45 protein-coding genes and 4 pseudogenes are annotated in these 47,354 nt (G+C 61.5%); 25 read left to right on the forward strand and 24 right to left on the reverse strand.

Annotated elements, in window-relative coordinates:
- From OKB81_RS04070 to OKB81_RS04090, 5 genes are all read right to left on the reverse strand, one after another.
- On the reverse strand, positions 1-205 hold a 205-nt coding region (locus OKB81_RS04070; protein WP_270666259.1), incomplete at its 3' end, for a transposase domain-containing protein.
- 121 nt (positions 206-326) lie between these two features.
- Positions 327-1,292: an ABC transporter permease gene (locus OKB81_RS04075; protein ID WP_010672471.1), complete on the reverse strand. Its 966-nt coding sequence runs from the start codon at positions 1,290-1,292 to the stop codon at positions 327-329.
- A 2-nt stretch (positions 1,293-1,294) separates the two neighbouring features.
- Positions 1,295-2,413 carry an ABC transporter permease gene (locus OKB81_RS04080; protein ID WP_104455072.1) on the reverse strand — a complete coding sequence of 373 codons (1,119 nt, stop codon included), beginning with the start codon at positions 2,411-2,413 and terminating at the stop codon, positions 1,295-1,297.
- Positions 2,414-2,492: 79 nt separating this feature from the next.
- A complete protein-coding gene (locus tag OKB81_RS04085) occupies positions 2,493-4,070 on the reverse strand; it encodes an ABC transporter ATP-binding protein (RefSeq protein ID WP_103857800.1) in 1,578 nt (525 codons plus the stop codon).
- Between the two features lie 86 nt (positions 4,071-4,156).
- Positions 4,157-5,155 carry a BMP family lipoprotein gene (locus OKB81_RS04090; protein ID WP_041212138.1) on the reverse strand — a complete coding sequence of 333 codons (999 nt, stop codon included), beginning with the start codon at positions 5,153-5,155 and terminating at the stop codon, positions 4,157-4,159.
- 578 nt (positions 5,156-5,733) lie between these two features.
- Between OKB81_RS04090 and OKB81_RS04095 the strand changes: the two genes are divergently transcribed.
- The 5 genes from OKB81_RS04095 (at position 5,734) to OKB81_RS04115 (ending at position 11,845) form a co-directional block, all read left to right on the forward strand.
- Positions 5,734-7,650 (forward strand): hypothetical protein, encoded by a 1,917-nt coding sequence (locus tag OKB81_RS04095; protein ID WP_270668510.1) that lies wholly within the window; start codon positions 5,734-5,736, stop codon positions 7,648-7,650.
- The gene (locus OKB81_RS04100; RefSeq protein WP_128318463.1) at positions 7,634-8,116 is read left to right on the forward strand and encodes a hypothetical protein; all 483 of its coding nucleotides are present in this window, start codon (positions 7,634-7,636) and stop codon (positions 8,114-8,116) included. Before OKB81_RS04095 ends, OKB81_RS04100 begins: the two co-directional genes overlap by 17 nt.
- 68 nt (positions 8,117-8,184) lie before the next feature.
- Complete coding sequence (gene uvrD / locus OKB81_RS04105; protein WP_160837030.1) at positions 8,185-10,356, forward strand: DNA helicase II; 2,172 nt, start codon at positions 8,185-8,187, stop codon at positions 10,354-10,356.
- 461 nt (positions 10,357-10,817) lie between these two features.
- Positions 10,818-10,928 (forward strand): DNA helicase II, encoded by a 111-nt coding sequence (locus OKB81_RS04110; protein WP_160837028.1) that lies wholly within the window; start codon positions 10,818-10,820, stop codon positions 10,926-10,928.
- Between the two features lie 389 nt (positions 10,929-11,317).
- Positions 11,318-11,845, forward strand: a complete 528-nt coding sequence (locus OKB81_RS04115) for a hypothetical protein (RefSeq protein WP_270805130.1) — start codon at positions 11,318-11,320, stop codon at positions 11,843-11,845.
- 107 nt (positions 11,846-11,952) lie between these two features.
- Here OKB81_RS04115 and OKB81_RS04120 read toward each other — a convergent pair whose 3' ends face one another.
- Together OKB81_RS04120 and OKB81_RS04125 are read right to left on the reverse strand one after the other, a co-directional pair.
- Positions 11,953-12,846, reverse strand: a complete 894-nt coding sequence (locus OKB81_RS04120; protein ID WP_160837026.1) for a LysR family transcriptional regulator — start codon at positions 12,844-12,846, stop codon at positions 11,953-11,955.
- A 287-nt stretch (positions 12,847-13,133) separates the two neighbouring features.
- Positions 13,134-13,919: a hypothetical protein gene (locus OKB81_RS04125; RefSeq protein WP_160837024.1), complete on the reverse strand. Its 786-nt coding sequence runs from the start codon at positions 13,917-13,919 to the stop codon at positions 13,134-13,136.
- Positions 13,920-14,157: 238 nt separating this feature from the next.
- On the opposite strand from OKB81_RS04125, the gene OKB81_RS04130 reads away from it, so the two are divergent.
- Positions 14,158-14,499, forward strand: a complete 342-nt coding sequence (locus tag OKB81_RS04130) for an SH3 domain-containing protein (RefSeq protein ID WP_134996681.1) — start codon at positions 14,158-14,160, stop codon at positions 14,497-14,499.
- A gap of 102 nt (positions 14,500-14,601) precedes the next feature.
- On the opposite strand, the gene ydfZ is transcribed toward OKB81_RS04130, so the two are convergent.
- On the reverse strand, positions 14,602-14,799 hold the full coding sequence (ydfZ, locus tag OKB81_RS04135; RefSeq protein WP_043153571.1) for a putative selenium delivery protein YdfZ: 198 nt from the start codon (positions 14,797-14,799) through the stop codon (positions 14,602-14,604).
- 277 nt (positions 14,800-15,076) lie between these two features.
- Between ydfZ and OKB81_RS04140 the strand changes: the two genes are divergently transcribed.
- Positions 15,077-15,577 carry a DUF1993 domain-containing protein gene (locus OKB81_RS04140; RefSeq protein WP_042864615.1) on the forward strand — a complete coding sequence of 167 codons (501 nt, stop codon included), beginning with the start codon at positions 15,077-15,079 and terminating at the stop codon, positions 15,575-15,577.
- 278 nt (positions 15,578-15,855) lie between these two features.
- Here OKB81_RS04140 and OKB81_RS04145 read toward each other — a convergent pair whose 3' ends face one another.
- Together OKB81_RS04145 and OKB81_RS04150 are read right to left on the reverse strand one after the other, a co-directional pair.
- Entirely contained in the window at positions 15,856-16,512 is a 657-nt protein-coding gene (locus tag OKB81_RS04145) for a DUF3313 domain-containing protein (RefSeq protein WP_160837022.1), read from the reverse strand.
- Positions 16,513-16,639: 127 nt separating this feature from the next.
- Positions 16,640-17,082: pseudogene (locus OKB81_RS04150) on the reverse strand (SRPBCC family protein).
- A 198-nt stretch (positions 17,083-17,280) separates the two neighbouring features.
- On the opposite strand from OKB81_RS04150, the gene OKB81_RS04155 reads away from it, so the two are divergent.
- On the forward strand, positions 17,281-17,946 hold the full coding sequence (locus tag OKB81_RS04155; protein WP_039039529.1) for a chromophore lyase CpcT/CpeT: 666 nt from the start codon (positions 17,281-17,283) through the stop codon (positions 17,944-17,946).
- Between the two features lie 53 nt (positions 17,947-17,999).
- On the opposite strand, the gene OKB81_RS04160 is transcribed toward OKB81_RS04155, so the two are convergent.
- The 6 genes from OKB81_RS04160 to OKB81_RS04185 all read right to left on the reverse strand — a co-directional run bounded on the left by OKB81_RS04160 (position 18,000) and on the right by OKB81_RS04185 (position 23,192).
- Positions 18,000-18,638: a LysE family translocator gene (locus OKB81_RS04160; RefSeq protein WP_160837020.1), complete on the reverse strand. Its 639-nt coding sequence runs from the start codon at positions 18,636-18,638 to the stop codon at positions 18,000-18,002.
- Positions 18,639-18,723: 85 nt separating this feature from the next.
- Positions 18,724-19,527: an AraC family transcriptional regulator gene (locus OKB81_RS04165; RefSeq protein ID WP_010672489.1), complete on the reverse strand. Its 804-nt coding sequence runs from the start codon at positions 19,525-19,527 to the stop codon at positions 18,724-18,726.
- Between the two features lie 56 nt (positions 19,528-19,583).
- Positions 19,584-20,480, reverse strand: coding sequence for an EamA family transporter RarD (gene rarD / locus OKB81_RS04170; RefSeq protein ID WP_039039527.1), 897 nt, complete (start codon positions 20,478-20,480; stop codon positions 19,584-19,586).
- A gap of 122 nt (positions 20,481-20,602) precedes the next feature.
- Positions 20,603-20,776, reverse strand: coding sequence for a hypothetical protein (locus tag OKB81_RS04175; RefSeq protein WP_010672491.1), 174 nt, complete (start codon positions 20,774-20,776; stop codon positions 20,603-20,605).
- 125 nt (positions 20,777-20,901) lie between these two features.
- On the reverse strand, positions 20,902-22,398 hold the full coding sequence (locus OKB81_RS04180; protein WP_160837018.1) for an aldehyde dehydrogenase: 1,497 nt from the start codon (positions 22,396-22,398) through the stop codon (positions 20,902-20,904).
- Between the two features lie 251 nt (positions 22,399-22,649).
- Complete coding sequence (locus tag OKB81_RS04185) at positions 22,650-23,192, reverse strand: cupin domain-containing protein (protein ID WP_010672493.1); 543 nt, start codon at positions 23,190-23,192, stop codon at positions 22,650-22,652.
- Between the two features lie 171 nt (positions 23,193-23,363).
- On the opposite strand from OKB81_RS04185, the gene OKB81_RS04190 reads away from it, so the two are divergent.
- The 6 genes from OKB81_RS04190 to OKB81_RS04215 all read left to right on the forward strand — a co-directional run bounded on the left by OKB81_RS04190 (position 23,364) and on the right by OKB81_RS04215 (position 29,852).
- Entirely contained in the window at positions 23,364-24,692 is a 1,329-nt protein-coding gene (locus OKB81_RS04190; protein WP_045522440.1) for an aspartate aminotransferase family protein, read from the forward strand.
- 98 nt (positions 24,693-24,790) lie between these two features.
- Positions 24,791-26,287, forward strand: coding sequence for a CoA-acylating methylmalonate-semialdehyde dehydrogenase (locus tag OKB81_RS04195; protein ID WP_160837016.1), 1,497 nt, complete (start codon positions 24,791-24,793; stop codon positions 26,285-26,287).
- Positions 26,288-26,370: 83 nt separating this feature from the next.
- The gene (locus tag OKB81_RS04200) at positions 26,371-27,099 is read left to right on the forward strand and encodes a glutamine amidotransferase-related protein (RefSeq protein WP_043153559.1); all 729 of its coding nucleotides are present in this window, start codon (positions 26,371-26,373) and stop codon (positions 27,097-27,099) included.
- Positions 27,100-27,252: 153 nt separating this feature from the next.
- Positions 27,253-28,224: a LysR substrate-binding domain-containing protein gene (locus tag OKB81_RS04205; protein ID WP_043153557.1), complete on the forward strand. Its 972-nt coding sequence runs from the start codon at positions 27,253-27,255 to the stop codon at positions 28,222-28,224.
- Between the two features lie 60 nt (positions 28,225-28,284).
- On the forward strand, positions 28,285-29,124 hold the full coding sequence (locus OKB81_RS04210; protein ID WP_041212154.1) for a PfkB family carbohydrate kinase: 840 nt from the start codon (positions 28,285-28,287) through the stop codon (positions 29,122-29,124).
- Between the two features lie 275 nt (positions 29,125-29,399).
- A complete protein-coding gene (locus OKB81_RS04215; protein WP_010672499.1) occupies positions 29,400-29,852 on the forward strand; it encodes an Rrf2 family transcriptional regulator in 453 nt (150 codons plus the stop codon).
- A 52-nt stretch (positions 29,853-29,904) separates the two neighbouring features.
- On the opposite strand, the gene OKB81_RS04220 is transcribed toward OKB81_RS04215, so the two are convergent.
- Complete coding sequence (locus tag OKB81_RS04220; protein WP_041214095.1) at positions 29,905-30,417, reverse strand: ferredoxin-type protein NapF; 513 nt, start codon at positions 30,415-30,417, stop codon at positions 29,905-29,907.
- 137 nt (positions 30,418-30,554) lie between these two features.
- On the opposite strand from OKB81_RS04220, the gene OKB81_RS04225 reads away from it, so the two are divergent.
- Both OKB81_RS04225 and rmuC read left to right on the forward strand, forming a co-directional pair.
- Complete coding sequence (locus OKB81_RS04225; RefSeq protein WP_010672501.1) at positions 30,555-30,770, forward strand: hypothetical protein; 216 nt, start codon at positions 30,555-30,557, stop codon at positions 30,768-30,770.
- A complete protein-coding gene (rmuC, locus tag OKB81_RS04230) occupies positions 30,767-32,098 on the forward strand; it encodes a DNA recombination protein RmuC (protein WP_160837014.1) in 1,332 nt (443 codons plus the stop codon). Before OKB81_RS04225 ends, rmuC begins: the two co-directional genes overlap by 4 nt.
- 82 nt (positions 32,099-32,180) lie before the next feature.
- On the opposite strand, the gene OKB81_RS04235 is transcribed toward rmuC, so the two are convergent.
- From OKB81_RS04235 to def, 5 genes are all read right to left on the reverse strand, one after another.
- Positions 32,181-33,623: a TrkH family potassium uptake protein gene (locus OKB81_RS04235; RefSeq protein ID WP_160837012.1), complete on the reverse strand. Its 1,443-nt coding sequence runs from the start codon at positions 33,621-33,623 to the stop codon at positions 32,181-32,183.
- Between the two features lie 93 nt (positions 33,624-33,716).
- Positions 33,717-35,093 carry a Trk system potassium transporter TrkA gene (gene trkA, locus OKB81_RS04240; protein WP_010672504.1) on the reverse strand — a complete coding sequence of 459 codons (1,377 nt, stop codon included), beginning with the start codon at positions 35,091-35,093 and terminating at the stop codon, positions 33,717-33,719.
- A gap of 74 nt (positions 35,094-35,167) precedes the next feature.
- Positions 35,168-36,460, reverse strand: coding sequence for a 16S rRNA (cytosine(967)-C(5))-methyltransferase RsmB (gene rsmB, locus OKB81_RS04245; protein ID WP_010672505.1), 1,293 nt, complete (start codon positions 36,458-36,460; stop codon positions 35,168-35,170).
- 60 nt (positions 36,461-36,520) lie between these two features.
- Positions 36,521-37,465 (reverse strand): methionyl-tRNA formyltransferase, encoded by a 945-nt coding sequence (gene fmt, locus OKB81_RS04250; RefSeq protein ID WP_270805131.1) that lies wholly within the window; start codon positions 37,463-37,465, stop codon positions 36,521-36,523.
- 12 nt (positions 37,466-37,477) lie between these two features.
- Positions 37,478-37,990 carry a peptide deformylase gene (def, locus tag OKB81_RS04255; protein ID WP_010672507.1) on the reverse strand — a complete coding sequence of 171 codons (513 nt, stop codon included), beginning with the start codon at positions 37,988-37,990 and terminating at the stop codon, positions 37,478-37,480.
- Positions 37,991-38,098: 108 nt separating this feature from the next.
- Here def and OKB81_RS04260 point away from each other — a divergent pair.
- From OKB81_RS04260 to aroE, 8 genes and pseudogenes are all read left to right on the forward strand, one after another.
- Positions 38,099-38,434: pseudogene (locus OKB81_RS04260) on the forward strand (LysM peptidoglycan-binding domain-containing protein); the annotation flags it as partial.
- Positions 38,435-38,653: 219 nt separating this feature from the next.
- Positions 38,654-39,406, forward strand: a pseudogene (locus OKB81_RS04265) (LysM peptidoglycan-binding domain-containing protein); the annotation flags it as partial.
- Position 39,407: 1 nt separating this feature from the next.
- On the forward strand, positions 39,408-40,523 hold the full coding sequence (dprA, locus tag OKB81_RS04270) for a DNA-processing protein DprA (RefSeq protein WP_069652934.1): 1,116 nt from the start codon (positions 39,408-39,410) through the stop codon (positions 40,521-40,523).
- Entirely contained in the window at positions 40,516-40,989 is a 474-nt protein-coding gene (locus OKB81_RS04275; protein WP_010672510.1) for a DUF494 family protein, read from the forward strand. Before dprA ends, OKB81_RS04275 begins: the two co-directional genes overlap by 8 nt.
- Positions 40,990-41,044: 55 nt before the next feature.
- Positions 41,045-41,602, forward strand: a complete 558-nt coding sequence (locus tag OKB81_RS04280; protein WP_270805132.1) for a DNA topoisomerase family protein — start codon at positions 41,045-41,047, stop codon at positions 41,600-41,602.
- A gap of 278 nt (positions 41,603-41,880) precedes the next feature.
- Entirely contained in the window at positions 41,881-42,441 is a 561-nt protein-coding gene (locus OKB81_RS04285; RefSeq protein WP_160837008.1) for a Sua5/YciO/YrdC/YwlC family protein, read from the forward strand.
- Between the two features lie 100 nt (positions 42,442-42,541).
- The gene (hemF, locus tag OKB81_RS04290) at positions 42,542-43,450 is read left to right on the forward strand and encodes an oxygen-dependent coproporphyrinogen oxidase (protein ID WP_160837006.1); all 909 of its coding nucleotides are present in this window, start codon (positions 42,542-42,544) and stop codon (positions 43,448-43,450) included.
- A gap of 102 nt (positions 43,451-43,552) precedes the next feature.
- Positions 43,553-44,374: a shikimate dehydrogenase gene (gene aroE, locus OKB81_RS04295; RefSeq protein WP_041214090.1), complete on the forward strand. Its 822-nt coding sequence runs from the start codon at positions 43,553-43,555 to the stop codon at positions 44,372-44,374.
- Between the two features lie 980 nt (positions 44,375-45,354).
- Here the strand turns inward: aroE and yihA are convergent.
- Positions 45,355-46,008, reverse strand: coding sequence for a ribosome biogenesis GTP-binding protein YihA/YsxC (gene yihA / locus OKB81_RS04300; protein WP_119197051.1), 654 nt, complete (start codon positions 46,006-46,008; stop codon positions 45,355-45,357).
- 143 nt (positions 46,009-46,151) lie between these two features.
- On the opposite strand from yihA, the gene OKB81_RS04305 reads away from it, so the two are divergent.
- Positions 46,152-46,769 carry a c-type cytochrome gene (locus OKB81_RS04305; protein ID WP_160837004.1) on the forward strand — a complete coding sequence of 206 codons (618 nt, stop codon included), beginning with the start codon at positions 46,152-46,154 and terminating at the stop codon, positions 46,767-46,769.
- Positions 46,770-47,180: 411 nt separating this feature from the next.
- Here the strand turns inward: OKB81_RS04305 and OKB81_RS04310 are convergent.
- Positions 47,181-47,354, reverse strand: a pseudogene (locus OKB81_RS04310) (ISAs1 family transposase); the annotation flags it as partial.

A 47,354-nucleotide genomic window follows, 5' to 3' on the forward strand; every position in this document is an offset into this window, starting at 1 on the left:
GCTCATTGCGGAAAAAGGCCATCCCCACGACGAGCCACAAGACCATATCAGAAGGTAAGCGGCGTCGGCGGATAGTGGCCTTTTCAGACAAGGCGGCAGCGGCAGTAATCCATTCGTCGGGAATATGGTCGGCAAAAATGGCCAGCCGAGCCAGCATGTCGCCAGATGCCTCAACAACATCGTTCAGATCGTTTGCAATAGACATAAAAAATCCGGAACCAGTGATTGGTTCCGGATTGTCCTACAGCAGAAGGATCGGTCAATGGATCCTTAACTGATCAGCATTGCCGCATGTGCGGGCCTTTTGCATGGCATGAAGGGCGGGGCTATTCCCGCTCCTTGACATAGGGGGTGCCGAGGGCCTTGGGGGCCACCGCCTTGCCGATGAAACCGGCCAGCAGGAAGACCGTCAGGATGTAGGGCAGCGCCTCGATGGCCTGCACCGGGATCGGGAAATCGCCGATGCTGACCCCTTGCAGCCGGATGGCGACCGCATCGAGGAAGCCGAACAGCAGACAGGCCGCCATGGCGTTCCAGGGGCGCCACTTGCCGAACACCAGGGCCGCCAGCGCCATGAAGCCCTTGCCCGCGCTCATGTTGGGGATGAACTGGGCGGTCTGGGCCACCGCCAGATAGGTGCCCCCGATCCCCGCCAGCAGGCCGCCGATGATGAGGGCGGTGTAGCGCATGCGCACCACGGAGATGCCTGCGGTGTCGACCGCGGCCGGGGCCTCGCCCACCGCCCGCAGCCGCAGGCCGAAGCGGGTGCGGAACAGCACCCACCAGGCCAGGGGCACGGCGGCGAAGGCCACGTACTCCAGCAGAGAGTGACCGCTCAAGAGCTCGCTGTAGAGCTGGCCGATGACGGGCACGTCATAGAGCTCCTTGGCATAGGGCAGGTCGATGGGGGCGAAGCGTGCCGCACCGGAGAGCGCCGGGGTCTGGCCGCCCTGATCGAACCAGTAGCGCCCCAGGGTCACGGTGAGACCGGCTGCCAGGATGTTGATGGCCATGCCGCTCACCACCTGATCACCCCGGTGGGTGATGGTGGCGAAGCCGTGCAGCAGGGCGAACAGGATGGAGATCCCCACCCCGACCCCCAGCCCAATCCAGGCGGAACCGGTGACGGCGGCGGCCGCCGCACTGGCGAAGGCGGAGGCTAGCAGCTTGCCCTCCAGGGCGATGTTGACCACCCCGGAGCGCTCACAAAACATACCGGCCATGGCCGCCAGGATGAGCGGAGGCGCGGTACGAATGGTCGCGTCCAGCATCAGGATCAGCATTTCGAACATGATCAGGCTCCTTTCACTTGGGCGACCGGGCGGTTGGCAAAGGCCAGATAGGCCTGCTCGATGCGCGGGCGCAGCATGTGCTCCAGGGCGCCGCAGAACAGGATCACCAGACCCTGCAGCACCACGACGATGTTGCGGTCCACCCCGAACTCGAAGCTGAGCTCGGCGCCGCCCTGGTAGAGGAAGCCGAACAGCAGGCTGGCGATGATGACGCCGACCGGGTGGTTGCGGCCCATCAGGGCCACCGCGATGCCGGTGAAGCCGAAGCCTTCCACGAAGTTGAGCTTGATCTGGTGCAGCTCACCCTGCAGCACGTTGAGGGCGAAGAAGCCCGCCAGCATGCCGGAGATCACCATGGCCAGGATCACCACCTTGGGATAGGAGATGCCCGCATAGGCGGAGGCACTCTGGCTCGCACCCACGGAGCGGATCTCGTAGCCCCAGCGGGTATGCCAGATGAAGACCCACACCAGGGCCGCACAGATCAGCGCCCAGAAGAAGCTGATGTTGAGGGGGCTGTTGGGCATGGCGATGCCGAAACCGGCCGCCAGCTCGCTCATCTTCGGCAGCCAGCTCGCCACGGCGAACACCTTGCTCTCGGTGGCCATGGATCCTGGCGGCTTGAAGACGTCGACCAAGAGGTAGGCCATCAGGGAGGCGGCGATGAAGTTGAACATGATGGTGGTGATGACGATGTGGCTGCCCCGCTTGGCTTGCAGCCAGGCCGGGATGAAGGCCCAGGCCGCGCCGAACAGGCCGCCGGCGATGATGGCGAGCGGCAGGAGCAGGGCGAACGGCAGCACGTCCCCGAGCAGCAGACAGACCAGACCGACCCCGAGGCCGCCGATATAGGCCTGCCCCTCACCGCCGATGTTGAACAGGCCGGCGTGGAAGGCCACCGCCACCGCCAGACCGGTGAAGATGAAACCGGTGGCGTAGTAGAGGGTGAAGCCTATCCCCTCGCCGGTGCCGAAGGCGCCGTACCACATGATTTCGGCTGCCTCGATGGGGCTGATGTCGAGGTAATAGAACAGGATGGCCGACACCAGGAAGGCCAGCAGGATATTGACTGCGGGCAGCACGCCCACGGATATCCAGGCAGGAACACGTGCTTGGCTCATGAATGGGCCTCCTTGATATCGTCGGGGACTGGTGTGTTGACCATCATCAGGCCGAATCCGTTACAAGTGGTTGTGACCTTCATGATGTGGCTCCTTGTGATTGGCTTGTCGCCACGTCGTCAGGAACTATGTTCGCCATCATCAGGCCGATGGTGCGTTCATCCGCCCTGGCGCCGTCCAGCTCGCCGACGATGCGGCCATCGGCGATGACCAGAATGCGGTCGGAGAGGCTCATGATCTCGTCCAGCTCCACCGACACCAGCAGCACCGCCTTGCCCTTGTCGCGCATGGCGATGATCTGCTGGTGGATGTACTCGATGGCGCCGATGTCGACGCCCCGGGTCGGCTGGCCGACCAGCAGCACATCCGGGTCCTGCTCCACTTCCCGGGCGATCACCAGCTTCTGCTGGTTGCCGCCGGAGAAGTTGGCGGTCTTGTGCTCCGGGCTCGGCGGGCGCACGTCCCACTTGTCCATCTTGGCCTGGCAATCCTGGCGGATCGCCTCCTTGTCCTGCAGCCAGCCCTTGTTGTACTGGGCACGGCGGTGATAGCCGAGGATGAAGGCCTCTTTCGCCTCGAAGCGGTTGATGAGCCCCATCTTGTGTCTGTCTTCCGGGATGTGGCCGAGGCCGAAGTTGCGCACCTGCTCCGGGTCGGCCGGGTGGCTCTGGCTTACCTCGTGGCGCTGCGCCCCGGCGATGGTGAAGCCGCCCTTGCTGGGCTTGAGGATGCCGCCGAGCATGCTGAGCAGCTCGGACTGGCCGTTGCCGGAGACCCCGGCGATGCCGACCACTTCCCCTGCCCGCACCTCGAAGCTGACGGATTTGACCCGTTCCACCCCGGCGTCATCGACGTAAGAGAGGCCCTCGACCTTGAGCTTGGCCTCGCCCGGCTGGGCGGTGCCCTTGTCGACCTTGAGGCGCACCTTGCGGCCCACCATCAGTTCGGCGAGCTGCTCCTTGTCGGTGTCTTTGGTGGCGACATGGGCCACCATCTCCCCCCGGCGCATGATGGAGACCTGATCCGTGATGGCCAGGATCTCCCGCAGCTTGTGGGTGATGAGGATGACGGTCGCCCCCTGATCCCGCAGCTTTTTCAGCACCTCGAACAGGTGATCCGCCTCTTGCGGGGTCAGTACCCCGGTGGGCTCGTCGAGGATCAGGATGCGGGCACCGCGATAGAGCGCCTTGAGGATCTCGACCCGCTGTTGCAGGCCCACCGGCAGATCCTCGACCTTCTCGTGCAGCGGCACCTCGAGACCATAGTCCCGTGCCAGCTCGCCCAGCAGCTTCTCGGCGGCCGCCAGGCTCTTGCCCAGGCGCCAGCCGTTCTCGGCCCCCAGGATGACGTTTTCCAATACGGTAAAGTTGTTCACCAGCATGAAGTGCTGGTGCACCATGCCCACGCCTGCGGCAATCGCATCTTGGGAGCCATGGGGTTTGAACGGATTCCCGTCGATCAGCATCTCGCCTCTGTCGGCGTGGTAGAAACCGTAAATGATGCTCATCAGGGTCGACTTGCCGGCGCCATTTTCGCCGACGATGCCGTGAATGCTGCCTTTACGAACCTGAAGGTCGATCTGCTTGTTGGCGTACACGTCGCCGAACCGCTTATCGATACCCCTTAATTCGATGGCATAGCGATCTGTCTGGTCCATGATGCAGTCCTTGCGGGTCATGAAGTAGAGACTAAAAACCGGCCCGTGCGGGCCGGTCATCACTGGTTGAGAGTCGTAGCAGGGACTCAGTACTTGCAGGAGTTGTCGCTCATGTAGTCGTGCACCTTGATTTTGCCGGCGATGATGTCGGCCTTGATGCTCTCGACCTTGGCTTTCATTTCCGGGGTGATCAGCTTGGCGTTGTTCTCGTCCAGCGCCCAGTCAACCCCGCCTTCGGCCAGACCCAGGGACTGGATGCCCGGCTTCCAGCTGCCCTTGGCGGCGTCATCCCAGCTCTTGTACGCGGCCAGACCCACGGACTTGACCATGGAGGTCAGCATGGTGCCCGGTTGCAGGTGGTTCTGGTTGGAATCCACACCGATGGCCAGCTTGCCTTCGTCCTTGGCAGCCTGATAGACACCGATCCCGGTGCCACCGGCGGCGGCATAGACCACATCGGCGCCCTTGGCGAACTGGGACTTGGCCAGTTCTGCACCCTTGGCCGGGTCGGCGAAGGCTGCCGGGGTGGAGCCGGTCATGTTCTGATAGACGTCGATCTTCGGATTGATGTACTTGGCGCCTTGCTCATAGCCGCACTGGAACTTGCGGATCAGCGGGATGTCCATGCCGCCCACGAAGCCGACCTTGCCGGTCTTGGAGGCGATGGCTGCCAGGGCACCCACCAGGAAGGAACCTTCATGCTCCTTGAAGATGAGGGACTGGACGTTCGGCTTGTCGACCACCATGTCGATGATGGTGAACTGGGTGTTCGGGAACTCGGTGGCGACTTTCTCTACTGCGGAACCCATGTTGAAGCCGACGGCGACGATGGGGCCGTTGCCACGGCTGGCCAGACGACGCAGGCCCTGCTCGCGCTGGGCTTCGTTCTGGGGTTCGAACTCCTTGACCTTGACGCCTTTGTCCTTGTTGTAGACTTCGACGCCGTTGCGGAACACGGCTTCGTTGAAGGACTTGTCGAATTTGCCTGCGGTGTCATAGATGACGGCGGGCTCGGAGGCTGCCTGGGCGGACAGGGCAGCGAGGGTGAGGGCGGCCACGGTGGCCAGCTTGAGCACTTTAGTCACGATCGTATCCTTGATTGTTATGTGAGGGTCCACAACCTGTCTTGGCAGGTCATAAAGCACGCTGGCTAACTGTAAGTGAGCCAGCCCGTTGGTCAAGGGGATCATAGAGGAAAAACGTTTGCGTTAACGGTTTGAAATATAAGCAAATTGCCTTATAAGTGTTTGTTTTATGGTGTTTTTGCAGAATTAAATTCCGTGATTAATAGGGCTCGATCGACATTTGTGTTTGGATTCATGACGTTAGGCGCAACCGTTTTCCTCCCCTGATGAAAAAACTGGCTTCCATCGGCACCAGCCCTGCGGCCTCATCGACGCCATGTTGGCGGGCGGGCTGGCTGAGCGCCAGGAGGTCCGCCCGAGGTGTGACAGCCCAAGATGGATGGCTTTTTCCCCTCCCAGGGTCGTCGTCTGTGGCCGTTTTTCCTGCTCGCTCGGGGCCTGCGTGATGGCAAGCACACTCATATGGAAATGCATTGGTGTTTGTCATATGGATACGCTAGGTTATACCCGGATTAACTTGGCCCCCGGGATGGGGCCGTATTTTTTACATTTGTTCGGGTGATAAAAATGAAAAAAACGTGCTGAGTATGGCAGTGGCTTGTGTGTTGTCCGGTGTCATGTTGACCGCTTGCGGGGGTGGTGGTGACGATAACGGTGGCGGCAGCAATGGTGGCAACAATGGCGGTGGCACCGACACCGGCAGCAAGCCTCTTCACACTGCCGTCTTCCTGGATTCCGTCGTGGGTGGCCTCGACTATCGGTGCAACGATTACACCGGTGTCACCAATGCCAAGGGTGAATTCCTGTTTGATGATGGCGACACCTGCGAATTCGCATTGGGCAACCAACGCCTGGGGGCGGTGACCCTCAAGGCGGGCAACTCGTTGGTGACCCCTTACACCCTGGCGGGTGACGACAAGGAGAAAGCGATCCGCATTGCGGCATTGCTGCAGACGCTCGACAGCGACAGCAATCCGGAGAACGGCATCACCCTCGACAAGGCGCAGGTCGCGCAACTGGGGATCGTCGAACTGGGTAGCGATGACGCCTTCAACACCTCCCTGGTCGAGGCGCTGAAAACAGCGGGCCTCACCAAGGCCGTCGTCTCTCTGGCTGCGGCGAAAGCCCACCTCTCCGCCACCCTGGCTGGCGTCAATGGCCGCTCCGTGGCGGTCGACAAGGTGCTGAGCGATCTGCAGGGACTGACCGATCTGAAAAACCTGGACGTCGAGAGCAAGTTCAAGGAGTACAAGGAGACCCTGCAGGCCGAGACCGGTGAGAGCGGCAAGGCCGATCGCCAGATCGTGCTGGCCATGCTGACCATGCTGGAGGTGACCAACAACCCCGTGGTGGCTGAACGCCTGGGCTTCACCTCGTCCGCCATTGGCAGTGGTTACAGCACCAGCCTGGCCAAGGTGATGGATGTCATCATCCACACCCCCGGCACCGCCTCCGTGGCGCTCAAAGGTGGCAAGGGATATACCCGTGACGTGGCCAAGCTGATGGGCGCCTATGCCGACAGCCTGGAAAACGTCGCGGCTGCCCTGGCCGATATCCAGGATCCGGATTACAGCGCCACCTATGGCGATGACGATACCGTCACCCTCAACCTCGACGGTGCCAAGGCACTGCGGGCGTCTGCGATGGCGATGGCATCGGCCCTCAACATCGCCGCCTCCTACCAGTACGGTCCGGACAGCGCCTATGTCACCCAGCAGGAAGAAGTGACCTTGCCGCGTATGCACATCAAGGACACCTGGGGCATGCAGCCGACCACCACCTATGAAGAGAGCAGCAGCACCTTCGAGACCCAGTTCAGTCAGCAGGAAATCGAGCCGGATGCGCTGGTGGTGCACGCCGATTTCTTCCGTTTGACCGACGATGCCAAGGCACGGTTGGCCAAGGCCAAGTCGCAGTTGAAGGATGCGGTGAGCCTCGCTCTGACCATCGATCAGAGCAAGCTGGACGAATCGTTGACCCAGGATGAGATCGAGGCCAATGCCGCGACTCTCAAGGAGCTGGCGAACCACTTTGCAGGCACTGTGCCCACTATCCAGTGGGAAAGCATCGAGACCCGATACGTCAATACCGGCATGGGCTGGCAGCCTCAAGAGGTGGGGGTGAAGTACAACATCAATGTGCTGCCGTTCTTCGATGAGATGCTGGATCGCAGTGACATGACCATCAAGGTGACCGGCGGCTGTGATGGCGCCGTGGGGGCGCGGGATGCCGAGCTGTCCAAGGGCATGGGAGAGCCCATGTGTCTCATCACGAGCGACGAGTTCAAGGCACTTGCCCAGAGCGATCGCGGCGCACTGAAGTACATCGGCTGGATGCAGGAAGATCAGGAGAGCCACACCGCCATCTATGCCAAGGGGGTGGGTTATGACTGGTCAACCCAGATGACGCCGGTGGCCGGGTCGACCTTTGACAAGGTATTCGTCTCCTGTACCGACCTGGATGACAACAAGGTCAGCTGTGCCGATCAGCTGTAAACCAGTGGGAGCGCTCCTGACGGGGGCGCTCCTGTTGTGGATGCCGGTGGCACAGGCTGCCGGCATGCTGACGCGCTACACCGATTATCGGGAGCGTGTCTTCGATCGTCAGGGTCAGTTGCAATATCAATTGACCACCCACGAATACTTGCAGCGGATGCCCAGCGGGCGTCCGTCATTGTCCAGTCTGTTTGCGTTGCGAGAGATGCAACGAGCATCACTGCAGCTCAAGCAGGGCACCTTGATGGTGAATGACGTCATCGTGCGCTTCGAGCATGGGCATTATCAGGACGGCATGCTGGTGATGGGGAACACGGAAGTGACCCTGCCTGAGGGCCGCATGCTGGCCGCTTCACTGCGATTTGATCCCGTCCAGCAGGTGCTGGATGCCCCCCGCGCCCGGCTGCTCAGCTTTTCCGGTGAGGTACTGGGCCAATACCGGGACTATCACCGCCCCCTTCGTTGATCCTGCCGGTTGGTCTCTGGCGGCTCAGGCCGTATAATCCCCGCCTGTATAAATAAACAGGAGTGGTGATGGACGTTTCAACCCTGCTCGACGGGCTCAATGACAAGCAAAGAGACGCGGTGGCGGCCCCCCGTTGCAACCTGCTGGTGCTGGCCGGTGCCGGTTCGGGCAAGACCCGGGTGCTGGTGCACCGTATCGCCTGGCTGATGCAGGTGGAACGCTGTTCACCCTTCTCCATCATCGCGGTGACCTTTACCAACAAGGCGGCGGCCGAGATGCGTGGCCGGGTCGAGAAGGTGATCGGTGACGGCGTGCGCGGCATGTGGATCGGCACCTTCCACGGCATCGCCCACCGACTGCTGCGGGCCCACCATCTGGATGCGGGGCTGCCGCAGGATTTCCAGATCCTCGACTCCGACGACCAGTACCGCCTCATTCGCCGGGTGCTCAAGGCGCTCAATCTGGACGAGAAGCACTGGGCCCCGCGCGCCGTGATGGGCTACATCAACGGCAAGAAGGACGAGGGGCTGCGCCCCGGCGACATCGATCTCTACGGCGACCCCGTCACCCGCACCTATCAGCAGATCTACAAGACCTATCAGGAGACCTGCGATCGCTCCGGGCTGGTGGACTTCGCCGAGCTCCTGTTGCGGGCCCACGAGCTGTGGCTCAACAAGCCGCACATCCTCGAGCACTACCGCGACCGCTTCCAGAACATCCTGGTGGACGAGTTCCAGGATACCAACGGCATCCAGTACGCCTGGCTGCGGATGCTGGCGGGCGACACCGGCAAGGTGATGATCGTCGGCGACGATGACCAGTCCATCTACGGCTGGCGCGGCGCCAAGATTGAGAACATCCAGCGTTTCCTGACCGACTATCAGGGGGCGCAGACCATCCGCCTGGAGCAGAACTACCGCTCCACCGCCAACATCCTCAAAGCCGCCAACAGCGTCATCGCCAACAACTCGGAGCGGCTCGGCAAGGAGCTGTGGACCGAAGGGGCCGAGGGCGAGCCGATTTCGCTGTACGCCGCCTTCAACGAGGTGGACGAGGCCCGCTTCGTGGTCGGCCGCCTCAAGGATTGGAAAGAGAAGGGGGGTCTGCTCGCCGACTGCGCCATCCTCTATCGTTCCAACGCCCAGTCGCGGGTGCTGGAAGAGGCGCTGATGCAGGACGCCATGCCCTATCGCATCTACGGCGGCCTGCGCTTCTTCGAGCGCCAGGAAATCAAGGACGCCATGGCCTACCTGCGCCTTATCAACAACCGGGGCGACGACGCCAGTTTCGAGCGGGTGGTCAATACGCCGACCCGCGGCATCGGCGATCGCACCCTCGAGATCTTGCGTATCAACGCCCGCGATCAGGGCCAGAACCTGTGGCAATCGGCCAAGGCACTGCTCAATGACAAGGTGCTGACCGGCCGCGCCGGCAACGCGGTGCGCGGCTTTGTGGATCTCATCGACGCGCTGGAGGAGCAGGTCTCCCTGCTGCCCCTGCACCAGCAGGCGGATATCGCCATCCAGCACTCCGGCCTCAAGGCCATGTATCTGGCGGAAAAAGGCGAGAAATCCCAGGCGCGGGTAGAGAACCTGGACGAACTGGTCACCGCCTGCCGCCAGTACCAGCGCCCGGACGAGCTGGAGGATATGAGCGATCTCTCCGCCTTCCTCGCCCACGCGGCGCTGGAATCCGGCGAGAATCAGGCGGACGAATATGCCGATGCGGTGCAGCTGATGACCCTGCACAGCGCCAAGGGGCTGGAGTTCCCGCTGGTGCTGCTGGTCGGTGTGGAAGAGGGCATGTTCCCCAGCCAGCAATCCACCGAGGAGTCAGGCCGCCTCGAAGAGGAAAGGCGCCTCTGTTACGTCGGCATGACCCGCGCCATGGAGAAGCTCTACATCTGTTATGCGGAGAGCCGCCGCATCTACGGCCGCGAGATGTTCCACAAGCCGAGCCGCTTTATCCGCGAGATGCCCGCCGAGTGTCTGGAAGAGATCCGGCTGCGCACTCAGGTCAGCCGCCCCACCCAGTACGGCCGCTTCAGCCAGAACGAGGTGCAGCAGAGCTTCGACGCCAGCGGCATCAAGCTCGGCCAGCGGGTGCTCCATCCGAAATTCGGGGAAGGAATCGTGCTCAACTTCGAAGGGGTCGGCCAGCAGAGCCGGGTGCAGATCCAGTTCGACGACGTCGGCGCCAAGTGGCTGGTGACGGCCTATGCCCGCCTTGAGGTGCTGTAAGGCGCAGCGCTCCCGCCATCAATACAAAAGGAGCCGTTGGCTCCTTTTTTGTCAGGACTGTAGGTTCGATTAGCGAAGCGTAATCGGACGTTCGCGTCATGGGGAAATTGTGTGCCTGGTTGTTGGCAGCACGGCTGGCGCCGTGCAGGACGCGAGGGCGTTGCCCTCGACAGGGTTTCGCCCGCCCTTCGGGCTTGGGCGAGTAACTTTTCTTTGCGTGGCCAAAGAAAAGTCACCAAAAGAAAGGCCACCCCCGCCAATCCGCTGGCTTCGCCAGTCCCCTCGGGCCAGAGCCAACGTCGAGCGGGACGCCGCAGACGGCACATCCCTGTGCCAACTGCGGCTACGCCATCATCCCTGATGGCGTCCCTGCCGTTGCCTCTGACCCTCGGCGGATTGGAGGGGGATCAAAACCGTGCCCACCTGTGCCTTAGGTGCTTCATTCGATATTCCGGTAAGGAGTGGAACTCAACTTTGAAGGGGTCGGCCAGCAGAGCCGGGTGCAGATCCAGTTCGACGAGGTCGGTGCCAAGTGGCTCGTCACCGCCTACGCGAGATTGGAGGCGCTTTGATTTCTTCCGCCTTTTGAAATAAACAACCCGGCTTAGGGAAGGTGCGAATAAGTCATATGGCACGAGAGCATTTACTGGTAACCCATTGATATTAAATGACTAAAATTTTCATTTTTTGTTCGTGGGATACTTGTTCGCACTTTCCCTAATCATGGGTAATCAGGTTTCGTTTTTCAAGAAATAATAATGCTCTGATTTTTGTGACTTAAGTCCTCTTTCGAGTCACATTCTACTTTGCATTTATGAAAAATCTGGGACACCCATCTTTCTGAGGTGGTCTTGTCTGGTGGGTTAGCCGTGTTGTCACCCAAAGGTGGGTGTCCCAAGATGCTGCTTTGAGGAGGCTGGTAGGGACGGCATACTGCCCCGTCATCAGATGGGAGTCATTAATGTCTAAGTGGATGTCGACACTGTGCCGGCTGGGGTTGTGGTTGTTACGAAAAACGGCGCTGGCGCTGCTGACCAGCCTGCTGTTTATGGTCTCGTTTACCCTGTTCCAATACGCATCCTGGTGGCCTGCACTGGCCGAGGATACGTCTCTCGAATGGAGTGGCTTCTCCCAAGGGCGGACCTTTGCCGAGCTGGCCCCTGCCATGCTGGAGTTCAGCTCCGTGCTCGCCTCTGCTTTCTTGCCCCTGTTTTTGCTGATGCCCCGCCCGCTGTTGCTGCCGCTCTTTGCCGGGCTCTGGTTGTGGCAGACCTATGACCTTGCCTTTATGACGGCAACCGCGTCGACCTGGCTGCCCCACGAGATCATCTGGACCTTTATCCTGCCTTATACCCACTGGCTGCTGCTCACCCTGCTGGCGGCGTTGCTGCTGATCCGCCAGCTCGGCAGGCGACTATTTGCTGACACACAGGCAGGGGGAGCACCCCGGACGGCAAGCGGTAGCCAGGGGGATCGACCGATGACGTGATCGTCCGATTCCGCGATCGTCCGATGACGCTTCGCTAATCGAACCTACACACTGCATACAGGTATCGTGGCCGAGAGGCACAAACTCCAAGCTCCCGCCTGTCTGACTCACCTCAACTGAAACGCCTTGACGAGAAATTCGATAAAGAGCCGTACGTTGCGCGACTGCTCCTTGTGGAAGGGGTAGACGGCGAACAGGGCGTGGGGGTCGGGTTGCCAGTCGGGGAGCAATCTGACCAGGGAGCCGTCCGACAGGTCGTTTGACACGAATTCATCCGGTACCAGGATCACCCCAAGCCCCTGCACCGCCGCCTGTTTCAGGGCGATGCCGTTGTTGGCGCAGAAGCTGGCGGGGGGCAGCTCTACCGCCACGCTCTCCGCGTCCCGAGTGAAGAACCACTTCTTGGGGGAGGAGGAAAGGCTGTAGCGCAGGCAGTTGTGGGCCTTGAGATCCGCCGGGTGGGCGGGCTGGCCCGCCTCCTTCAGGTAATCGGGGGCGGCGCAGAGCACTCGCTGCACCTCGCACAGGGGTTTGGCGCGCAGGGTGGAGTCCTCCAGGGTGCCTGCCCCCCGGATCACCACGTCCAGCCCCTGGTCTACCAGATCCATGTAGGCGTCGCTCAGGATCACCTCGATGCCGATTTCCGGATAGCGGCGCTGGAACGTGCAGACAAGGGGGTTGAGGCGGATCAGCCCGTAGGACATGGGCATGCCGATCCTCAGCCTGCCCCTGGGGGTGAAGGAGGCGGCCATGATGGACTGGTCGGCGGCCTCCAGGCTGTCCAGCACGGCGCATATCTGGCCGTAATAGGCCATGCCCGATTCGGTGACGCTCAGCCGCCTGGTGGTGCGGTTGATCAGCGCAATGCCGAGATAGGCCTCCAGCTCGTTGATGTTCTTGCTGACCGCCGCCTGGGAGAGGCGCAGGTCGTCCGCCGCCGCCCTGAAGGTGCCCATTTCCACCACCCGGCGAAAGACGTTCAGCGCCGTGATCTTGTTCATCCTGCCCCCGTTAATTCACTACTGGTAAATGATGGCGCCATCATTGCGCACTTTTATCACAATAGTGCGGATCCCCGGGGTGTCCACCCCCCATCCCCCGCCAGACAGAGAGTTGCCCGCGGTAGAGCGGCCCGGATCATGGCCCTCCGGGGCGTGGCGGGCCCGGCAGAGACGCAGACGAAAGAGAGGCGATGGGCCCCGGACACCCCTGCCCGTGACGGCAGGCATAGCAGGCATAAAAGCAGGCGGCAGGGCCCGGGCCCCGCCGCCAGATGGCACGCACCGGCTTACTGCACCTTGCCGGGGGCGGGGGGCAGGGTAATGTCGACATCGGCCCAGGGGTTGGTGCCGAGCAGCTGCGCGTGGGGCACGTCCGCCTGGTAGCGCATGGTGAACGCTTTGGGTCCGTGGGCGAAGGCCACCAGCAGCCCCTGCTTTGCATCCATCAACCCGGCGTGCATGCCGAGCCCGTGATAGCTGATCCGCACGGCCTTGTCCTGAAGGCCCACCTTGTCTATCTGGAAGCGGGCGATGCTGCCGTCTTTGAGGGTAAAGCCCCAGCGGAAGGGGCCGCCGCTGACCACCGTCATCACCTCGTCGATGTCGGTGCCGTCTTCTGCGGAGTTGACGTGCATGCGGCCATATTTGCCGAGCACGGCGCTGCGGGTGCGCTCGTCCAGCGCCATCAGGTCATAGACCTTGGGGTAGGGGCCGACGCCGGTCTCCTCGGTGGCGACGCCGCCCCCTTGCACCGCGGGCTCGCGCCCTGCGAGCCTGGCCTGCTCCAGCAGCTCCCCCTGACTCAGGTTGAAGGCCGAGATCAGGGCGCCGTGCTCCGCTTTGGTCAGGGCGCGGCGGTGGGAGGCTTCAAGCAGGGGCCTGGCGGCCTCGGGAATGTCGACGGTGACCACGTTGACGCCGATGGGGTTGAGCGCGTTGTTGACCGCTTCGACGCCGGTCACGGCGGGGCGGCCATCGCTGAACTGCACCGAGACGATGTCACCGGCGAAGGTGTTGAAAGAGAAGGCCGAGGCGAGGGTGCCGGCCAGCAACGGGATAGGGGTGAGTTTCATACAAGACTCCTCGTTAAGGTTCGAGAAGCAGTCTAGGGCGGCGATGTGTTCACTGAAATGACACTCGGATGATATGAAAATTCACTGAAAGTAATGAATCGTGGGGATCAAGAGCCGTCGGCCCGCCCCGGGGGAGATCGCCCTCTGCCAGAGGGTGTGAGCCCGGTTGACGCAACGGGGCCCGGCTTGTGGTATGACTCTGGGCGTTACTCATCAGAACCTGTCGGAGGACGAGACAATGCTGGCGTTGATCACCACGGCGCACCACACCTGCTACCCCAATCCCATCGCCTTTCGGGCCGGTGAGCGGGTGCGCATCGGCCACGAGGACGACGAGTTTCCGGGCTGGGTGCGCACCTTTACCGCAGACGGCAACGAGGGGTGGGCGCCCCTGTCCCTACTGACCCCGATCGGCGCTGAGGAGGCGCAGGCGCGCCAGGACTATACCGCCCGGGAGCTGGACGTGGCGGTGGGGGAGCGGGTACGGGTGGATCGGGAGCTGGCAGGCTGGCTCTGGGTACATAACGAAGCGGGGGGCTCAGGCTGGATACCGGCCAGCTGCATCGCCTCGCCCTCATAAGGTGGCAGCGGCTCGGAGAAGGAGTAGAGCGGAGAGAGAAACCCGGCCAGCGACGGACGTGCGGCCGGGTGAATTGTAAAGAGTAGGGTGACGGAAAACGGATCAGCCTAGTCTAATCAACTCGATGGGGGCGTAGCGCTCCTGGCTGTTCGTCAGCAGCACGCACTTCTCATGTTCCGCCTCATAGGGGCTCAGGTTGTCGGTGTGCGCCTCCTTGAGGGTGTCGACTGCGCCGGTGGCGGCAATCATCACCCGTTGGCCCAGGGTCAGCACATTGCGGTTTCGATCGTAGATCTTCATGGCATTCTCCTTGTGGGATGGGTGCCCCGGCCCGTGCCGGGGCAACGGGCTCCAGACTACGCCCCTCGAAAAACGAGATGCCTGTCACAGATCAAAAAAAGGGGAAAGAGGGACGGGGTATGGCGCGCTGGTCTCGCTGCCCGCCGGTGATCGCCACTGCCTGTCGCAGGGCAGGAAGAGCGCCCCCGCTTTTCATCCCCTCGGGCTCGAACTGCAAGGGGGATGCGCTATAGTGGAGCCGCTCGTTTTACTGCCTTCAACCAACCGAGAATGCATTATGAATCGTGAAATCGCCGCCCAGTTCATCAAGATGCTGACCAACCTGGACCAGTGTCTGGCCAAGGCCGAGGCCCACGCCGAGGCAAAGAAATTCAACGTGGACAACTTCTTCAATGAGCGCCTCATCGTCGATATGCTGCCCCTGAGCAAGCAGGTGCTGATCTGCTGTGACAGCGCCCGCGCCGTGGTGGCCACCGCCAGCCTGAGCGAGCCGCCGGTGCTGGGGGATGATCCCAAGACCATGGCGGATCTGCGCGCCCACGTGGCCAAGACCATCGCCTATCTGCAAGGCAAGCTGGACGCCGATTTCAGCCAGTATGCGAGCGGTCACTACTATCCCTACTGGGCCGGTGGCAAGGGGATGGACGGCCACAGCTGCGTTCACGAGTACGGCATCCCGAACTTCTACTTCCACCTCACCATGACCTATGCCCTGCTGCGCCAGGCCGGGGTGGATCTGGGCAAGCGGGATTACCTGGGCGGTCTGAACCTGCAATAAACCGCGCTTCAGCGACGACAAAGCCTGCCCCCTGGCACAATGCTGTTCAGATAAGCACTTTTTTGACTGATTATTCATAAATTGGATTTGAGTTGAGGGGGCAAGGCTGTGTCCAGTCGATCTTCCTCCAGCCTTTATCCAGCGGGGCTTGCAATAGAAAGAGGGAGGCATCATGCCTCCCTCGCTTTTTTGTCCTGATACTACGTGGACTGGAACTCAAATTCTCTTAAGTGAACAGCATTGTGCCCCCTGGCAGGCTTTGTCGTTTTCGGCCCGGCTCAGCGCCCCAGGTTGTCGGCCAGTTGTTTGGCGCGACTTGCGGCCCACTGATCGATCATCTTCTCCATCTCCTGGGCGGTGATGGGGGAATCCTTGTGGGTGGTGTCCGGGCTCTCGCGAGCGTCCATCACCCGCACCAGCAGCTTGCCGCTCTGGGCGTCGAGCAACTGGGCCATGCTGCCCACCCTGAGCAGATAGGGCTCCTTGCCTATTACCTCGCGGGTGACGTTGATGGCGATCTTGGCGGGCAGCAGATCCCGCAGCTTGGGGTCGGGCCGGGTCAGGTCGAAGTTGGTGATGGCCGCCTGCACCCGCATCACCCCGGGACCGGGTTCGGTAGCCATCTTGACGCCGTGGCTCATCAGCTCCCGCTGGAAGGTGGCGTGGTAGTAGCGGCCGATCTCGTTCTGCTCGTTGGCGGTCAGCAGATACCACTGGCCGTTCTCCTGGCGGATGAACTGCAAGGGATCGAGCAGCACCGCGTGGTACTGGCGCAGATCCACGCCGGGCTCCTTGTAGATGCGCTGGTTGGGGTTGCTTTCACTCTGCTGGAAGGCCGTCAGCGGGATCGCCTGCAGGCTGTGGGTGACCTGGTTCTTCACGGCGCACCCGCCCAGCAGGGCGGCGGCCATGGTCATCATCAAGACTCGTTTCATGGGGGCTCCTGGCGGTGGATGGTCGCTGCAAGGACGCAGCCCGCCCTGCCCACAGAGATACCTGATCAGGCCCCTCTCTCACAAGGGGTATCTATGTGGGGGCCACCGGGGGAGCCCCCGTGTCGGGTCACTCGGCGGGGATCTCGGGCTCCACCAGGGTGGCGAGCTGCATCAGGGACTCCTGCCAGCCGAGGTAGCACATCTCCACCGGGATGACCGCCGGAATACCCGCCTGTTCGATGGCGAGATCGGTGCCGCACAGCACCTGGGTGAGGGTGATGGTGACCTGCATCTCCCCCGGCAGGTTGGGGTCGTCGAAGCGGTCGGTGTAGCGGATGCGCTTGCCCGGCTCTAGCGCGAGATACTCGCCGCCGAAGGCGTGGTGTGGCCGCTGGCGAAGTGGGTGAACGGCATCCTGAACTGGCCGCCGACCCTGGCATCCAGCGCCGCCACCTTGCAGGTGAAGCCATGGGGCGGCAGCCATTTGGCCAGGGCGTCCGGCTCGATAAAGGCTCTGTATACCCGCATCGGTGGGGCCTTGAGTACGCGGTGCAGGGTGACTGTGTTCATGGGGGACTCCTCTTGGCGGCAACAGGGACGGGTCGCAGCAAGGATAGCCGTCATCCCCGTGGCCTGCGGGGGTGCGTCGTCTCCTTTCGCCTGCAGAGAGGATTTTTCGTTTTCTCTTCAAGGAGTTGATCAAGATAGAGGTTATTGTCACCGTTCGCTCATATAATCGCCGCCATGCAAGCGACTCGGAAGGATTCGATGACACAGCTGATGGCGGCCCTGCTGGGGCTGTTTTACGCCAGCCTGATCTGGGCGGCGCCCGTCCCCTTCGTGACGGCCCCCGGCCCCCATGCCACGCAGGGGAGGCTGGAGCCCCTGCTCTCCTGGTTCTCGGGGGAGTTTTCCAGCCAGGAGCAGGCCACCTTCGATGCCCGCTTCACTAGCGCCGAGCTGCGGCTGGTGGAGATCTGGCCCGGGGAGGGCCCCTTTCGCTGGGTCTATGCGGAGCAGTTTCTGACCGAGCGGGCGCAGCGACCGTTTCGCCAGCGCATCTACCGCTTCTCCTCCCTGCCCGATGGCCGCATCCTGATGGCCGAACTGACCATGCCGAGGGCCACGGATTTTGCCGGCGCCTGGCGTCGGCCCGAGCTGCTCGACTCCCTCACCCCGCAGCAACTCTCCCTGCGCGCAGGGTGCGAGATCTGGCTGACCCGCCAGCCGGGCGGGGAGTACAAGGGGCAGACCCGGGTCGGGCATTGCGCCACCGATTTTGGCGGTGCCACCACCCTGGTGCAGTACCTCTGGATCGGCCCGGACAGCGTCCGGTTGTTGGACAGGGCCTATGACAACGGTGCCCATCAGCGCTGGGGCAGCCCGGGGGAGGGTTACGTCTACCTGCGCAAGGGGATGCGGCGCGGGGAGTAGTCGCGCCGTCCGTCAAGGCCCCTCCCTGCTTGCCGCCAACAAGGACGTGCCGGTCAGGCCGCTGGCCAGTGCCCCTGCAGATCCACCAGGATGGAGAGGCTGACCGCGCCAAACAGCAGGCCCGTCATCAGGTTGAGCGGGCGCTGGATGCGGCCGAGCAGGTGCTGGGCGCGGGGGGTGGAGAGGCTCCAGGCCAGGGCGCTGAACCAGACGAGGGAGAGCAGGAACAGCTCCAGGATCAGCAATCCCCGGGTCAGGCCATCCACCTGGGGCGTCACCATGGCGGCCAGCAGTCCCATGAAGAACAGCATCGCCTTGGGGTTGAGCAGATTGGTGGCCAGCCCGCTCTTCACCCCCTTGCGCCAGCCCGGCCGCTCGCCTCCGGCGCGCAGCGCCAGATCCCCGCTTCCCTGCCAGGCCGCTTTCAGCGTCCCCCAGCCCAGCCAGCCCAGATAGAGGGCACCCACCAGTTTCACGGCGAGAAAGAGCCAGGGCTGGCTTGCGATCAGCAGGCTGATGCCGGTCAGGCTCAGGGTGGCGTGGAGCAGGATGGCGAGGGCGATGCCAAGGGCCGCTCCGAGGGCGGTGGGCCTGTGCAGGCTGGTGCGCAGGATGAGTGCGAAATCCGGGCCCGGGCTCGCCAGGGCGACGAGGTGGACGAGACCCAGGGTCAGAAACAGGCTGGTGAACATAAAAGACCTCCGACAGCGGTATGGAGGTGACAGCATGGGGCAGGACGGGGGACGGGAGATTGTAAAAGATTGCAGCGGCGACGATTCAGGCGGGTAGCATCTGCTGGCGATACTCCGCCGGGGTGAGCCCGAAGGCCTGACGAAAACCGTGGTGGAAGTGGCTCTGATCGAAGAAGCCCACCGCCAGTGCCACTTCGCTCACCGGCAGACCGCTGCCGAGCAGGCGCTTGCCCTGTTCGAGGCGCAGCCGCTTGAGCCAGGCATAGGGGGTCATGCCGGTCTTCTTCTTGAACTGACGCAGGAAGGCGAAGCGATCCAGCCCGAACAGGGCGGCCAGGTCCTCCAGGGTGTGGCGCTCGTCCAGCCGGGCCAGCAGATGGTCGCGCAGGAACCTGAGCTGGGGATCCGCCAGGGCGTGGCGCTCGGGGGCGAGCCGGAACAGTTCGCCCAGCAGGGCCAGCAACTGGCTCTCCGCCAGCAGGCCGTCGGGGGCTGGGCCGTCCAGGTGCATGTGCAGTCGGGCAAAGCCCTGATAGAGGTCGGGGCGGCTCTGCAATCCCTGGTGGAAAAAGGGCTCGGGGTGCTCCGGCAGCCAGCGGGCCAGCTGCTCGGGGGCGATGGAGAAGACCCGCACTTCGTACCCTTCCGGCAGCAGGCTTAGGCCGTCGTGCATCTCGTCCGGGTTGACGGTGGAGAGTTCGCCGCGCACCAGGTTGTGGCTGTTCCCCTTGTGGATGAACTTCTGGCCGCCCCGCTGCACCAGACCGATGTGGTAGTCCAGATGCACGTGGCGGCCATAGCTGAACTCCCTGTGGTGGGAGTGGGAGAGTTCAACCCCCGGCAGCAGCCGGGATTGCCAGTAGTGGATGCGGGATTGGGGTGCGTTCATCCCCTATTGATACCCCGAAAGCGGCCCCGTGGCTTGTAGATTATTGCGCTGGCGCCTCAGCCGACCTCCTGGCGCCGCTTGCCGCTGCGCAGGCCATCCAGGCTGAACAGCACCAGGGCGCTCCAGATGCAGCCAAAGGTGATCATCTTGTCCAGCGCCAGCGCCTCGCCATACAGGGTCACCGCCAGGATGAACATCAGGCTGGGGCCTATGTACTGGAAGAAGCCCAGGGTGGAGAGCTTGAGCCGGGTGGCCGCCGCGGTGAAGCAGAGCAGGGGGGCCGTGGTGACGGCGCCCGCGGCGATGAGCAGCAGGTTCAGGTGCCAGTCATTCTGGGTGAGGTGGCTGGTGGGGCTGTCGGCGATGCCCCACAGATAGAAGGCGGCTGGCGGCAGCATGATCAGGGTCTCGATGAGCAGGCCGGTGAGGGCGTCCAGGGCCAGTTTCTTGCGAATGAGGCCGTAGATGGCGAAGCTCGAGGCCAGCACCAGGGCTATCCAGGGCAGGGAACCGAAGGCGATGAGCTGGACGGCGACACCGACAAAGGCGAGCCCTACCGCCCACCACTGCAGGCGGCGCAGCTTCTCGCTCAGAAACACCATGCCGAGCAGCACGTTGAACAGAGGGTTGATGTAGTAGCCCAGGCTCGCATCCAGCATGTGGCCGTTGTTGATGGCCCAGATGAACAGCAGCCAGTTGCCGCCGACGGTGACGGAGGTGAAGGCCAGGGTGAGCAGCACCTTGGGCTGGCGCAGCACCGCCTGCACCTTGTGCCACTGGCGTCCGAGCAGCACCAGCACCATCAGCAGGGCGCAGGACCAGATCATGCGGTGGGTCAGGATCTCGGCGGCCGGCACGGCGGAGAGGGACTTGAAGTAGATGGGTGCCAGGCCCCAAAGGGTGTAGGCGCCGAGGGCATAGAGGACGCCCTGGCGCTGGATCTGTTGTTGCATGCGGATAACCTTCACTGGAGTGCGGATGTCGGGAAACATCGCAAAAAGTCAGTGTAGCGATCCTTTTGCAGGGAAAGAAGACAATAAATGGGTCTGACGGGATTTTAACAGCAGGAGCGACTTCAGCGACCGCCCCCGCGGCGGATCTTCTCCACGTCCATCAGCAGCCACAGCATGAGGGCGATGGCGGAGATCCAGGGGCCCCAGGTGACATAGGCTTCCCCCTGACCCAGCACGAAGAACAACAGCGGCAGTCCCACCACCAGAAACAGTACACTTCCCAGAAAAAACAGCATTTTTATCTTTAAATTTAATGGCTTGCTATTTGACGATTATATCGATTGAGCGAGGGGATAAAAGAGTAAAAATGAGAAAGGGGGATTTCTCCCCCCTGTTTTGTTGATAAGCGTCATTTATGACGTTATTCGAGCTGGATCCAGGTGCTTTTCAGCTCGGTGTACTTCTCCAGGGCGTGCAGGGACTTGTCGCGCCCGTTGCCGGACTGCTTGAAGCCGCCAAACGGCATGGTCATGTCGCCGCCATCCCAGTTGTTGACGAAGACGGTGCCGGCGCGCAGGGCGCGGGAGCCCTTCACCGCCTGGTTGAGATCCGCCGTCCAGATCGCCGCGGCCAGGCCGTAGTCGGTGTCGTTGCCAAGGGCGATGGCCTCTTCCAGGGTGTCGAAGCCGGTCACCGCCAGCACGGGGCCGAAGATCTCCTCGCGGAAGATGCGCATCGTCGGGGTCACGTCGTCGAAGATGGTGGGTTCGATGTAGTAGCCTCCTTCCTCGGGCTGGGTGCGCTTGCCCCCCAGCAGCAGCTTGGCGCCCTCCTGCTGGCCGATGGCGATGTAGTTGAGCACCTGCTCCATCTGGATGTGGTCCACCATGGCGCCGATGCGGGTGGTGGGGTCGAGCGGGTTGGCCGAGATCCATTCGCGGGCGTGGGCCAGCAGCCGCTCCATGAACTGGGGCTTGATGCTGTTTTGCACCAGCAGGCGGGAGGCGGCGGTGCACACTTCCCCCTGGTTGTAGAAGATGGCTCCGACGGCGCTGCGGGCGGCGGCGTCCAGATCCGGCGCATCCGCCAGCACGATGTTGGGACTCTTGCCGCCGCACTCCATGAAGGCGCGCTTGAGGTTGGACTTGCCGGAGCACTGCACCAGATGCTTGCCGATCTTGGTGGAGCCGGTGAAGGTGATGCAGTCCACGTCCATGTGCATGGCCAGCGCCTCACCCACTGTATGGCCGAAGCCCGGCAGCACGTTGAACACCCCGTCCGGGATGCCCGCTTCCTTGGCAATGCCCGCGATGCGCAGGGCGGTGAGGGGGGACTTCTCGGAGGGTTTCAGGATCACCGAGTTGCCGGTGGCGAGCGCCGGGCCCAGCTTCCAGCAGGCCATCACCAGGGGGAAGTTCCAGGGCACGATGGCAGCCACGACACCGAGGGGCTCGCGGGTCACCAGGGCCAGGGCGGACTCTTCCACCGGGGCGACCTGATCGTAGATCTTGTCTATCGCCTCGGCGTTCCAGGCGATGCAGTTCGCGGCGGCGGGGGCGTCATACCCCATGGCGTCGCCGATGGGCTTGCCCATATCCAGCGACTCCAGCAGTGCCAGCTCCACTAGGTTCAGGCGCATCAGCTCGGCGAAGCGCTGCATGATGAGCTTGCGCTGCTTGGGAGAGAGGCCGCACCAGCGCTTGTCGTCGAAGGCGGCACGGGCCGCCTTGACCGCCAGCTCGGCATCGGCGGCGTCGCAGGAGGCGACCCTGGTCAGCAGTTGGCCGTTGGCCGGGTTGATGCAATCGAAGGTGGCGCCGTTGACGGCATCCCGGTAGGTGCCGTCGATAAAGGCTTGCGAGGGCAGGGTCAGATGGGCGGCCTTGTGTTGCCACTGGGCCAGGGTCAGGTCACTCATGTTCACTCCTTGAACCGGCAGAAAGTCAGTCTCCGCGTATCAATATGCTAAACATCCTGCCGCTTGTAAATCCATCTTGTAACAATTCATTAAACACTGACCCCGAACAACCCGGGCCAACGGCGGGGCAAACCGGGCGCCCTGGCCTGTGGTGTCGGGGGTCGCGCGGCGGGGCGGGAGCCCGTGTCGCTGGCCTGATCCCCGGGTCGGGCAGGGGTGGATCCCGGCGGGCTGTTCCGGGAGAAGGCCCGTCAGAAGCTGGCGGGCGTGTTGGCCGAGATCAGCACGCACTCCTGATCCCCCACGTTGCGAAAACGGTGGGGGGTGCGGCTGTCGAAGTAGTAGCCATCCCCCGGTGCCAGCAGGTGAACCTGCTCGCCCACGGTGACTTCCACCTGACCCCGGATGACGATGCCGCACTCTTCCCCTTCGTGACTAAGCATGTCGTCACCGGTGTCGGCGCCCGGGGGCAGTATCTCCTGCATCATGCCGATGGCGCGGTTGGCGCGGCTGTGACCCACCAGACGGTAGCTGATGGGGTGGGTGCCGAGATCCGGCATGTCGTCCGCACGGAAGATCACCTCGGAATCCATCTCCGTCTCGTCGGTGAAGAAGCTGGCCAATGACATGGGGATGCCTTCCAGCACCTTGCGCAGGGAGGCCACCGAGGGGCTCACCTGATTTTTCTCGATCTGGGAGATAAAGCCGTTGGTCACACCGGAGCGTTTTGCCAGCTCGCGCTGGGAGAGGGCCGCCTTGGTGCGAACCGCCTTGAGGCGGTGACCGATATCCATCGATAGACACTCCTTGACTGTTTACTATTATTAAAATTGTGTTAAATATCTTATACCACCCCTGAGGGGTGACACCAAGCCGGGCGATAAAAGCCCTTTTTTATGGATTCAGGTGTTTAATTTAATAGGCATGAGCCGGGTGTTACTAAACGCCTTAAGGATGAGGTGACCATGAAACCTGTCAGCGACATCAATACCCCCGACATGTCCGCATTCTGGATGCCGTTCACCGCCAACCAGCAGTTCAAGGCGGCGCCGCGCATCCTGAAGTCGGCAGAGGGGATGTATTATCACTCAGAGGATGGCCGCAAGATACTGGATGGCACTGCCGGACTCTGGTGTTGCAACGCAGGCCATGGTCGGCGCGAGATCGCCGAGGCGGTCTCCCAGCAGATCTCCCACCTCGATTTTGCCCCCACCTTCCAGATGGGCCACCCCCTGCCGTTCGAGCTGGCCAACCGGCTGGTGGAGATCGCCCCCAAGGGATTCGGTCACGTCTTCTATACCAACTCCGGATCGGAGTCCGTGGACACCGCGCTCAAGATTGCGCTGGCCTGGCAGCGGGCTCGCGGCCAGGGGACCCGTACCCGGCTCATCGGCCGCGAGCGCGGCTACCACGGGGTGGGTTTTGGCGGCATCTCGGTGGGGGGCATTCCCGGCAACCGCAAGTGGTTCGGCTCCCTGCTGACCGGGGTGGATCATCTGCCCCACACCCTCAACATAGGGAAAAATGCGTTCACCAAGGGATTGCCAGCAGAAGACCTCACCCTGGCCGATGAACTGGAGAAGATTGTTTTTCTGCACGACGCCAGCAACATCGCGGCGGTCATCGTCGAGCCCATCGCCGGCAGCACCGGGGTCATCATGCCCCCCAAGGGCTATCTCAAGCGGCTGCGGGAGATCTGTACCAAACACGGCATCCTGCTGATTTTTGACGAGGTGATCACCGGTTTCGGCCGCCTCGGCTCCCCCTTCGCCGCCCAGGAGTTCGACGTCATCCCCGATATGATCACTTGTGCCAAGGGGCTCACCAACGGCGCCATCCCCATGGGGGCCGTGCTGGTACAGAACCACATCTATGACGACATGATGGCGGCGGGCAAGGGGGCCATCGAGCTGTTCCACGGCTACACCTACTCCGGCCACCCGGTGGCCGCGGCGGCGGGTTTGGCGACCCTCGAGATCTACCGGAGCGAAAATCTGCTGACCCGGGCGGCCGAGCTGGCGGGCTACTGGGAGGAGGCGGCCCATTCCCTCAAGGGCTGCAAGCACGTGAAGGATGTGCGCAACTACGGCCTGGTGGCGGGCATCGAGCTCGAATCTATGCCCGATGCGCCGGGCAAGCGCGCCTACGAGGTGTTCGTGCGCTGTTTCGAGAAGGGGGCGCTGATCCGGGTGACCGGCGACATCATCGCCCTGTCGCCGCCCCTCATCATCGAGCGCAGCCAGATCGACGATCTCTTCACCCTGCTGCAGGACGCCCTGCAGGCCCAGGACTGACCCCCACATCACACAGGATGGCGCTCGTCCCGGGCGTCATCCCCCTGTGCTGCCCCGGCGCGGCGAGGGGAGGACGGATGACCCATCACGGAGGATTTATGAGTTACAGGATCGACAACTTCATTGACGGCGAGACGACCGAGAGTCGCAGCGAGCGTTTCGGTGCCATCTTCAATCCGGCCACCGGCCAGCAGCAGGGCTCCGTCGTTCTCAGCACGGCCGATGAGTGTGCCGAGGCGATTGCCTGCGCCGAGCGCGCCTTTGGGGAGTGGTCCCAGACCCCGCCGCTGGTGCGGGCCCGGGTGCTGTTTCGCTTCAAGGAGCTGATGGAGCAGCACAGGGATGAGCTGGCCCAGCTCATCAGCCGCGAGCACGGCAAGGTCTTCTCCGACGCCCAGGGGGAGCTAACCCGGGGGCTGGAGGTGGTGGAGTTTGCCTGCGGCATTCCCCATCTGCTCAAGGGGGAGCACTCCCTCAACGTGGGCCGCGGGGTCGACAGTCACTCCATGATGCAGCCGGTGGGGGTCTGCGCCGGCATCACCCCGTTCAACTTCCCGGCCATGGTGCCGCTCTGGATGTTCCCGGTGGCCCTGGCCTGCGGCAACACCTTCATCCTCAAGCCCTCGGAAAAGGATCCGTCCCTCTCCCTGCGCATGGCCGAACTGCTCAAGCAGGCGGGCCTGCCGGACGGGGTGCTCAACGTGGTCAACGGCGACAAGGAGGTGGTGGACGTGCTGCTGACCGACCCGAGGGTCGGTGCCGTGTCGTTTGTCGGCTCCACCCCGATCGCCCAGTACATCTATGCCACCGCCTCGGCCCACGGCAAGCGTGTGCAGGCCCTGGGCGGCGCCAAGAACCACATGGTGGTCATGCCGGATGCCAATCTGGATCAGGCGGTTTCCGCCCTGATGGGGGCCGCCTATGGCGCGGCGGGAGAGCGTTGCATGGCGATCTCGGTGGCCGTGGTGGTGGGTGACGAGACCGCCGATGCCCTGGTGGCCAAGCTCTCGCCCCTGGTGGCGGCCCTGCGGGTCGGCCCCGGCCTTGGTCAGAGTCCAGAGAACGAGATGGGGCCCCTCATCAGCCGGGAACACCTGGCCAAGGTGCGCGGCTACGTGGATCAGGGAGTGGCCGAGGGGGCCGAGCTGCTGGTGGATGGCCGGGGCCTGAGCCATGGCGAGGGCTACTTCATCGGGGGCAGCCTGTTCGATCGGGTCGGCCCCGAGATGCGCATCTACCGGGAGGAGATCTTCGGCCCCGTGCTCGCCATCGTGCGGGCCCCGGACTACGAGACGGCCCTGCGCCTCATCAACGAACACGAGTATGGCAACGGCACCGCCATCTTCACCGGTGACGGAGATACCGCAAGGGACTTCACCACGCGGGTTCAGGTCGGTATGGTAGGGGTGAACGTTCCCATTCCGGTGCCCATGGCGTTTCACAGCTTTGGTGGCTGGAAACGGTCCATCTTCGGGCCGCTCAACATGCACGGGCCGGATGGGGTGCGCTTCTACACCCGGATGAAGACGGTGACCGCCCGCTGGCCCCAGAGCCTGCGCGCCGGCGCCGAGTTCTCCATGCCGACCATGAAGTGAGCCGCTGGCTCGCTGCCATGGCTTTAATCTCTTGCCCCCGCAGGCCGCCGGTCTGCGGGGGCGCTTCTGTCAAGGAGTAACAGATGCGACTGGGTATTCTCGATTGTGACCGGCTGGACCCCGATTTGGTGGGGGATTTTGGTCCCGTTTACTCCGAGATGTTTATCAAGGGTTTCCGGGCGTTGGCCCCCGAGCTGGAATTTCGGGTCTGGTCCGCCCTCGACGGCGATCTGCCCCTGGATCTGACCGAATGTGATGCCTGGCTCATTACCGGCTCGCGTCACGATGCCTACAGCGACATCCCCTGGATCCTGGCGCTGCGCGACTGGATCCGCCGGGCCCACGATGCCAACGTCAAGCTGGCCGGGGTCTGCTTCGGCCACCAGGTGATCGCCCAGGCGCTGGGAGGGGAGGTGATGAAGTCCACCAAGGGGTGGGGGCTGGGGGTGTCGGTCCATGCCATGCAGACGACAAAACCCTGGATGGCGCCGGGTCTGGACACCATCCGCATCCTGGCAAGCCACCAGGATCAGGTGGAGCAGCTTCCGCCGGGGGCGACCCTGCTTGCGGGCAACGACTTCTGCCCCAACTTCATGTTCCTGCAGGGGGATCACATCGTCGCCATCCAGGGGCACCCGGAATTCTCGGTGGCGTACAACCGGGCCCTGATCGAGCGGCGACGGGACAGGCTGCCCGATGCACATTACCAGAGCAGTCTCTCTTCCCTGGAAGGGGAGGTGGATTCCGCCACCATGATGCAGTGGCTGCTGCAGTTCCTCGGCATCCTGCCGATCGGGGCCGACGCGCGCTGAACCCCGTTTGTCATATCCACCGCGCTGATGCTAGATTTTGTAGCAAAATGAAGGATCAAGCGGCGATATGCCCAGTCCGGATGATACACTGGCCGCCATTTTTGGCGGCCTAGTCCATCGACGAGCGCCGCGTCAGTCTGTGAGGGGGCAACCTTGAAACTACAGCAGTTGAAGTATCTGATCGCGGTGCGGGACCACAATCTCAACGTCTCCGTTGCCTCCGATGCGCTCTATACCAGCCAGCCTGGGGTGAGCAAGCAGATCGGCTTGCTGGAGAGCGAGCTGGGGGTGCGCATCTTCGAGCGCCGCGGCAAGCACCTGCACCGGATCACCCCGGTGGGGGAGGAGATCATCAAGTGTGCCGAGGCCATGCTCAATATCGAGAGCAAGATCAAGGCCATCTCCCGGGAGTACCTGGATCCGACCGTGGGCACCCTCAACATCCACACCACCCACACCATCGCCCGCTACCTGCTGCCGAAAAGCGTCACCTACTTCACCAAAAAGTACCCCAAGATCTCGTTCCACCTGCATCCTGTGATGTCCGCCTCCAAGGAACAGATCAGCAAGGGATACTCGGATTTTTCCATCGTGGCCCACGAGATAGGCTTCGACAAGGAGCTGATCGCGCTGCCCGCCTACCTCTGGACCCTCTCCCTGGTGGTGCCCCAGGAGCACCCCCTGGCCAAGGTGAAGAAGCCGACCCTGGAGCAGCTCTGCCAGTATCCCATCCTGAGCTACGAGAGCGGCGCCACCGGGCGTCAGGTGCAGGACAGGGTGTTCCAGGCGGCCGGCCTCACTCCCAACTACTACATGACGGTGATGGATGCCGGCGTCATCAAGCGCTACGTGGAGCTGGGCTTTGGCATCGGCATCATCTCCTCCCTGGTGGCCAACGATAGCGATGCCCCCGGCCTCGTGGCCATCAATCTGGAGCACCTGTTCGAGCCCTGCCCGGCCCAGATCTGCTTCAGCAAGAGCATCCTCTTGCAGAACTACATGTATGACTTCATCAGCTCTTTCTCCCCCCATCTCACCAAGGAGATGATCCAGAACGTGATGCAGCAGCCGACCCAGGCGCGCATCGACGAGCTGCTGTCAGGGGTGGAGCTGCCCGTCTACTGATCCCGCTTCCGTTTCTGTGCCGGCACCCCGGGGTGCCGGCCTCCTCCCGCCGAGGTTTCCATGTCCCGCATCCTGCTGCTCGCCAATCTCAACTGTGATCATGTGCTCTCCCTGGCCGAACCCCTGGTGGCGGGGGCGCGGCTGCAATACGTGGATCAGGGGCGCAGGCTCGGCGGCGGCGCCGCCAATACCGGCATCGGATTGGTGTGGGCGGGGCACGAGGTGATCATCGCCTCCCGGGTCGGGCTGGACGACACCGGTGACTGGCTGCTGGAGCAGGCGGCCTCATACGGCCTGGATTGCAGCCATGTGGAACGCTTTGGCGGCGAGACCGGCGAGCTGCTGGTGCTGGTGGACGCCACCGGTGAGCGCACCATCCTCAGGCGCCCACGTCGTCCGGATCTGCCGGGGGATCTGCCGACCGAAGGGGTGGACTGCCTCTATGTGAACTATCCGGGCACCGCCATCGTGGGCTACATGCGCCAGATGCTCGCCAAGAGTTTCGTGGTGGCCCAGTATCCCAAGGGGGGGCAGGCCCGCCGCCCCTGCCACGTGCTGGTGGCCTCCCGCTCCGATCTCGGCGAGGTGAGCGACCCCTGGCAGCATGCCCGCCAGCTCGCGGGGGAGCAGCTGGAATGGCTGGTGCTGACCGAGGGCAAGGCGGGCGCCGTGGCCATTCACGGGGAGGAGCAGGTCAGAGTGGCGGCGCGACCAGTCTCCGTGGTGGATACCACGGGGGCGGGGGATGCCTTCGCGGGCGGCCTCATCCACGGTCTTGCGCGGGGTATGGCCATGGCCGATGCGTTGCAGTGCGCCGTGGACTGGGGCGCCTTCGCGGTGGCCTCCGAGAGCTCCATCCCCTCCCAGGCGCTGCGCAACTGGCTGAAACAGCCCCACTGAACTCGCCGGACAACGGCTCCGGCGATGGCAGAGGAGGTGGGGGTTTGTCGACGGAAACCGCCAAAACCCCTCGCTGAGGCGGCAAGTTTGCGATCAATCAAAGAAAGTGTCGATTTATGTACATCTTCGTCGACACCCGCCCGGGCTGCTCTTACCCTTGTGACTTCACGACTCGGTCGAAGAAGCCCATCCCGTGCACACGCATGTGCAGACCCCCTCTTTGGCCACCGGCTGTCGTCCTGATTTCTGGCTTGTAGTAAGAGGCAAGTGCGACCATGCAACTGACACGATTTACCGACTACGCCCTGCGTACCCTGACCTTCCTGGCCATCCAGCCCGGTGATCGCCTGTCGACCATCACGGAAGTGGCCGACACCTTCGCCATCTCCCGCAATCACGTGGTCAAGATAGTGCATCAGCTCGGCATCAAGGGTTACATCGAGACGGTGCGTGGCAAGCATGGGGGCATCCGCCTCGGCCGTGCCGCCGTCTCCATCAACCTGCGCGATGTGGTGATGGACATGGAGCACGTGCTCTGCCCGGTGGACTGCAAGCGCGAAAACTGCCGTCTCTCCGGGGGCTGCCGCATCCAGGGCATTCTGCGCCGCGCCATGCACGCCTTCCTGGAGGTACTGGGGGAGTACACTTTGGCGGATGCGGTGCGGGATCCCACTCGTCTGTGCCACCTTCTCGGCATAGAGCAGGATAATATTCTGACCATGGCATGATGCCACGGTGAATGACAGAGGGGCCTGCGGGCCCCTCTGTCATTGCCGGCGGTCAGAGCTGGGGCACAAGGGTGATGGCTCCGTGCAGACAGGCGAGGCCGCAAGCGCCGCAGCCATCGCAGGCGGCCATGTTGACGGTTACTCCCTCGTTGCCGACCTTGATCGCCTGCTGGGGGCAGGCATCTTCACACAGCAGGCAGTAGTAGCCCTGACGGGCCTGGCAGCTCGCCTCTATCCTGACCCGGGTCTGCACCTGACGGCCGAGGCAGAGATCCAGTGCGCCCGTGGGGCAGGCTCTGGCGCAGCTGCCGCAATAGCTGCACTGGCCACAGGCGAGATCCAGCACTGGGGTACCGGCGATGGGGCTGCCGTCATATTCGGGGCGATCGGCGGGCTTGATGAGGCCGTTGGGACACGCCTTGAAGCAGTCGCCACAACGGGTGCAGAGGGTGAGGAACTGGGACTCGTCGATGGCCCAGGGCGGGCGTGCCTCATGGCAGACCACCTCGGGTCTGCGGGGGCTCCCCCATGCGTGTGCCAGCCAGCGACAGAAAAAATGCGTCATGCCCACCTCTATACCTATTAGGGGTTAATTTTATCCAGTTTTGGGCCGGCAAGCCAGAGAATAGCGGCGGGCAGGATCGCAAGCCGGGTTGCCCTTGTGTAAGCTAGGCGGGTCTTTTTGCGGGATTGAATGAACTCATGTGGCTATTTCTGTGGCGTGCTTCTCTGCTCTATGTCTTCCCCCTGCTGATGTGGGCCTACTGCCATCTCAAGGGTATCGAGTTCAGTGAACTGGATACCGGGGTCAACAGCCACAAGTGGGTGGTGCTGGCGGCCTACCTGCTCTATGTGCTGATCTGGTTGCTGCTCAACCGCTATCTCGAACTCTTCCTGCGCCAGCGGGGGCGCCGATGACCCCGCTGCTGACCTGGTGGCCTGCCATGCTGGCTGGCGGGCTGGCACTGCTGTTTGGCTGGTGGTGGGGGCGGCGCAGCGGCCGTGAAGAGGCGCTGCTGCTGGAGGAGCGTTATCAGGGGTTGCAGGATCGCTGGGACGCGCTGCAGGACGAGAAGATGCTGGCTCAGCAGAAGCTGGATCAGCAGCAGACCCTATTGCTCAAGCTCACCGCCCGTCTCAAGGAAGCCGAGGCGACCCTGCGCAGCGAACGCATCGCCAGCGCCGAGAAGCTGCAACTGCAACAAGAGGCTGAACAGCGCCTCAGCCAACAGTTCGAGAACCTCGCCAATCGTATCTTTGAACAAAATGCCGGCAACTTCCGCGAACTGAATCAGAACAGCATGGATCTCCTGCTGACTCCACTCAAGGAGCAGTTGGAGGGCTTTCGCCGCCAGGTGGGAGAGACCCACGCCCAGGAGACGGCCCAACGCCACAACCTCAAGTTCGAGCTGGAGCGCCTTGCCGAGCTCAACGCCCGCATGACCGAAGAGGCGGCGGCGCTGACCCGGGCCCTCAAGGGCGACAGCAAGCAGCAGGGCAACTGGGGGGAGGTGGTGCTGGCGCGGATCCTCTCCGAGTGCGGCCTGCGCGAGGGGCATGAGTACCACACCCAGGTCAACATCGAGGTGGACAAGGGCAAGCGCTACCAGCCCGACGTCATCGTCCACCTGCCCCAGGAAAAGGACATCATCATCGACGCCAAGGTGTCGCTGACCGCCTATGAGCGCTGGTACAACGCCGCTGACGATCTGGAGAAGGCGGTGGCGCTCAAGGAGCACGTCGCCTCGGTGCGCAACCATATCCGCGAGCTGGGCCGCAAGGATTACCAGCAGTTGCCCGGGGTGCGCACCCTGGACTATGTGCTGATGTTCGTGGCGGTAGAGCCTGCCTTCCTCGCTGCCCTGGAAGCAGACCCTTCCCTGGTGCGCTACGGGCTGGAACACAACATCCTGCTGGTGAGCCCCACCAACCTGATGGTGGCCCTGCGCACCATAGAGAACCTGTGGCGCTACGAGCGGCAGAACCAGAACTCGCGCCAGATAGCGGAGCGGGCCGGCCGCCTCTACGAGAAGCTGCGGCTGTTCGTGGAGGAGATGCAGCAGATGGGGGGCAGCCTGCACAAGGCGCAGGAGAGCTACGACAAGGCGATGGGGCGGCTGGTCAACGGTCGTGGCAACCTGATCGCCCAGGCCGAGCGCTTTCGCGAGCTGGGGGTCGAGGTGACCAAGCCCTTGCCGGACGCGCTGGTGGACCGGGCGCTGGAGCGAGAGGAGTCGGCGGACTGAGGGGAGTCGTCATTCGCCGGGACAACGAAAAGGGCAGCCATTGGCTGCCCTTTTCGTTTCATGCAACAGCCTGGACGGCTGCTTATTGCTTCCAGAAGGAGGGGAAGAAGAGCACAGCCACCGTCAGGATCTCGAGGCGTCCCAGCAGCATGCCGAACGACAGTATCCACTTGGCCGCATCCGGCAGACTGGCGAAGTTGGTGCTGGGACCGATGACAGGCCCCATGCCCGGGCCCACGTTGGCGACGGCGGTGATGGAGCCCGAGATGGCGGTCAGGGGGTCCAGCCCGATGGCGGCGAGCAGGGCGGCGATCAGCAGGATGATGGCGAAGTAGCCCAGCACGAAGGAGATCAGGGAGCGGATGATGGCGTCGTTGACCGGACGGCCGTTGTACTTCTGGGGAAACACGGCGGAGGGGTGCATCAGCTGGCGCATCTGTTTCTTGAACAGGGCGAAGGCCACCTGGACCCGAAAGATCTTGAGCCCGCCCGAGGTGGAGCCGGAGCAGGCGCCGAGTGCCAGCAGGATGATGAAGATAATGGTGGTGAGCGGGCCCCAGGTGCCGAAGTCGCCGAGTCCGAAACCCGTGGTGGTGAGCACGGAGACGATATTGAAGCTGCTGATGCGCAAGGCATCCATGAAGCCGTAGATGTCTCTCACCCAGAGGTAGAAGGTGACGACCAGGGTCACCCAGACGATCAGCCAGAAGAAGCCCTGCACCTGGGCATCCTTGAACAGGCTGTTGTCACGGCGGGAGAGAGCCTGCACATAGAGCAGGAAGGGCAGGCCACCGAGGAACATGAAGAGGGTGCCTATCCAGTGCGCCGCGTGGGAGAAGTGGGACATGGATTGGTCCGAGGTGGAGTAGCCGCCGGTGCTGAGGGTCGTCATGGCGTGGTTGACCGCTTCGAACAGGTTCATGCCACTCACCCAGTAGGCGAGGAAGCAGAGCATGGAGAGTACCAGATAGACCAGCACTATGTTGTTGGCCACCGTTTTGGCGCGGGGGGCGCTCTTGTCGGACCAATCCGAGCTCTCGGTCTGGAACAGCTTCATGCCACCGACGTTGAGGTAGGGCAGCACCGCCACCGCCATCACGATGAAGCCGACCCCGCCCAGCCACTGCAGGATGGATCGCCACAGCAGGATGCTGTGGGCCATGCCGTCCAGCCCCGACAGCACGGTGGATCCCGTGGTGGTGACCCCCGACATGGTCTCGAAGTAGGCGTCGGCAAAGTCGATATGGGTGATGAAGACGAAGGGCAGGGCCCCGAAGACGCAGGCGACCACCCAGACCGAGGTGGTGAGCAGGAACATCTCCCGCACGCCGAGGTGAAACTCTGCCTTGCGACCGTAATGGAGGCAGAGCAGGGCGGCACCGTGGGTGATCAAGACCGACTTGAGAAATTCGACGAAACCTTCCGAACCGGTCAGCAGGGCCAGCAGGGTGGGCAGCCACATGAAGAGCGCCAGCTTGGAGAGTACCAGCCCGAGCGTGAAGACGATGGGATGCAGCTTGATCATGCAAGATAACCTGGTCGTTGATTGAAAAAAGACCCGGACCTTTCCTGAGAAAAGGGGCCGGGTCCGGATACCGTTGCCAGAGACATGGCCGGCTTACAGGAAGAAGGGACTGGGCTGGAACAGACGCTCCACTTCCGGGATGTACTTCTTGTCCACCAGGAACATCACCACGTGGTCATCCTGCTGTATCTGGGTGCGATCGTGGGCGATCAGCACCTCATCACCGCGCACCACTGCGCCTATGGTGGTGCCCGGGGGCAGCTTCAGCTCGCCCACCGTCTTGCCCACCACCTTGGAGGTGTTCTCGTCCCCGTGGGCGATCGCCTCGATGGCTTCGGCCGCCCCGCGGCGCAGGCTGTAGACGTTGGCGATGTCGGCACGGCGCACATGGGTCAGCAGGGCAGAGATGGTGGCCTGCTGGGGGGAAATGGCGATGTCGATGGAGCCGCCCTGTACCAGGTCCACGTAGGCGCCGCGCTGGATCAGCACCATGGTCTTCTTGGCCCCCATCTTCTTGGCGAGCAGGGCCGACATGATGTTGGCCTCATCCTCGTTGGTCACCGCGATGAAGACGTCGATCTGGTCGATGTGCTCCTCCGCCAGCAGCTCCTGATCCGCCGCATCGCCGCAGAAGACGATGGTGTGTTCCAGGTGTTCGGAGAGCTGCTCCGCCCGCTTCTGGTTGCGCTCGATGAGCTTGACGCTGTAGCGCTTCTCGAGCTGGCGGGCTAGGCCGGCGCCGATGTTGCCGCCGCCGACGATCATGATGCGCCGGTAGGGGCTCTCGAGGCGTTGCAGTTCCGACATCACGGCGCGGATATGGCCCGCTGCGGCCACAAAGAACACCTCGTCATCGGCTTCGATGATGGTGGTGCCCTGGGGGCGGATGGAGCGCCCCTGGCGGAAGATGGCGGCGACCCGAGTTTCGATGTTGGGCATGTGTTCCCGCAGGGTGGAGAGCGCATTGCCCACCAAGGGGCCGCCGTAATAGGCCTTGACCGCCACCAGGCCCACCTTGCCGTCGGCAAAATCCACCACCTGCAACGCCCCCGGATACTCGATCAGGCGACGCACGTAGTCGGTCACCAGCTGCTCGGGGGCGATCAGGTGGTCCACGGGGACGGATTCGGGCAGGAACAGGCGATCCCGCTCCACCAGATAGGCGGGGGAGCGAATGCGCGCCACCTTGTTCGGGGTGTTGAACAGGGAGTAGGCGACCTGGCAGGCGACCATGTTGGTCTCGTCGCTGTTGGTGACGGCGACCAGCATGTCGGCATCCTGGGCGCCGGCTTCGCGCAGCACCCTGGGATGGGCGCCGTGGCCGTTCACCACCCGCAGGTCGAATTTGTCCTGCAGTTCGCGCAGGCGCTCGCTGTCGGTGTCGACGATGGTGATGTCGTTGTTCTCGCCGGCGAGATTTTCGGCCAGGGTGCCACCCACCTGACCTGCGCCCAGAATGATGATTTTCATAAGGCCATCTTACTCAAGGTTGTTGCTTCGTAATGAGGCGGCCCGTCACCGGGCCTGCCATCCGCCGGTTCGGCCTACAGCTTGATGAGCTTGGCATAGTAGAAGCCGTCCATCTCCGCTTCGCCGGGCAGGAACTGGCGACCCGGACAGGCCGGGGTGTCTTCTGCATGCAACGGCACCAGGCGGGCATCCGGGGTATCGGCCAGGAAGGCGCGGATTTGCTCCCGGTTCTCTTCCGGCAACACGGAGCAGGTGGCGTAGAGCAGGGTGCCGCCCTGCTTCAGCTTGCCCCAGAGGGCATCGAGAATGCGGCGTTGCAGCTCGGCCAGCTCGCGGATGTCCTGATCCCGGCGCAACCACTTGATGTCGGGGTGACGACGGATGACGCCGGTGGCGGAGCAGGGGGCATCCAGCAGGATGCGGTCGAACTGCCCCTGTGGCCACCACAGATCCGGCGTGCTGGCATCACCGTGGATCACTTGGGCCTGAAGGCCGATGCGATCCAGGTTCTCCTGCACCCGCTTGAGGCGGTTGTCGTCGGCGTCGACGGCAACCACGCCGGCAAGGGCTGGCTGGCGCTCCAGCAAATGTGCGGTTTTGCCGCCGGGGGCGGCGCAGGCGTCCAGCACCCACTCGCCCGGCTGGGGATCGAGCAGGGCGGCGGCCTGCTGGGCGGCACCGTCCTGCACCGAGCAGTCACCCTGCTCGAAGCCGGGCAGCTTGGTCACGTCGCAGGGGCGCTCCAGCAGGATGCAATCTTCCCCTTCCACACCGGCCATCGCCGGGATGCCCGCCTCGCTCATGCGGGCCAGCATGGCCTCGCGGCTCTGGCGCTGGCTGTTGTTGCGGATCCACATGGGCGGGCGCTGGTTGTTGGCCTCCATGATGAACTCCCAGTCATCGGGATAGGCCTGACGCAGGCGCTTGGTGAGCCATTCGGGATGGCCGAGGCGGACGCTGGGGACGCGGTCGATGCGCAGCAGGATCACTTCGGCGCTGCGCTGGAAGTTGCGCAGTACGCCGTTGATGAGGCCGCGCAGGGAAGAACCCTTGAGCAGCTTGACGGCGTTGACGGTCTCGGCCACGGCGGCGTGAGCCGGAATGCGGGTATAGATGAGCTGGTAGAGGCCGACCAGGATGAGGTAGTGGAAGATGCGGCTCTTGTTCTTGAGTGGCTTGTCCATCATCTCGCTGACCGCCGCATCGAGGCGGGGCAGCCAGCGCAGGGTGCCGTAGCAGAGTTCTTGCAGGAGGGCGCGATCGCGAGGGGCGACCTTCTCCTGGGCAGCAGGCAGAACGGCGGAGAGAGATTGGCCCTGATCCAGCACCTGTTGAATGACGAGAGCAGCCTGTGCGCGTGTTTTCATAGCGTTACCTTAGATGCACAAGTCGGGGCCAGGGCCCCGCTTGTGTCAATTCAATCCAGATCAAATCAGTTGCGTGCCAGGTTCAAACCAGTCGCGGCGAGAGTTGAGCAGATCCGAAACGGACATGGCCTTCTTGCCGGGAGGTTGCAGGGTCAGCAGGCGCAGCACGCCCTGACCGGTGGCAACCTCGATCCCCTGCTTGTCGGCCTTGAGCAGGGTGCCGGCTGCCTGGCCGTGCGCCTGGGGAAGGACTTCGGCCAGCCACACCTTGACGGTCTGTCCGGCGACGTCGAACCAGCTGATGGGCCAGGGGTTGAAGGCACGGATGCAGCGCTCGATGGCAACGGCGTCCATCGACCAGTCGATGCGGGCCTCTTCCTTGGAGAGCTTCTCGGCGTAGTTGGCCAGCGCATCGTCCTGGGGCTCGGCGGCGGTGTCGCCGGCAGCCATGGCGTCCAGGGTATCGACCAGTGCCTGCGGGCCCAGACCGGCCAGCTTGTCATAGAGGCTGGCAGAGGTCTCATCACTGGCGATGGGGCAGGTTACCTTGCGGATCATGGCGCCGGTGTCCAGCCCCACGTCCATCTGCATGATGGTGACGCCGGTTTCGGCATCCCCCGCCCAGATGGAGCGTTGAATCGGGGCGGCACCGCGCCAGCGCGGCAGCAGGGATCCGTGCACGTTGATGCAACCCAGACGCGGCGTATCGAGCACCGCCTTGGGGAGGATGAGGCCATAAGCCACGACGACCATCAGATCGGCACCCAGAGCGGCCAGTTCGGCCTGCGCCGCTTCATTGCGCAGGGAGGCAGGTTGATAGACCGGCAGATCGTGGGCCAGCGCCAGCTCCTTGACCGGGCTGGCAGTGAGCTTCTGGCCGCGACCGGCGGGCTTGTCCGGCTGGGTATAAACGGCGACGACCTCGTGGCCGGAAGACAACAACGCCGCCAGATGACGGGCGGCGAAGTCGGGGGTACCGGCAAAAATCAGTTTCAGCTTGTTCAATGGAGCGGATCCTCAGAGGACTTTGCGATCTTCACGGGCCATCTTTTCCAGCTTCTGACGAATGCGCTGGCGCTTGAGCGGGGACAAGTAATCCACAAACAGCTTGCCGACCAGATGATCCATCTCATGTTGTATGCAGATGGCGAGCAGATCGTCCGCTTCCAGCTCGAAGGTGTTGCCGTGGCGATCTTGCGCCCTGACCTTGACCCACTCGGCGCGCGGAACCAGAGCACGGTTGCCGGGCACGGAGAGGCAGCCCTCTTCGATGCCGGTGCTGCCGGACTGCTCCAGGATCTCCGGATTGATCAACACCAGCTGTTCTTCGCGGTTCTCGGAGACATCGATGACGATGATGCGCTGATGAATGTCGACCTGGGTCGCGGCCAGGCCGATGCCTTCCTCCGCGTACATGGTTTCGAACATATCATCTACAATGTGTTGTAACTCGGGTGTAAAGGCTTCGACAGGGGCCGCGACTGTGCGCAGACGCTCATCGGGGAAACGCAATACATCTAGAATGGCCATAATTTTTTCTTTAGTTTCATATAAACGCAGTCAATATTGACGTAATTCTAGTCATTTACGCCGACAAAAAACAGCAACACTTTGCGTGCAGAAGTAACAGGGAGTGTTATGTATCTGAAGCAAATCGTCGTCGCCTGCCTGGCGACAGCCCTGGCCGGTGGCGCCATGGCACAGCAGTTGACGCTCAAATCCGGTTACCCCGAGACTTATGTGGTGCAAAAAGGGGACACCCTCTGGGACATCTCGGGCCAGTATCTGGCCGAACCCTGGCTCTGGCCACGCCTCTGGAACATCAATCCGCAGATCGCCAATCCCCACTGGATCTATCCCGGTGACGTGCTGCACCTGAGCTGGGTCAATGGTGAGCCTCGGCTCGGCAAAGCCAGTCAGGGTGGCAAGCAGGTCATCCGTCTCTCGCCCAAGAACCGCTATGAAAACAAGGCCAATCCCATACCGCAATGCTGTTCAGATAAGCACTTTTTTGACTGATTATTCATAAATTGGATTTGAGTTGAGGGGGCAAGGCTGTGTCCAGTCGATCTTCCTCCAGCCTTTATCCAGCGGGGCTTGCAATAGAAAGAGGGAGGCATCATGCCTCCCTCGCTTTTTTGTCCTGATACTACGTGGACTGGAACTCAAATTCTCTTAAGTGAACAGCATTGCAATCCCATACCGACCCTGCCTCTGAGCGAGATAGCGCCCTTCCTGCAGACCGACCACATTCTGGCCAACAGCCAGCAGAGCAAGGACCTGCCCTATGTGCTCGGCAACAATGACAAGCATGTCGGGATGCTGGAGGGCGACATTCTCTATGTGAAAGGAGCCCTGAACCCGGGCCAGAGTTATGGCCTCTATCGCCCGGGGGTGGCATACAAGGACAAGCATACCGGCGAGTCGCTCGGTCAGGAGGCAATTTTTGTCGGCACGGTGCGGGCAGAGGAGTACCTTGCCCACGACACCACCAAAGTGACGCTGACCCATAACCGGCGTGAGGTGTATCAGGGCGACAAGGTGATGCCGCTGCCGTCGCAGGAGAGCATCTCTGCCGTGTTCATGCCAAAGGCGGCACCTTCCATTTCCCCCGGCTATGTGATCGAGCTGCCGAGCAAGGTACATGGTGGGGGCAAGTTTGATGTGGTACTCATCAACAAGGGGGAGCGTGATCAGGTGGCCCCGGGCGATGTGCTCGAGATCCTGCGCCCGGGAGCCGAGATGGTGGACAAGAATGGCAAGGTGTCATACCGGGAATATTCATCCGTCTATGACAAGGCGTTCTATTCTGCCGGCAAGTCATCGCTGCCTGCCGAGGCCGTTGCCAGAGTCATGCTGTTCAAGGTCTACGACAAATTGAGTTACGGTCTTATCCTGCAGAGTCAGGATCTGGTCGGCTCTGGTTATCAGGTCAGTAATTTCTGACGTGTCCTTGCCACTGGAGCGGTTGTCGCTATGGCTGACGCTGGATGCCGTTACAGGCATAGGCCCGGTCACCGCCGCTCGCCTGTTGGCGCATGTGGGTGGTGACATCACAACTCTGTTTGACTCAGACGATGGCGCCCTGCGAGCTCTTGGTCTGCAGAGTGCCCAGATTCAGCAGATGAGATGGCCTCTTCCTGTCGTGGAGCAGGGATTGAGCTGGGCCGCCGAGCCCGGCAATCACCTCCTCTGTCCCGATGACCCCGCATATCCTGCCCTGCTCAAAGAGATCCCCGGCGCCCCGCTCTTGCTCTACTGCCGCGGGAACGTCTCATCCCTCTCCCTTCCACAGTTGGCGATGGTGGGTACCCGCCACCCCACCTATGCCGGCAAAGACAATGCGACACGTTTGTGTGCCGAGTTGGTGGGCTGTGGTCTGGCGATCACCTCCGGCCTCGCGTTGGGCATCGATGGCGTTTGCCATCAGCAGGCGCTGGCATCGGGCGGAATCACCCTGGCGGTGCTCGGGTCCGGTCTGGATTGTCTCTACCCCAAGCGTCATCAGGGGTTGGCGATGCAGATCCTCGAGCAGGAAGGTCTGCTTGTTTCCGAGTTGGCGCCCCAGCAAGGCCCCCTGGCTGAACACTTCCCTCGCCGCAACCGTATCATCAGTGGCCTGTCGCTGGGGACACTGGTGGTGGAAGCGGCAGAACAGAGTGGTTCGCTCATCACGGCCCGTTATGCGCTGGAGCAGGGCCGCGAGGTCTTTGCCGTTCCCGGCGCTCCGCAAAATGCACAGGCAGCAGGGTGCAACCGTCTGCTTCAACAGGGTGCCAAGCTGGTCTTGAATGCCGCCGATATCCTGGAAGAGTTTCCAAGGCTGGTCTTGCCCCCTGGACCCGCCAACGGTTCTTCCGAGGCGCAGCATAATAGCGAATTGCCTTATGCCGATTTGTTGGATAACGTAGATTATGAGACCACGAGCGTGGATACCGTTGCCGAACGGGCCCGGCTTCCTGTCGATATCGTACTGGGCAGGTTGGTAGAGCTGGAGCTGGTTGGTGCAGTGATGGCGGTAGCCGGTGGATACGTCAGAGCGAGGAGGGCGAATCATGTTTGATGTATTGATGTACCTTTTCGAGACCTACATCCACAGCGATGCAGATGTGATGGTCGAGCAGGATGAACTCACCGACGAACTGAGCCGGGCCGGTTTCGACAAGGACGAGATCGAGAAAGCGCTCAACTGGCTGGAGCGACTGGCCAACCTGCACGACAGCGAGCGGGAAGTCTATGTCACCGCAAGCCAGCAGGGCTCTATGCGGATCTATGCGCCGCAGGAGCTTGTTCGCCTCAGTACTGAATGTCGCGGTTTCCTGCTGTTCCTGGAGCAGGCGCAAGTGCTGAATGCCGAAACCCGTGAAATCTGCATCGAACGGTTGCTCGAGCTGGACAAGCCGGACATCGAGCTGGACGATCTGAAGTGGGTCGTCATGATGGTGCTGTTCAATGTGCCAGGCAGCGAAAACGCCTACCAGCAGATGGAAGAGCTGGTGTTTGACGAGTCGGACGGCGTCATCCACTGACAGCCCGGTGCCGCGCTGGTAGAATTCAGGCCATCTGGATTTCAAGGCGCGGCCCATGTCAAAGATCGATCACCACCTCTTCTCTGCCCACGAACATGCCTTCGAGCGCGAGCCGTGCCCGCAGTGTGGTGCTGAACTGGTGATCCGCCAGGGCAAGCACGGTCCCTTCCTTGGTTGTTCAGCCTATCCCGCTTGCGATTACATTCGCTCCCTCACGCCCTCTGGCCGCGACATAGAGAAAGTGCTCGAGGGGTCGTCCTGTCCGGATTGTGACCATCCACTGGCCATCAAGAAGGGTCGTTACGGTCTGTTTGTGGGATGTACCCAGTACCCGGCCTGTCAGCATATCGAATCCCTTCAGGAGAGTGACGATACCCAAATCCTCTGCCCGGAGTGTGGCAAAGGTCATCTGGTGAGCCGCACGTCCCGTTATGGCAAACAGTTCTACTCGTGTGACGCCTATCCTCACTGCAAGTATGTGGTGAATGACAAGCCGGTTCCCATGCCCTGTCCCGAGTGTGGCTGGGGCATCATGATCGAGAAGAAGGTGCGGGGAAACCTGCGCTGGGTCTGCCCGCAAAAGAAATGCTCCCACCAGATTGAGCGGGTATAATCTCGCCGCCCATGATCAGGCAGGCGGATTGCTGGTCAGCGTGAGGTTGTGAGCCGATGCACATCGCCCAACTTGCCCTGATCCTGACCTGATCGCCATCTCAAGCTCCCTGCGGTTGCTCGGTTCACTGATGCACTCAAGCGTCTGAACCGAAATGCATGACTGAAGAGGAGCAGGGATATAGCCCATATCGCAGCAGTGATGGCCCCGATGCCGTCATGTCGGTTCAACATACAATCCAGTGATGAGAGGCGGCAGCGTGGCTGTCGCATGTGCTTATGCCAAATGAATTTGAACAAGCGGTTGCCGCCCTTCAAGGAGAAGGGGTTATCGCCTATGCCACCGAAGCCGTGTTTGGTCTGGGGTGTGATCCTGATTCCGAAGCCGCCGTGCAGCGGCTGCTGGCCATCAAGCAGCGGCCGGTGGAGAAGGGATTGATCCTGATCGCGGCAGATCTGGCGCAATTGCAGGACTACATCGACCTGAGCCAGCTCAGCGATGAGCAGCTTGCTCGCGTGCAGGCGAGCTGGCCTGGTCCCTTCACCTGGATCATGCCCGCTCGCGCGACGACGCCGTCCTGGTTGACCGGTCAGTTCGAGACCCTGGCGGTGCGGGTCACAGGCCATCCCCAGGTGCAAGGGCTTTGCCGGGCATTTGGCAAACCGCTGGTGTCCACCAGTGCCAATCTAACCGGTGATGAACCCGCTCGTCGGGTGGCTGATATTGGCGATCTGCTGGCAAGCCAGCTGGCTTACATTCTGCCCGGCGAAGTCGGGGGGCAAGCTAACCCGTCCGAAATCAAGGACGCCCGCACCGGGGCCATTATTCGCCCATCCTGAGTTGGGCACGGCCCTGTTTCATGCAGGTTGTGCGATGAGGTCATGACAATACGAGAAGTGCAGGCAGTGCATGCATGATGCCTGTCTGACAGGAGATAAAATGAGCAAACCGGATGTGGCCCAGGTAAAAGCCTTCCTGCTGCAATTGCAGGATGATATCTGCCGTGGCCTGGAGCAGGCCGATGGATGCGGGCGCTTTGTGGAAGATGCCTGGAGTCGCGAAGGTGGTGGTGGCGGTAGAACACGGGTGCTGCGCCAGGGGGCGGTGATCGAGCAAGGTGGGGTCAACTTCTCCCATGTCTATGGCGATGCCATGCCGGCATCCGCGACCGCACATCGTCCCGAACTGGCTGGCCGCAGGTTTGAGGCCATGGGGGTGTCGCTGGTGATCCACCCGTATAATCCCTATGTACCGACCAGCCATGCGAATGTGCGGTTCTTCATCGCCGAGAAAGAGGGGGAGGAGCCGATCTGGTGGTTTGGTGGCGGCTTCGACCTGACGCCCTTCTATCCGTTCGAAGAGGACGTGAGGCATTGGCACCAGGTCTCCCATGAGCTCTGTCAGCCGTTCGGCACCGACATTTATCCCGAGTTCAAATCCTGGTGCGATCGTTACTTCTTCCTCAAGCATCGGGGCGAGACGCGCGGGGTGGGTGGTCTTTTCTTCGATGACCTGAACCGCTGGCCCTTTGCCGACTGCTTTGCCTTCATGCGTGCAGTGGGTGAGGGTTACCTGGCGGCCTACTTGCCGATTGTCGAGCGACGCAAGGAGCTTGCTTATGGGGAGCGGGAACGGGCGTTCCAGCTTTATCGCCGTGGCCGCTACGTGGAGTTCAATCTGGTCTACGACCGCGGGACCCTGTTCGGACTGCAGACGGGGGGGCGCACCGAATCCATCCTGATGTCGATGCCGCCGCTGGCGCGCTGGGAGTACGACTGGCAGCCGGAGGCTGGCAGCCCGGAGGCATTGCTCTATAGCGACTACCTCAAACCGCGCGAGTGGTTGTGACCAGAGGGGCCATGATGGCCTCTTCTCATTGCCGATATTCGGCTTGTTCCTTCATGAGAAAACCCGTTAAATCGGGATATTGCTCTCAAAAGGAACGCCTTGATGGATCGTTATCTGGTTTTTGGCCACCCCGTGCGCCACAGCAAATCTCCCTTCATTCATACCCTTTTTGCCAGGCAGACCCAGCAAGAGCTGGAGTATGGTCTGGCAGAACCTGCTGTCGATGAGTTTGCCAGCGCTCTGAACCACTTCTTCGCCGAAGGAGGGAAGGGGTGCAACGTGACCGTGCCTTTCAAGGAGCAAGCCTTCGTGCTGGTGGAGCGGCTGAGCCCCAGGGCCAAGCGGGCGGGAGCGGTCAACACCATCAAACTGACTGATGATGGTGTGCTGCTGGGTGACAATACCGACGGCGCCGGGCTGGTCGCCGATCTCAAGGCTCACGGAGTGAACCTTGCCGGTAGCAGGATCCTGCTTCTGGGGGCCGGTGGCGCAGCTCGTGGTGCCCTGGCCCCCCTGCTGGCGGAAGCGCCGGGCGAGATCGTCGTGGTCAACCGTACCCATGCCAAGGCGGAACAGCTGGCTGTGGAGTTCAGGGATCTGGGCAGCATCACTGCTCAATCCTATGAACAGCTGGTGGGGCCGTTCGATCTCATCATCAATTCCACCTCAGCGAGTCTGCAAGGAGAGTTGCCACCTTTGGCGCCAACCCTCATCCACCCGGACATCGCGATCTACGACATGATGTATGGCGCAACGGACACAGCCTTCATCGGCTGGGCCAAACAACATGGCGCGCGCCATACCATGGATGGATTGGGCATGCTGGTCGAGCAGGCTGCTGAGGCCTTTACCGTATGGCGAGGGATCCGGCCCGGCACCAAGCAGGTATTGAGAGAGTTACAGCGCAATCTGGGCGTCGTGTGAACCAGCTTGCGCGTTCTATTGGGCTGTCGGCAGGTCTGATGTAGAGATTCTGCATCTCTGGATAAGGGCTCCCTCGTGATGCGGCACGGCACGTGTGATGTGAAACGGTCGTTCTGCGGTGGGTGTGTGGCAGAACAGGTGCCATTTTTATAAAACCATTGCATAACAATAAGTTACTTTTACTTTGCCGTCACTCGCAGAATTTTTTTGAGTTTTTTCTCAAAGCAGCGGAACTTCTGTAACGGACTGCTGACTAACTGGATAGTTGAGGAAGTGCTAGCTAGTCACCTTTATAACTCCCCGGTATTCGTACTGGGGATTTTTTTATCTGCATGAAAATTATGAATATTTTTTTTCTTCCCTATCTTTGAAACTAAATTACATAAATTACTTTCACTTTCTGCTGCTTTGCTGTACAGTTGTCGGCGTAGGGTACAGAGGTAAGATGTTCTATCTTTCAGACCTTTTATTTCACGTAATTGAATGTGGCTGAATAGCAGCCCCGATGAGTCATCGTCGGGGCGTTTTTTTATGAGTAACATTTAGAGTAAATGCTTTAATTGTTGCCGTTCTTTGTTAGAATGAAGGCGTTTCTTGAGGAAAACCAATCGTCTTTGTTCTCGAGAACTCGCTTTTTCCCAAATTTTTGAACTCTTTTCTTCAGGCCGGTTTGCAATGGCAAGACCGGCCTCATTTTTATCCCTATATTGGCTCATCGTGTAATTAAATTTCAGTTTCGTTTGTTACAGCCTTCAATTTTGATTTTTTACTCGATATCCATGAAAACGGTATCATGTTGATGATTAGTTAATTCTTTTCGCGTCGAAATAGGCTATCAGTATGATTTAAATATATTTTTTGAGGTTATTCTTCAGAGATGGCGAAGGCGGGGAGGAAGGGCTCGGAGATGGGGGGATCATGAAAGCCTTTCAATCAGCGGAGGTCCAACTCCGCCAATTGCAGCCAGGGAGAGGAGTCGTTTACTCCTCGTTCTGATGATCTTCGTCGTCTGCCTGGGCGTTGTCTGCTTCGGATAGATACCAGCCGCTTAGGGTCTGGGCCAGCTTCTCGACGCCGATATTGGTCAGAGAAGAGAATGCTTCAACCTGGATCTGCGGGCCCAGTTCTGCCACCGCCTGACGAACCTTGATCACCTGGTTGTTGCGGGGCCCCGGGCTTAACTTGTCCGCCTTGGTCAGTAACAGCATCACCGGCAGTTTACGGTGTGAACTCCATTCCAGCATGTTCATGTCGGTTTCCTTGAGCGGATGGCGGATGTCCATCAGGATCACCAGCCCTTTCAGGGACTCCCGTCGCTGCAGGTATTCAGCCAGTGACTTTTGCCACTTGAGCTTCATTTCCAGCGGAACCTGGGCATATCCATAGCCAGGCAAGTCAACCAGGCGTTTGCCCGGCTCCAGCTCAAACAGGTTGATCAGCTGAGTACGGCCAGGGGTCTTACTGGTACGCGCCAGGTTCTTGTGTTTGGTCAAGGTATTCAATGCAGACGATTTGCCAGCGTTGGAACGACCGGCAAACGCAATCTCGACACCCCCATCATTTGGCAGGTGGCGGATGTCGGGTGCGCTGGTCACAAAATGCACCTTATTGAAATTCAGAGTTTGTGTATCCAACGTAAATTCCCCATAGAGATAGAGGGTTATAGAGTTACTTTTTTGTGAAATAGTGTAAAATGGCGTCGCTTGAACGCGTTTATTTTAACATGCCTTCAGCGGCATGGGATCTGGAAGCCTAATAACGAGAAAGTTGGAACGCCATGAAGAACCTAGTCATTACACTTGCTCTGATGGTTGGCGTAACTGGGATGGCACAAGCCAAGGGCGATGCCGCTGCGGGACAAACCAAGGCTGCCGTCTGTGCGGCCTGTCATGGACCGGACGGCAACAGCCCAGTCGACATGTATCCCAAGATTGCTGGTCAGCACGCATCATATATCAAAAAACAATTAGTTGAACTGAAGGCTGCAGCTTCTGGCCAAACTGGTCGGGTTGCGCCCGTCATGGGACCCATGGCGTTGCCGTTGTCCGAGCAGGATATGGACGATCTTGCCGCCTATTTCTCCAGCCAGAAGGTGACGCCGGTTGCCGTGCCCGATGATGTGGTTGCCGCAGGCAAGGCGCTTTATATGGGGGGAGACATGGAGCGAGGCCTGGCCGCCTGTACCGCCTGTCATGGCCCACGGGGTTCCGGCGTCGAGCAAGCGAAGTATCCCAGCCTGTCAGGGCAGCATCCCGCCTATATCAAGGCCCAGCTCACCGCTTTTCGTTCGGCGGCCCGCGACAACGATCCCAATGGCATGATGCGGGATGTGGCCAAGAAGCTGACGGATCAGGACATCGAGGCGCTCTCCAAGTATGTGGCGGGGCTTCACTGATATAGCCTGTTAGTTATCTTGTTGAAAAGAACAGGGAACCATTGTGTTCCCTGTTCTTTTTTGAGGTTGTAGCGATCGCCCGTAAACAGCCTGCTTTGCTGTAAGAGATCTTCTATATACGGGGCTGGTCGTGTCTGAAAGATTGCTCACGTATATTTTTTTATGTTTTATTTTTCAATGAATTAAGAAATAGAACATCACTTTGTACCAGTTCGAAATGTGCTTTGGTTGATTGAGTCATCCGGCGAAGAAGTTACAGTAGGCAATCAGGATTGGCCGGAGAGAGGGTGCAAGACCCGTCTTCGGTTTGACAGGATGTCGGCTCGGAGCATGCGATGAGCAATAGATGCAAAAAGCCAGGATGGTGACCGCCAGGGATGAACCAGGGCGGGAGCATACTTTGTTGGTTATTTAACCAAAGAATAGTTGTGCCCGATAATTGTCATCCCAGCTTGCTTTTTTTAGCTTGTTTCTCTGGCTCGGTGCGCCGCAATCACTCTGTTTTACTATGTTCAGAACAAACCGTCTAAATAGCGCCATATTCTCGACTGCATCCTCCATCGCTATCCTTGATGCATCCTCGTT

This window comes from Aeromonas sp. QDB56 (genome assembly GCF_027705505.1).
GTDB lineage: Bacteria > Pseudomonadota > Gammaproteobacteria > Enterobacterales > Aeromonadaceae > Aeromonas > Aeromonas caviae.

Coding starts and splice junctions, on each gene's coding strand:
- rarD (WP_039039527.1), bottom strand. CDS start 20,480: ATGCAACAACAGATCCAGCGCCAGGGCGTCCTCTATGCCCTCGGCGCC.
- OKB81_RS04225 (WP_010672501.1), top strand. CDS start 30,555: ATGTGGCTATTTCTGTGGCGTGCTTCTCTGCTCTATGTCTTCCCCCTG.
- aroE (WP_041214090.1), top strand. CDS start 43,553: ATGGATCGTTATCTGGTTTTTGGCCACCCCGTGCGCCACAGCAAATCT.
- OKB81_RS04155 (WP_039039529.1), top strand. CDS start 17,281: ATGACACAGCTGATGGCGGCCCTGCTGGGGCTGTTTTACGCCAGCCTG.
- uvrD (WP_160837030.1), top strand. CDS start 8,185: ATGGACGTTTCAACCCTGCTCGACGGGCTCAATGACAAGCAAAGAGAC.
- OKB81_RS04275 (WP_010672510.1), top strand. CDS start 40,516: ATGTTTGATGTATTGATGTACCTTTTCGAGACCTACATCCACAGCGAT.
- hemF (WP_160837006.1), top strand. CDS start 42,542: ATGAGCAAACCGGATGTGGCCCAGGTAAAAGCCTTCCTGCTGCAATTG.
- OKB81_RS04085 (WP_103857800.1), bottom strand. CDS start 4,070: ATGGACCAGACAGATCGCTATGCCATCGAATTAAGGGGTATCGATAAG.
- trkA (WP_010672504.1), bottom strand. CDS start 35,093: ATGAAAATCATCATTCTGGGCGCAGGTCAGGTGGGTGGCACCCTGGCC.
- OKB81_RS04280 (WP_270805132.1), top strand. CDS start 41,045: ATGTCAAAGATCGATCACCACCTCTTCTCTGCCCACGAACATGCCTTC.
- rmuC (WP_160837014.1), top strand. CDS start 30,767: ATGACCCCGCTGCTGACCTGGTGGCCTGCCATGCTGGCTGGCGGGCTG.
- OKB81_RS04200 (WP_043153559.1), top strand. CDS start 26,371: ATGCGACTGGGTATTCTCGATTGTGACCGGCTGGACCCCGATTTGGTG.
- OKB81_RS04195 (WP_160837016.1), top strand. CDS start 24,791: ATGAGTTACAGGATCGACAACTTCATTGACGGCGAGACGACCGAGAGT.
- def (WP_010672507.1), bottom strand. CDS start 37,990: ATGGCCATTCTAGATGTATTGCGTTTCCCCGATGAGCGTCTGCGCACA.
- OKB81_RS04180 (WP_160837018.1), bottom strand. CDS start 22,398: ATGAGTGACCTGACCCTGGCCCAGTGGCAACACAAGGCCGCCCATCTG.
- OKB81_RS04130 (WP_134996681.1), top strand. CDS start 14,158: ATGCTGGCGTTGATCACCACGGCGCACCACACCTGCTACCCCAATCCC.
- ydfZ (WP_043153571.1), bottom strand. CDS start 14,799: ATGAAGATCTACGATCGAAACCGCAATGTGCTGACCCTGGGCCAACGG.
- OKB81_RS04080 (WP_104455072.1), bottom strand. CDS start 2,413: ATGAGCCAAGCACGTGTTCCTGCCTGGATATCCGTGGGCGTGCTGCCC.
- rsmB (WP_010672505.1), bottom strand. CDS start 36,460: ATGAAAACACGCGCACAGGCTGCTCTCGTCATTCAACAGGTGCTGGAT.
- OKB81_RS04220 (WP_041214095.1), bottom strand. CDS start 30,417: ATGACGCATTTTTTCTGTCGCTGGCTGGCACACGCATGGGGGAGCCCC.
- OKB81_RS04115 (WP_270805130.1), top strand. CDS start 11,318: ATGTCTAAGTGGATGTCGACACTGTGCCGGCTGGGGTTGTGGTTGTTA.
- OKB81_RS04190 (WP_045522440.1), top strand. CDS start 23,364: ATGAAACCTGTCAGCGACATCAATACCCCCGACATGTCCGCATTCTGG.
- OKB81_RS04140 (WP_042864615.1), top strand. CDS start 15,077: ATGAATCGTGAAATCGCCGCCCAGTTCATCAAGATGCTGACCAACCTG.
- OKB81_RS04235 (WP_160837012.1), bottom strand. CDS start 33,623: ATGATCAAGCTGCATCCCATCGTCTTCACGCTCGGGCTGGTACTCTCC.
- OKB81_RS04185 (WP_010672493.1), bottom strand. CDS start 23,192: ATGGATATCGGTCACCGCCTCAAGGCGGTTCGCACCAAGGCGGCCCTC.
- OKB81_RS04175 (WP_010672491.1), bottom strand. CDS start 20,776: ATGCTGTTTTTTCTGGGAAGTGTACTGTTTCTGGTGGTGGGACTGCCG.
- OKB81_RS04305 (WP_160837004.1), top strand. CDS start 46,152: ATGAAGAACCTAGTCATTACACTTGCTCTGATGGTTGGCGTAACTGGG.
- OKB81_RS04120 (WP_160837026.1), bottom strand. CDS start 12,846: ATGAACAAGATCACGGCGCTGAACGTCTTTCGCCGGGTGGTGGAAATG.
- OKB81_RS04210 (WP_041212154.1), top strand. CDS start 28,285: ATGTCCCGCATCCTGCTGCTCGCCAATCTCAACTGTGATCATGTGCTC.
- OKB81_RS04125 (WP_160837024.1), bottom strand. CDS start 13,919: ATGAAACTCACCCCTATCCCGTTGCTGGCCGGCACCCTCGCCTCGGCC.
- OKB81_RS04285 (WP_160837008.1), top strand. CDS start 41,881: ATGCCAAATGAATTTGAACAAGCGGTTGCCGCCCTTCAAGGAGAAGGG.
- OKB81_RS04160 (WP_160837020.1), bottom strand. CDS start 18,638: ATGTTCACCAGCCTGTTTCTGACCCTGGGTCTCGTCCACCTCGTCGCC.
- OKB81_RS04075 (WP_010672471.1), bottom strand. CDS start 1,292: ATGTTCGAAATGCTGATCCTGATGCTGGACGCGACCATTCGTACCGCG.
- OKB81_RS04165 (WP_010672489.1), bottom strand. CDS start 19,527: ATGAACGCACCCCAATCCCGCATCCACTACTGGCAATCCCGGCTGCTG.
- OKB81_RS04215 (WP_010672499.1), top strand. CDS start 29,400: ATGCAACTGACACGATTTACCGACTACGCCCTGCGTACCCTGACCTTC.
- OKB81_RS04145 (WP_160837022.1), bottom strand. CDS start 16,512: ATGAAACGAGTCTTGATGATGACCATGGCCGCCGCCCTGCTGGGCGGG.